Consider the following 57671-nt stretch of genomic DNA (forward strand, 5'->3'; position numbering starts at 1 on the left):
CAATGGTACTATCGCTCAAGCGATGGAAGAGTAGGTCGCCGCCAGGCATTGAAGCCAGCGCGTTGCAACACAAACCATCACATGAACCCATTCACGACGTCTCCGCCTCAAGGCGGACCTGCGCTGGCGCGTGCGAGCGAACTCCTTGCAAAGCCGATGATAAAAGCGCCATGCACCTAGCATGCCCCGCGCGCTTCGCCTGCTCGCCATCGCCGCTACGCTGGTGGCCGCCGCGCCGCCCGGCGATGTGCCGCAGCGCGCGCTGCTCGACTCCGCACCGGATCCCTATGTCATCGCTCACGGCGGCTGGTACTATGTCATGGCCACACGCGGCGACCGTCTCGCGATCCGGCGCACGCGCGACCTCGCCCGCCTCGACGAGGCGATCGAGACGACCGTGTGGCAGCCGCCCGCGCGCGGCGCCAACGCGCGATCGATCTGGGCGCCGGAGCTCCACCGCCTCAAGGGTCGCTGGTATATCTACTACACCGCGGCCGATGCCGAACATGACGACGACGCTCATCGCGGCGTCTTCGTGCTGGAGAACCGTGCCACCGATCCGCTCGCTGGTCGCTGGGTCGATCGCGGCCGCGTCAACACGCGCCTGCCGGGGCTCGACGGCACCGTCTTCACCGCGCAAGGCCGATCCTGGTTCGTCTACTCGGCCTATGACGGGCCCGACAGCGTCCTCGCGATCGCGGCGATGCGCAATCCATGGACGCTCACCGGACCCGAGCGCGTCATCGCGCGCCCCGACCAGGCGTGGGAGCGGCAGGGCGGCCGCCAGATCCTTGAGGGACCCGCCTTCGTCCGCGGCCCGCGCGGCGACCTCTTCCTCAGCTACTCGGGCAGTGCCTGCTGGTCGGACGGCTATGCCGTCGGGCTGCTCCGCGCGCGCGCCGACGCGAACCTGCTCGATCCCCGCAGCTGGACCAAGGCGGCACGCCCGATCCTGGCATCGAGCCCCGGCGCACGGGTGTTCGCGCCCGGTCACAACACCTTCTTCCAGCCTCGTCCCGGCGAGACCTGGATCGTCTACCACGCCAACGGCGCGGCGGGGCAGGGCTGCACCGCTCTGCGCGCCCCCCATGTCGCCCGCATACGCTGGAGCGCCGCGGGTGTGCCGGAGGTGCCGCTCACTGAACGCGCGCTGCCCGGACCGCCTCACGATTGAGGCGGTTCTTGCTTCAGGTCAGGAAGGTTGTCGCTACGCCGAACCTATTTATCTGATAAGTGAGTGGCATAAGGGGCCGATGCATAGGAGCGTCGGCCCGACGACCATGTCAGGAGAGGTCCCATGCGCCACACGCTCGCGCTGTCCGTATCCCTGGTGGCGCTGACCGCCGCCGTCCCCGCGCTCGCGCAGCAGGGCAGCACGCCGCCCAACGCGCAGCCGACGACGCCCCCGACCGATGCCCACGCGCCCGCCGGTACCGATAGCGCGCCGCTCCCCGCGGCCGACGGGGCCGCGCCCGCCGCCGCCGCGGCCGACACCGCCACCACCGGGGACGAAATCGTGGTCACCGGCATCCGCGCCAGTCTCGCGCGCGCGGCCGAGATCAAGCGCTCGGCGCCGCAGGTGGTCGATTCGATCGTGGCGCAGGACATCGGCAAGTTCCCCGATCCCACCACCGCCGCCGCGCTCCAGCGCGTGTCCGGCGTGCAGGTGACGGTCGGCGGCAACAACGAGATCGTCAACCCGCTCGTGCGTGGCCTGCCCGACATCCTCACCACGCTCGACGGCCGCGAGATCTTCACCGCCGAGGGGCGCGGCTTCGCCTTCCAGGACCTGCCCGCCGAGGCGGTGGCGCGGGTTGACGTGTTCAAGTCGAACACCGCCAACCTGATCGAGGGCGGCGTCGCGGGCACGATCGACCTGCGGCTCAACAAGGCGTTCAACTATACCGAGCCCACCATCGCGCTGAGCGGCAAGCTCAACTACCCCTCCAACGCCGAGAAGCTCGGGCCGCAGGTGAGCTTCCTCGCCACCGATCGCTGGGACACCGGCATCGGTGAGATCGGCGCCCTGATCAACGTCTCCTGGTACGACATGCCCTATAACCGGCCGAGCAACTATGTCGCCGACCGCCGCTCGGGCAACGGCGGCCCCGCCGGCGCCGAGGGGCTGATCCTGCCGATCTCCACCGGCGGCCTCAACGAATATGGCCGCTATCAGCGCCCCCAGGCCAATGCCTCGCTGCAATGGCAGGCGAGCCCGGCGCTGGAGGTGTATGTCGACGGCCTCTACTCGGCCTATCGCAGCAAGTTCACCACCGGCTTCTACGAATATCGGCTGAGCACCGCGCGCAGCGTGAGCGGCGTCGACCGCTCGGACAATTGCTTCACCGCGGCGATCGCGCCCAATCGCGGCAACCCCGATCCCACCACCGATCCGGCGACCATCACCCAGCAGAACCTCTGCTCGTTCAACGCGGCGACCTTCAATGACCTCGAGGCCTTCACCTCGACCCAGGCGCACGACAATCGCACCGACACCTGGCTCGCCGCGGGCGGCTTCCGCTTCGACCAGGGGCCGGCCAAGGCCAATCTCGACGTCAGCTACGAACGCTCGATCACCAACAACGCCAATTTCATCGTCGACATCGGCAAGCGCGTGCCGAGCGTCACGTTGGGGCTGACCGACCCGAACCAGACCGCCGCGATCACCGCGCCCAACAATCCGATGGCGGACCCCGCCGGCTTCACCTTCATCAACGCGCTGTTCCAGGATTATTCGCGCGCGAGCGGCGGGCTGTTCGCGGCCAAGGCCGATGCGAGCTACGATGTCGACACGATCCTGAAGACGATCGAGGTGGGCGGCCGCTACGCCGATCGCACCGCCAATTTCCAGCAGGTCCAGCTCGGTGTGAACCCGCCGGGGGGCTCGTTCGCGACGCCGATCACCGCGACCGAGCTGCCGCTCGAGCGCGCGCCGGGCATCCCGCAGATCAACAACGGCGCGCCGTTCGTGCTGCCGTCGACCGACTATCTGCTGTCCGGAGCGGGGCAGCAGTCGCTGCGCGCCTTCTTCGGCGCGCCTGATGGTCAGCCGCCGTTCGACCCGACCCGCCGCTTCGACGTCGCCGAGAAGAGCTACGCCGCCTACGCCCAGGCGGGCTATGAGGTGCCGTTCGGCAGCGGACCGGTGGTGCTCGACGGCCGCCTCGGCGTCCGCCTCAGCAAGACCGACCGCGAGATCAGCGGCACCGGCCTGGTCAGCGGCACGCCGGTGACGACCACGTCCAAGACGAGCGACACCGACTGGCTGCCCAACGCGAGCGCTCGGCTCCAGCTCGGGGGCGGGCTCCAGCTCCGCGCCACCTACGCCAAGACGCTGGCGCGGCCGGGGTTCGGCTCGCTCAACCCGGGGCTGAACTATATCGTCTCGACCAACCCCAACATCCTCAACAGCGGCTCGGGCGGCAATCCGCAGCTTCGCCCGCAGAAGTCTGACAGCTACGACGCGACGATCGAATATTATTGGAAGGACGGCTATGTCGCGCTCGCGGGCTATTACCGCGACATCAGCGACCGCGTGATCACCGCCAGCACCGCCGAGCTGATCGACGGCATCACCTATAACATCTCGCGCCCGCGCAACGTCGGCACCGCCAAGCTGAAGGGGATCGAGGCCAGCGCGCAGACCTTCTTCTCCTTCCTGCCCGGCGACCTCGCGGGGCTGGGTGCGTTCGGCAACTTCACGCTGGCGGACTCGGAGGTGGGCGGCGACGACCCGCTGTCCGGCTACCCGCTGCAGGGCGTCTCCAAGTATAATTTCAACGCCGGCCTGCTCTACGATCGCAGCGGCATCTCGGCGCGCGTGGTCTATACCTACCGCTCGAGCTATTTCGACGAGGACCGCTCGGGCACGCAGGACGTCCGCCCGGTCGGCTCGCCGGCGTGGCTCAACTATGTCCGCCCCAACGGCCGGCTCGACTTCAGCCTGGGCTATGACGTGACCAGGAACGTCACCGTCACGGTCGAGGGCAGCAACATCCTGCGCTCGCGCTACCGCAGCTACTTCAACGAAGATTACCTGTGGCGCGACACCCGCACCGACGACAGCCTCTACGCGGTGAGCGTGCGCACGCGCTTCTGAGCGACGGAGCGGCGGCGCCAAGCGTCGTCGCTCGGGCGGCATAGCGACCGATTATCGCGCTGAGCCGTTCGGCAGGCCGCGAAGACGCATCGTTTCACTTGCAGCGGCGTTCGCTCCGTGGGCAGAGTGGGACGGCAGAGCATCGGCCGATGCGCCGTGGGGACCATTTCTGCGGAAAGAGGAGAGTGTGATGGCACGATCAGCGGAGAAGCGCGGCAAGGACGAGACCGCCGCGGCCGAGAAGAAGGTCAAGTCGACCGGCAAGGCCGCCGGTGGCGCACGCGGCGGCATCACCGCCCCCGTCACCCCGTCGCCCGAGCTGGCCGAGATCGTCGGCAAGAACGACCTTCCGCGCAGCGAGGTCGTCAGCAAGGTCTGGGAATATATCAAGAAGAACAACCTTCAGGACGAGAAGGACAAGCGCCAGATCAACGCCGACGCCAAGCTGGAGAAGATCTTTGGCAAGAAGTCGGCCAGCATGTTCGAGATGAACAAGCACCTCAGCGCGCACCTGAGCGCCAAGAAGGCCTGACCTGGCGGGCGCCGGGCCGCGCGTCGCGGATGCGACGCGGCCCGGCGCAGCGATCCCGCTTGCGTCCGCGGGGCCGCACGATACGCTTTGTCCTCCAACGACAAAGGGGCATCGTGCATGGCGATCGGGCGCAATCTCTTCCTTCTCGGCGCGACGCTCGCGCTGATCCCGGCGCCCGGTCTGGCGCAGACCCCTTCATCGGACACCGCCGCGATCGGGTCCGACGCGCAGGCGCTCGATATCGCCAAGCGCGCGATCGCGTTCCGCAGCGTCGCGGGGCAGGGCAACCAGACGCCGCAACTCGCCGCCTATCTCAAGTCGGTGCTCGTCGCCGGCGGCTTCGCCGACTCGGACGTGACGATCACCCCGGTCGACGACACCGCCTATCTGGTCGCGCGCTGGCGCGGCAGCGACCCGTCGGCCAAGCCGCTGGTCGTCTCCGGCCATATCGACGTGGTCGAGGCCAAGCCCGCCGACTGGCAGCGTGATCCGTTCACCCCCGTGGTCGAGAACGGCTACCTCTACGGCCGCGGCGCCACCGACATGAAGCTGGACGCGGCGGTGGCGATGACCGCGCTGCTGCGGATGAAGCGCGCGGGCTTCAGGCCGCGGCGCGACATCGTGCTCGAGTTCTCGGGCGACGAGGAGACGCGGATGAAGACCAGCGCGCTCATCGCCGAGCAGCTCAAGGACGCCGAGCTGGTGATCAACATCGACGGCGGCGGCGGTCGCTTCGCCGAGGACGGCAAGCCGCAGTTCTTCACCTGGAACGGCGCCGAGAAGACCTACGCCGACTTCGAGCTGACCGTCACCAACCCGGGCGGGCACAGCTCCGCCCCGCGGCCGCAGAACGCGATCAACCAGCTCTCCGCCGCGCTGGTGCGGATCGGGCAGTATCGCTTCACGCCGCAGCTCTCCGACGTGACGCGCACCTTCTTCCGCGAGGCCGCCAAGCAGAAGACGGGCGAGCTCGCCGCCGCGATGCGCGCCTTCGCGGAGAACCCGAAGGACGAAAAGGCGATCGCGGTCCTCGCCGCCGACCCGGCCTATGTCGGGCAGATCGGCACGACGTGCGTGTCGACGATGGTGTCCGGCGGGCACGCGCTCAACGCGCTGCCGCAGCGCGCGACCGCCAACATCAACTGCCGCATCTTCCCCGGCGTGAAGCCCGCCGAGGTGATGGCCACGCTCCAGCAGGTTGCGGCCGAGCCGGCGCTGACGATCCGCGACGTGAGCGAGGGATCGGTGGCCAACGACGCCTCGCCGATGCGCCCCGACTTCGTCGCCGCGGTGACCAGGGCGGTGGGCAAGGCGTGGCCCGGCGTGCCGGTCTTCCCGAGCATGTCGGCGGGGGCGAGCGACAGCATGTGGTTCCGCTACCACCATGTGCCGAGCTACGGCGCGAGTCCGACCTTCATCAAGGAGTCGGACGATTTCAGCCACGGCCTCAACGAGCGCACCGAGGTGCGCAACATCGCGCCGGGGATCCGCTACTACGTGTCGCTGTTCGGCGATCTGGCGAAGTGAAGTCGAAGCTCGGCCGCATAGGGGGTTCGGGCGGAGCGGTTCAATGATCGTTCGTTCCCCGGCGCAGGCCGGGGTCCAGTTGGGGGCCGCCGATGAGTCTCACACCCGCTTTCGCGACTGGGCCCCGGCCTTCACCGGGGATCATGATGGGATCGGGTGTACCGCCGGCACCATCGGCGTGTTCGCGGGCGGCGGCGGAATGACGACAGTGCCGTGTTCCGGCGCACGCGGGAATCCAGGGCCGCGAACGTCACCGCTGAGCCATCCTGAGCTTCCGCGTTCGCGGGAGCACGAAGGTCGCTCCCTCACATCGCCTCCAGATACGTCGCCACGACCGCGCGCGCCTCGGCCGCGGTGAACGCCCCCGGCGACAGGCACAGCTCCAGCCACAGCCCGTCGACCAGCGCCGTGAGTCCCACCGCCGCCAATCGCCGCCGATCCGGCGCCACGCCCGTCTCGCCCAGCAACACCTCCAGCCGTGTGCGATAACCGGCGTAGTGCCGCGCGTGGCTCGCCTGCATCGTCGCGCCGCCCTGCGCGAGGCTCCAGAAGGCGATCCAGGTCGCGAGCAGCGCGGGGTCGGCGATCGGCGGCGCGAAGCTGGCGTCGAGATAGGCCGCCAGCCGCGCGCGCGGCGACCCGCCCGCCGCCGCCACCGCCGACTCCAGCGCCTCGCCGACGCGCGCGGCGACATGGTCGTAGGTCCCCTCGATCAGCCGCTCGACCCCGCCGAAATGGTGCGTCACCAGCCCGGGCGACACGCCCGCTTCCGCCGCGATCACGCGCACCGAGGCGCCCGCCGCGCCGCGCGCCGCCAGCACGCGGGCGGTCGCCGCGATCAGCTCGGCGCGGCGCGCCTCGGGAGCGGCGCGCTTGCTCACGCCGCGACGTTGTTATACGTTCGTGCAACAATCACGCGGGGCCTCCATGCATCGCTCGACCGATCTGCCTTACGCCGATCCCGACGCGGATTGGAGCCTGCCCGGTTGGCTCTACACCGACGCCGAATATTTCGAGCTGGAGTGCGCGCGCGTGATCCGCCCGTCGTGGCAGATCGTCTGCCATGAGAGCGACCTGGCCGGGCCGGGCGCGTGGCGGACGCTCTCTTATCTCGGCGAGCAGCTCGTCGCCGTCCGCGGTGCCGACGGCGTGATCCGCGGCTTTCACAACGTCTGCCGCCATCGCGCGATGCGGCTGGTGGAGGGGGCGAGCGGCTGCGCCCGGAAGCTCGTCTGCCCCTATCACGCCTGGGTGTACGAGCTCGACGGGCGCCTGTCGGGCGTGCCGATGAAGAGCGACTATCCCGCGCTGCGGCTCGAGGAGAACGGGCTCGCCAGCGTCGAGGTCGAGATCTGGCGCGGCTTCGTCTTCGTGCGGCTCGAGGACGACGGCGGGCCGAGCGTCGCGACGATGATGGCGCCCTATGACGCCGAGGTCGCGCCCTATCGCTTCGAGGACATGCGCCGCCTCTCCGACGTGCGCGAGCGCGAGCGGCGCGTGAACTGGAAGAACGTCGGCGACAACTACTCGGACAACCTCCACATTCCGGTGGCGCACGACGGGCTGACGCGATTGTTCGGCAAGAGCTACGCGATCGAGGCGGCGGGCTGGGTCGATCGCATGTCGGGCGAGCTGGTGGACCGACCGTCGAGCGATCCGTGGGAGCGCTTCTACCAGACGCATCTGCCGCGCGTCGACCATCTGCCAGAGGCGAACCAGCGACGGTGGCTCTACTACAAGCTGTGGCCCAACATGGCGTTCGACATCTACGCCGACCAGATCGACTTCATGCAGTGGCTGCCGCTGACGCCGACCACCAGCCTGCTGCGCGAGATGAGCTTCGCGCTGCCCGACCAGCGGCGCGAGATGCGGCTGGTGCGCTACGCCAACTGGCGGATCAACCGCACCGTCAACGCCGAGGACACCTGGCTGATCGAGCGCGTGCAGGAGGGGATGGCGTCGTCGAGCTACACCGCCGGGCCGATCGGCGCGAGTGAGGTGTGCCTGCGCAGCTTCGCCGCCAAGATCCGCGAGCGCATCCCCGAGGCGCGCCAGCACCGCGCCCCGCCGCCGGGCTGGTCGCGGCGAGTGCGCCAGGCGTGAGGGGCTGGGGAGGGCGCGCGCCGTTCACCCCACCCGCTGCCGTCATCCTGAACCCGTTTCAGGATTCACCGTGCCGCGAGCGCCGACGCACCTGAATGTGCGGGACGGTGGACCCCGAAACGAGTTCGGGGTGACGCCAGTGGAGTGGGCAAGCGGCGGGGAGAACACGTCCGAGGACACGAACAAGGGGGCACCATGACGCAGCGGTACGACGCGATCATCATCGGCGGGGGGCATAACGGCCTGGTCTGCGCTTTCTATCTCGCGCGCGCGGGCCTCAAGGTGCGCGTGCTCGAACGCCGCCACGTCGTCGGCGGCGCGGCGGTGACCGAGGAGTTCCACCCCGGCTTCCGCAACTCCACCGCGAGCTACACCGTCAGCCTGCTGCGCCCCAAGGTGATCGCGGACATGAAGCTGCACGATCGCGGCTATCGCATCATCGAGCGCACGATCAGCAACTTCTTCCCCTTCGCGGACACCTATCTCACGCTCGGCGGGGGGACGCAGCGCACCCAGGCGCAGTTCGCGCGCTTCAGCCAGCGCGACGCCGACGCCTACCCCGCCTATGACGCGGCGCTGGAGCGCGTCGCGCAGGTGCTGCGCGACCTCGCGCTCGAGATCCCGCCCAACGCGGGCGGCGGGCTGCTCGAGCTGGTCAGCGCCGCGCGCCAGGCCTGGCCGCTCGCCAAGCTCGACATCGCCGCGCAGCGCGACCTGCTCGACGTCTTCACCAAGTCGGCGCGCGACTTCCTCGACGGCTGGTACGAGGACGATCACGTAAAGACCGCCTTCGCGTTCGACGCGGTGGTGGGCAATTACGCCGGCGTGTCGACGCCGGGCTCGGCCTATGTGCTGCTCCACCACGTCTTCGGCGAGGTGAACGGCAAGTACGGCGCCTGGGGCCACTCGGTCGGCGGCATGGGGGCGATCACCCAGGCGATGGCGGCGGCGTGCCTCGCCGAGGGCGTCGAGATCAGCGTGGACGCGCCGGTCGCGCGCGTGCTGGTCGACGGCGGTCGCGCCGCGGGCGTGGTGCTGGAGAGCGGGCAGGAGATCGTCGCCCCGATCGTCGCCGCCAACGTCGGGCCGGCGATGCTGTACCGCCAGATGGTCGCCGGCCACGAGCTGCCCGAGGATTTCCGCCGCCGCATCGCCGGGTTCAAGACCGGCTCGGGCACGTTCCGGATGAACGTGGCGCTGAGCGAGCTGCCCGACTTCACCGTGCTACCCGGGCGCGCGCGCGCCGAGCATCACACCGCCGGGATCATCATCGCGCCGGGCATGGACTATATGGACCGCGCCTATGACGACGCGCGCGTCCACGGCTGGTCGCGCCAGCCGATCGTCGAGATGAAGATCCCCAGCACGGTCGACGACAGCCTCGCCCCGCCGGGGCAGCACGTCGCCAGCCTGTTCTGCCAGCAGTTCGCGCCCGAGCTGCCCCCCGGTCCTGACGGGAAAGCGCGGAGCTGGGACGAGGTTCGCGAGGAGGTCGCCGACCACATCATCGACACCGTCACCGCGCACGCGCCCAACTTCAAGGCGAGCGTGATCGCGCGCCAGATCCACTCGCCGCTCGACCTGGAGCGCAAGTTCGGGCTGATCGGGGGCGACATCTTCCACGGCAGGATGAGCCTCGACCAGCTCTGGTCGGCGCGCCCGGTGCTCGGCCACGGCGACTATCGCGCGCCGATCCGCGGACTCTACATGTGCGGATCGGGGGCGCACCCCGGCGGCGGGGTGACCGGCGCGCCCGGCCACAATGCCGCGCACGCCATCCTCGCCGACCGCAGGCTCAGCGCGCGCTGGCGCCGCCGCGCCTGACCGCGAGATAGACCGGCACGCCGGCGAGCAGCAGCGCCAGCGCCCAGCCGTTCGCCTCCGCGCCGAGCCCGTAGGAGAGCCAGCCGACGAAGACCGCCGCGATCACGCCGACGACGCGCGCGACGGGATCGTCGCGCAGCAGCTTCACCGCGGCGAGCGCGCTGGCGAGATAGGCGAGCATGCCCGCCGCGAGCGACACCGAGGCGACGAAGGCGAACAGGTCGCCCATGCCCCGCGTGAAGTTGGCGAGCGTCACCGCGGTGACGAGCAGCCCGGCGACGACATGCGCGCGCGCCGGCGTGCCCTGCGCGGTCTCGCGCGCGAACCAGCGCGGGAACACGCCGCCCTGTGCCATCGCGCGCGGCACCTCGCCCTGGAGCAGCACGAAGCCGTTGAGCGTGCCGAGCGCGCTGATCGCGGCGAACAGCGCGACCACCTGCGCGACCCCGCCGCCAAAGCCGAGGCCAAGGAAGGCCGCGATCGGGGCGGGCGAGGCGGCGACGGTGGCGCGCGGCATCAGCGCGGTGATGGCGCTCGACACGATCAGGTAGATCACGCCCACGGCGGCGGTGCCGATCAGCGTCGCGCGCGGCACGATCCGCCGCGCGTCGGCGACGCGGTCGGCCGGCACCGTCGCCGACTCGACGCCGAGAAAGCCCCAGAAGGTCAGCGCTGCCGCACCAGCGGTGCCCGTCACCGTCAGCGGCACTGCAACCTCCTGCGACACCGCCACGCCGCGCGTCAGCAGCAGCCAGGCGGCGAGCAGCACCACCGCGGCGAGCGGCACCAGCTTGATCACCATCGTCGCCATCTGCAGCCTCACCGCCAGATCAACGCCGCGGATGTTGACCAGCACCGCCAGCCACACCAGCACCACCGCGGCGATCGCGGCGTGCGGCGCCAGTGCGGGGAAGGCGAGGCTGAGCGCGCTCACCACGGCGACCGCCACCGCGCCGTTGCCCGCCCAGACGAGCGTCCAATAGCTCCATGCCGTGGCGAAGCCGATCACCGGGCCGAAGGCGGCATCGGCATAAGCGTAAGGACCGCCCGCGCGCGGGATGGCGGCGGCGAGCCGCGCGAACACGAACGACAGCGTCATCGCTCCTGCGATCGTCACCACCCAGCCGAGCGTGGCATTGGCGCCCAGCGGTGCCAGCGTGGCGGGCAGCAGGTAGATGCCCGAGCCGATCAGATTGCCCATCACCAGCGCCAGCAGGCCCCAGAAGGTGAGCGCGCGGCTTGATCGCGCGGCCTCGGCGTGATTGTCTCGGTCTTCCATGTCCCTCGTGTCTGTCCGCGAACCCCGGCGTCTGCCGCCCCTGCTAGTCGACGCGGCGCTGGCGCTCCACGACAATCGCCTGGAGATCGCCGAGCCGCTGCTCCGGAGCTATCTTAAGAGGGATCCGTTCGACGCGCGCGCGATCCGCATGCTCGCCGAGCTGGCGGGGCGGCTCGGACGCAACCGCGACGCCGAGACGCTGCTGCGCCGCGCGCTCGAGCTGGCGCCCGGCTTCACCGCGGCGCGCGCCAATCTCGCGATCGTGCTCTATCGCCAGAACCGGCCGACCGAGGCGCTGGCCGAGCTCGACACGCTGCTCGCGGTCGAGCCCGAGCATCTCGGCCACGCCAATCTCAAGGCCGCGGCGCTGGGGCGGCTCGGCGGCTTCGACGAGGCGATCGCGCTCTACGAGCGCGTGCTCGCCGCCGCCCCGGCGCAGCCCAAGGTGTGGATGAGCTTCGGCCACATGCTCAAGACGGTCGGGCGGCAGGCCGAGGGGGTTGCGGCCTATCGCCGCGCGATCGCGCTGCGCCCGGTGCTGGGCGAAGCATGGTGGAGCCTCGCCAATCTCAAGACGGTGCGCTTCGGCGACAATGACGTCGCCGCGATGGAGAGCGCGCTGGCGGAGGCGGGCGAGGACGAGGATTGCTTCCACCTCGACTTCGCGCTCGGCAAGGCGTGGGAGGAGCGCGGCGACGCCGATCGCGCCTTCGCGCACTATGCCGCGGGCAACGCGCTGCGGCGGCGCGGCATCGTCTATGACGCCGACGCGACGCAGGCGTTCGTCGACGCGAGTATCACGCTAGCCACCCCCGAGTTCTTCGCCGCGCGGGCCGGCTGGGGCTGCCCGGCGCGCGACCCGATCTTCGTGCTCGGCATGCCCCGCGCTGGCTCGACGCTGGTCGAGCAGATCCTCGCCTCGCACAGCCAGGTCGAAGGGACGACCGAGCTGCCGGACCTGCCCGCGATCGCGCGGCGGATCGGCGATTATCCGCAAGGCCTCGCCTCGCTCACCGCCGAGCGCGCGCGCGAGCTGGGTGAGGACTATCTGCGCCGCGCCGCGGTGCAGCGGCGGACCGATCGGCCGTTCTTCGTCGACAAGCTGCCCAACAACTGGGCGCACGTGCCGCTCATCCGCCTGATCCTGCCCAACGCCACGATCATCGACGCGCGCCGCGAGCCGCGCGCCTGCTGCTTCTCGAACTACAAGCAGCATTTCGCGCGCGGGCAGGGGTTCAGCTACGGTCTCTCCGACATGGGGCGCTATTATCGCGACTATGTGCGGCTGATGGCGCGCGTCGACGCGGTCCAGCCCGGGGCGGTGCATCGCGTGATCCACGAGGCGCTGGTCGACTCGCCCGAGCCGATGATCCGCGCGTTGCTGGCGGCGTGCGGGCTCGACTTTGAGGACGCCTGCCTCAGCTTCCACGCGACCGAGCGCGCGGTGCGCACCGCCTCGTCCGAGCAGGTTCGCCAGCCGCTCTTCCGCGGCGGCGACCGCGCCTGGCGCCCCTTCGCCGCGCATCTCGGCCCCCTCGAGGCGGCGCTGGGGGAGGTGATCGCCGCCTATCCAGAGGTGCCGGCAGAGGTGGCATGAGCGGCGCCTGCCTTCCCGCTGAGCGGTGCTCCTGCGCACGCAGGAACCCAGAGCTACGATCGACAGGCCCCGACCCTGGGTTCCTGCGTGCGCAGGAACGCGAGCAGCGATGACCCGAGACCTTCTCGCGCCGACGCCGCTACGCGCCCAGCCGCATCGCGGCGCCGCGGGCGAGCCGCTGCAACGCGCGGCATAGAGGCTCGGGCGGCGCGGCGCGCGGGCGCTGGTCCACGGCGCACAACATGCCGAGCGCTGCCCCGTCCGCGCCAACCAGCGCGGCCCCGACATAGAAACGGACTGCCTCGGGCCCCTGCGCGATCGGCATGCGCGCGAACCGCGCGTCGGCCTGGAGGTCCGGGACGCACAGCACGCGGTCCGGCTCGGCCAAGCCATGAGCGCAGACGCACTCGTCACGCTCGAGCCCGTGCAACCGCGAGTTGAAGCGGCCGGCGACCCACAGCCGCTCGTCGACGATCGTGACGAGAGCGGCCGGCGTCCCGATCAGCCCGGCCGCCGCTGCGGCGATCTCATCGAGCTCGTCGGCCAGGCGCTCCCAGTCGGCGCGTGGAACACGCGCCATCGACTGGTAAGGCGGGGGCGAGGCACGCAGGCTGGACCAGAGACGCATGGTGACTCGCCGGTGGAGGGTGTCTGGCTCCTAGCGGGCCGGCGTGAACAAGCCGTTCCGCTGTCGCTATCGGGAAGTTAACCATAGGCCGCTACCCGATCGGCGATGCGCCGCTCGCCTGTTCTCGCCTCGCTGATGGGCTCCGGGCCCTCGCTCGTCGCCGGCTTCACTCTGCTGCTGAGCTGCGGCTGCAGCGCCGCGCTGCTCGCGGTGCAGAGCCGCTCCGCCTTCGGCTGGGTGCAGCATACGTTCGAGGTCGGGGCCGCGCTCGATACGGTGCAGATCGAGGCGATGCGCGCCGAGATCAACCGGCGCGGCTATGTCATGACCGGCGACGCGGCGCAGCGTGCCACCTACGCTCGCTCGGTCGCGCACGCGCGGCCCGCGCTGGCGCGGCTCGAGCGGATGGTGGCGGACAATCCCGCGCAGCGCGCCAACGTCGCGGCGCTGCGCGGTCGGTTGAACGGCCGCTTCGACGAGATGGCCTTGGCGGTGCGCTGGCGTGACCAGGGCCGTACCGCCGCCGCGGTCGCGCTCACCGGCTCCGCGGCGGGCAAGCGCGAGACCGCGATCGTGGTAGCGGCGCTGGCGCGCGTTCGCGACGCCGAACAGCGCCTGCTCGTGGCGCGCAAGGCGCGCACCGCGCGGCTGGAGCGACTCGGAATTGCGACCGGGCTCGCCAGCGCCACGCTGCTGCTCGTGCTCGCCGCCTTCGTGCTGCGCGAGCGACGCCGCCAGTTCGCCGACCTGGAACGCACGCACGCGCGGCTCGAGCGCGACATGCGGCTGCGCGCGCGTGCCGAGGCCGAGCTGGCGCTCCTCGCCGACAACGCCACCGACGCGGTGCTCCGACTCGGGCGCGACGGCCTGTGCCTCTACGCCTCGCCGTCGGCGCAGGAGACGTTCGGCGTGGCGCCCGCGGCGCTGATCGGCGAGCCGCTCCACCATTTCGTTCACCGCGACGATCGCGGCGCGGTGGCCGCCAGCTTCGCCCGGTTGATCGCGGGCGAGGCGCTGCGCGACGTGGTGACCTGCCGTCAGGCCCCGCGCGAGGTCGGCGCGGGGGGCGAGAAAGGGGAGACGCCACGCTGGCTCGAGGCGAGCGTGCGCGCGATCGTCGACGCGCCCGGCCGACCGCCGCGCGGCGTGATCGCGGCGGTGCGCGACATCACCGCGCGCAAGCGACTCGAGCTGGCACTGGAGGCCGCGCGCGCCAGTGCCGAAGTGGCGACCCAGGCCAAGTCGAGTTTCCTCGCCAACATGAGCCACGAGATCCGCACGCCGATGAACGGCGTGCTGGGCTTCACCGATCTGCTGCTCGCCGCCGCGCCGACCGAGGAGCAGCGGCGCTACCTCGAGCTGATGGCCGATTCCGGCCGCGCCATGATGCGACTGCTCAACGACATCCTCGATCTCGCCAAGGTCGAGGCCGGCGAGATGCGGCTGAACGAGGAGCCGCTCGACCTGCGCCACGTGCTGCGGCGCTGCGTCGGGCTGATGACCGCCGTGGCCGAGCAGAAGGGGCTGGCGCTGCGGCTCGAGGTCGCGCCCGCGCTGCCGCCGCGGCTGCTCGGCGACCCACTGCGCTATCGCCAGATCGTGCTCAACCTGCTCGGCAACGCGATCAAGTTCACCGCCGCGGGCGAGGTGGTCGTGCGCGCCGACGTGGGCGGCGGGCGCCTGCGCGTCAGCGTAGCCGACAGCGGGATCGGGATCGCGCCCGAGCGGCTCGGCGCGATCTTCGAGGAGTTCGCTCAGGCGGACCGCACGACCGAGCGACACTATGGCGGGACCGGCCTGGGACTGGCGGTGAGCGCGAAGATGGCGGCGCTGATGGACGGTACGCTCAGCGTCGCGAGTGCGCCGGGCAAGGGCGCGACCTTCACGCTCGACGTGCCGCTGCGCGCGGTCGCGCCAGCGGCAGAACCTGCGCCCTTGGGCGAGGCTCCGGCGCCGGCGGAGGCGATCGGCGGCGTGCGCGTGCTGATCGCGGAGGATCACGACATCAACCAGGAGCTGGTGCTCGCCGTGGCGCGCCAGATCGGTCTGGATGCCACGCTGGTGAGCGACGGCGACGAGGTGCTGCCCGCCATCGCGGCGGCGAACGCGGCGGGGCGCCCCTATGCGCTGGTGCTGATGGACATGCAGATGCCGCGCATGGACGGGCTCGAGGCGACGCGCCGGCTGCGCGCCGCCGGGCATGACGCCGCGACGCTGCCGGTGGTGGCGCTGACCGCCAACGCCTTCGTCGATGACGTCGCGGCCTGTCGCGCCGCGGGGATGCAGGCGCATGTCGCCAAGCCGTTGCGCGCCGCCGAGCTGGCCGAGACGGTCGCGCGTTTCGTCCCGGCGCGGGCGGCGCCCGCGCCATCGTCGCCGGCGATCAGCCCGGCGCTACGGGCGCGCTTCGCGACGCGGACCGAGGCTACCCTCGCCGCGCTGGAGTCGCTGGCAGCCGGAGGCGGCGGTCGGGACGAGGCGCTCGACGGGCTCCACAAGCTCGCCGGCACCGCGCGGCTGTTCGGTCACGAGCGACTCGGCGAACTCGCCGCTCTGCTGGAGGACCGACTGTCGCGCGCAGCACTTGCGAACGACGAGCTGCGGGCTGCGGTGGGCGAGCTGCGTGCGGCGGCGTGAGGCGCGGCAACGGAGGCGGGGTCTCCGCTCAGTAACGAACGTTAGCGCTCGCCGTCCGCCTTGCCGGTGAGCGGGAGACCGTCGCCGCCGCTGCGGTCTTCCTCGAAGTCCTCGCCGGGGTTGCCGCCGCCCGCGCCCGACCCGCTGCCGTGCACTTCGCCGGTCGCCGGGTCGAAGGACGCGCGGCGCCCGTTCTCGGGCGGCAGCGCTGCATCGGCCGTATCGACGCGCGACTCGCTCGGCGCGACGGACCCGGCCGGCATCTGCTCGCCGAGCCTGCGCTCGTCCTCGCGGCTATAGCCCTGACCGAACGTGCCCTCGTCCTTGTCGAACTCTGGCTGGCGATGGTGCTGGGGGTCGGCGGCGGGGCGGTTGCGATCGTCGGTCATGGGGGCACAACGCTTCGGCGATGTCGCGCGATCCGTGTCGTTTGCTCGACATGCAGGTGGGAGCGACGGCCATTTCCGCTGGCGTGAAATCTTCCTGGTCTCGAACCAGCGTGATGCTCCGGCGAAAGCGGGAGCCCAGCCAGACGAGGGTAACACTGCAGCGCCAGGCCGTGGCGCTTGCCGCAGCACGGATGCGTCGCGCGCTTCGCACCCTCGCTTCATGTGCCTCGGTATGCTAGAGACTCGCAATAGCGTTAAGGAGCGGAGTAATGACGGACGATCACGTCGCAACGATGCCGGGCCCATGCGAGCGAGCGCCGCTGCTGGCGGGCGTAGCTGGCCACTCGTTGCTGCTGGTCACCTTGGTGCTGGTCGTGGCCGCACTGACGCGATGGCGCCTGATCGACTGGCCGGGACTGTTCTGGCTCGCGAGCTTCGCCGCGATGACGGCGATCCGCCTGCCGTATCATGCTCGCAATCGTGGCAACGCCGTCATGGCGGGGCAGCGCGGAACCGCTGAACGGATCGTGATGGTCGGCATGTTCGCAACGATGATGGTGCTGCCGCTCGTCCATCTTGCCACCGGCGTCTTCGCTGGCGCCGATTATACGCTCCCCGAGTGGATGAGCGCGGCCGGGGCGATCGCGCTCGCTCCGACGCCTTTGCTGTTCTACCGCAGCCACGCCGATCTCGGCCGCAACTGGAGCGCCTCGCTCGAGCTGCAACGTGATCATACGCTCGTGACCGGGGGCGTCTACGCGCGCTGGCACCATCCCATGTACATCGCGATCTGGCTGAGCGCGCTGACCCAGCCGCTGCTGGTGCATAATCTGGTCGCTGGCGCGCTGGTGATCCCTGCGATGGCGGCGCTGTGGTTGCTGCGTGTGCCGCAGGAGGAGGCGATGATGCGACACCGCTTCGGCGCCGACTATGACGCCTATCGCGAGCGAGACGGGCGGTGGGGAGCGCGCTCATGAGCGGCGCGGCCCCGCTCCCCGCCGCGCTGCTCGCGCGCGCGGCGCGCTGCTGGCGTCGTGCGCGCGATCAGCGCGCGCCGGTGCAGCAACGGCTCTACGCGCTGCTCGCCCCGCTCGGCTATGAGATGATGGCGCCGGTGATCGACAGCGTGATGACGATCGGCGAGGCGTGCCTCGGGCGGCAGCTGTGTCGCGGCTGCCCGTTCGGCCCCGACGGCGACGAGGCGCTGCTATGCGCGCTGCTCGCCGACCCGGCGCGGCTCGATCGACTGCCGTCCTGTCGCGCTTGCCCCGAACGGCGCGAGCTGTTCGCTGGCGCGCTGACCTCGCCACGCGTGATGGCGGCGCTGGCATGAGCAGGGCCTTCTTCACCGCGATCGCGCCCCGCCTCCATCGCTCGACCGGTCGCGCCCTGACCACCGCCGCCGACGGCGAGTACTGGACGCACGACTATGACGCGCTGCTCGCCGCGGGCACGCCGCTGGCGCTGCTGCTCGACGGCGCGCAGCGGCCCTCGGCGGAGGCGGGTCGGCCGCTCGCCCTGTGGCTCAAGGCGCGACGCGACGTCTTGGCGACGCTCGTCCGCGGCGCGGTCTTCGTCGTGCCCGACCCCGCCGAGCGCGCGGCGTGGCAGGCGCGGCTCGACGCCGCGGGCGGCCGCAGCCCGTGGCCTTATCGCACCGCCGTCGCGGCGGACTGGGCCGCGGCCGAGCGCCTCGCACGCGACTGGCTCGCCGCGCCCGGCTGACACGCGCCCCGCGCTCGCCTAAGCGCGGGCGCGGAGACCTGCTGCCATGACCATCGACCTCGTGTGCCTCGATGCCGACGATACCTTGTGGCACAATATGCGCTTCTTCGATGCGGCCGAGCAGGCCTTCGCCGAGCTGGTCGCGCCCTTCGCCGCGGCGCCCGCGGCGCGCGCGCGCATGGAGGCGATCGAGGTGCGCAATCTCAAGCGCTACGGCTATGGCGCGAAGAGTTTCACGCTCTCGATGATCGAGACCGCGCTGGAGCTCGCCGGCGACGACTTGCCCGCGGCGAGCGCGCGGCGGCTGCTCGAGATCGGGCGGACCCTGCTCGACCATCCGGTGGAGCTGCTCGACGACGTCGCCGCCACGCTGGAGCGGCTCGCCGCGAGCGCGCGGCTGGTGCTGGTGACGAAGGGCGACCTGCTCCACCAGGAGGTCAAGCTCGCCGCCTCGGGCCTGGGGCAGCTGTTCACCGGCGTGGAGATCGTCAGCGACAAGCGCGCTGACACGTTCGTTCGGGTGTTTCACCGTTACGGCTGCGCGCCCGAGCGAGCGGTGATGGCGGGCGACTCGATGCGCTCGGACGTGCTGCCCGCGCTGGAGGCGGGGGCGTGGGGCGCCTACATCCCGCAGCCGCTGGCGTGGAGCCACGAGGTCGCCGCGGCGCCGGCGGCGCACCCGCGCTTCCGCCAGCTGGCGCGGCTGGGCGAGCTGCCCGACTGGATCGCGACGTTGTGAGGAGGGCGAAGGCCCGCTGCCCTGTTATCGCCGTTCCCCGGCGAAGACCGGGGCCCCGTCGGGGGAGGTAGCGGGTCGACCACGACGGTCTGCCCAGCTGGACCCCGGCCTTCGCCGGGGAACGGCTTTGGGAGAGGAGGCGGGATCATCGCCACCCCTCCCGCCGTCACCTCAGTTGAAGCGGCCCGCGAGCGAGATGCCCACCACGCGCGGCTCGTTGAACACCGCGGCGTTGTAGTTCTCGATCACGCCCTTGAGGTTCTTCTCGTCGGTGATGTTGCGCGCGAAGGCGGCGATCTCATACTTGCCGTCGGCGGTGGTGTAGCCGACCTTGAGCCCCAGCTCGAGATTGCCGTCGGCGTAGAACTCGCGCGTCTTGTACAGCACCAGGTTGGTGTAGCCCTGCACGTTGAGGTCGCTCGAGACGAAGAGGTTGCCCTCGTTCGTCAGCGGGATGTCGTAGCGGACCGCGGCGTCGAGCTGCCAGCGCGGCGCGTTGGGCAGCGGGTTGCCGTCGATCTGCGCCAGCACCGCGGGCTGGCCGAAGATCGTACGCGTGATCGTCGGGTCCTGCACCGTGCAGGTCACCACGCCGCCGAAGGCGCAGACCTGGGCATAGACCTGCTTGTCCTTGATCTCGGTGTGGATCGCGCTGCCGCCCAGCGAGAAGGTGATGTTGCGGATCGGCCGCCACTCCAGCTCGGCCTCGACGCCATAGGCATCGGCATGGTCGGCGTTGAACAGCACGCCGTTGCCGTCGGCGTCGTTGCCGTTGAGCTGGATGTCCTTGACGCGATAGGTGAAGGCCGTCGCGTTAAGGCGCAGGTTGCTGGTCGGCCGCGACTTCACGCCCGCCTCATAGGACATGATCGTCTCGGAGTCGGCGGTGGTGAAGGGCGTGTTGAAGACGGCCGAGCGGCCCTGGATCGTCGGGCCGCGGAAGCCGCGCGCGACGCGGGCGTAGACGCTGGTGGCGTCGTCCAGCTCGTACAGCGCCGAGACGTCCCAGCTCGGCTCCTTGCCGGAGAGCTTCACGCTGCGCGGCGCGCTCGCGGGGAAGGTCTCGGTGGTGCCGGCGGCGTTGCGGCCCGAGCGGACCAGCTCGGTGCGCTTGTCGTCCTCGGTGTAGCGCGCGCCCGCGGTCAGCGTCAGCCGGTCCGCGAGACGATAGCTCGCCTGGCCGAACACCGCCCAGCTGGTGTTCACGTTGTGCAGCCGCACCCAGTTGTTGGGATTGTAGCCGGTCGTGCCCGGGCGCAGGAAGAAACCGCGCTGGTAGAAGTCGGTGACGTCGCGGCTGTCGAAGTAGAAGCCGCCGAACTGCCATTTGAACGCGCCGTCGCCGTTGCTGGCGAGCCGCAGCTCCTGCGTCCACTGGTCGAGGTCGCGGACACGCCCCTCGCTCTGGCCGAAGCCGACGCCGCCGAAGTTGACCGCGGCGCCGCCGTCGGTGTCGCCGCGGCTGTAGCCCGAGGTGGTCTCATAGCCGGTGATCGAGGTCAGCGTCGCCGCGCCGAAGTCCCACGCGGCGTTCACTGACCCACCATAGGTCTTGTAGGCCTGCGGGTTGCCGTCGGCCTCGTCGAGCGCGACCTGGTCGCGCGGCTCGCGGTTGATGTTGTTCTGCCCGCGCAGCAGCGCGCCGCGGTGGAAGATCGTCGAGGTGCCCTCGTAGGAGCGGACATGGCCCGAGACGTTGACCGACAGGTCCTCGGTCGGCGTGAACAGCAGCTGGAGCCGCGCGTCGCGCTCGTCGAAGCCGCCGAGCTGGTCGCGCCCGCCGCGCGTGCCGTCCGCCCCGGTGCCGGTGAAGGTGTTGTCGACCCAATTGTCGCGGTGCTGGTACAGGCCGGAGAGTCGGATCGCGATCTTGTCCTGCACGATCGGGCCGCCGACGCCGCCGTCGAAGGTGACGGTGTTGTAGCTGCCGTAGGACGCGTTGAAGCGGCTGCTCCATGTCTGGCCCGGGCGGATCGTGTCGAACTTGATGATGCCGGCGGTGGTGTTGCGCCCGAACAGCGAGCCCTGCGGGCCGCGCAGCACCTCGACGTTGGCGACGTCATAGACCGGGTTGGACTTCAGCACGACGTGCTCGAGCACGATGTCGTCCTGGATGATCGACACCGGCTGCGACGCGCCGAGATAGAAATCGATGTTGCCCAGACCGCGGATGTAGAAGCGCGGGAAGATGCGCCCCGTGGTGGTCTCGGCGTAGAGGCCGGGGACGCGACCGGCGAGCGCCAGTGCGTCCTCGCCGCCGGCCTGGAAGGTGCGCAGCGAGTCGCCGTCGACCACCGCGACCGAGACGGGCACGCGCTGGATGTTCTCGCTGCGGCGCTCGGCGGTGACGACCACCTCGCCCAGCCCGTCGTCCGCTCCGGTAGCGGCGGGCGCGGCGGCGGGCACGTCCTGCGCCAGCGCGGGCTGGGCCAGCGCGGCGAGGCCGATGGCGGCGGTGGCGAGCAGGATCGACTTGGGTGAGCGCATGATGTCCTCTTGTCTGTTCGCGGCAAGAGGCATGGGGCGACGCCGCGGTGCGGTCAGCGCACCGGTTCACCGTCGCACGAGGCCCCCTGGCGGCCCCTCGATCCATGCGGCTCCCCCCGCGGGGCACGCGCTAGAACGCGATTGTGTCGGGAACGTGAAATGTTGCGGTCTATTTCTCGGCGACGTCACGGGGCGCGGACGGTCCGCGTCGTATGACGTACCGCTGTTCCCGACTCGCCGCCTCGTGCGTTACACGTCCCGCGGGGGCTTCTGAGACGAACGAGGTAAGGTCATGCGTTTCCTCCCCACCTTCGCCACGGCGGCGCTGCTGAGCGCGGGCGCGATCGCCGCCGCCCCGCGCGACCGCGCGCCCGACGCCGATTATCAGAAGCTGATCGCGGGGAAGACCGCGGGCAAGCCGCAGGAGTGTATCGACACCCGATTCACCCGACCCGACCTCTCCGCCTACGGTACCAAGCTGGTCTACCGCGTGAGCAACAAGCTGGTCTATGTCAGCGAGACCGGCGGCGGGTGCGAGCGGGTGCGCCGCGGCGACACCCTGGTCACGCGCCAATATCAGACCCGGCTGTGCCGCGGCGACATCGCGCAGACGGTCGATCTGCCCGCGCGCATTCCCACGGGCAGTTGCGCGCTCGGCGCTTTCGTGCCCTATCGGGCGCCGTAAGTATCAGGAGAAACGATCGCATGGCCGACGAACCCACTGAGCAGGAGCTGACCGGGGTCGAGACCCGCGTCTCGCCCAAGCCCGAGGTCGACGCGATCGGCGGGCGCAAGCTCAAGCCCGCGACGCTGATGATGGGCCACGGCTACGACCCGACGCTGTCGGAAGGCGCGCTGAAGCCGCCGGTGTTTCTCACCTCCACCTTCGTCTTCCCCAACGCGGCGGCGGGCAAGCGCCATTTCGAGGGTGTCACCGGCAAGCGGCCCGGCGGCGCGGCGGGGCTGGTCTACTCGCGCTTCAACGGCCCCAACCAGGAGATCCTGGAGGACCGGCTCGGCATCTGGGAGGGCGCCGAGGACGCGCTGACCTTCTCCAGCGGCATGGCCGCGATCGCCACCTTGTTCCTGTCGCTGGTGCGTCCGGGTGACACGATCGTTCACTCGGGCCCGCTCTACGCCGCGACCGAGACGCTGATCGCGCGCGTGCTCGGCCGCTTCGGCGTCCACTGGCTCGACTTCCCCGCGGGCGCGACGCGCGAGGAGATCGACACGGTCCTGTCCAAGGCCGCCTCGGGCCGGGTCGCGCTGATCTACCTGGAGAGCCCGGCCAATCCGACCAACGCCTTGGTCGACGTCGAGGCGGTCGCCGCCAGCCGCGACGCGATCTGGGGCAGCGCCGCGGAGAAGCCGCCGATCGCGATCGACAACACCTTCCTCGGCCCGCTCTGGTCGCAGCCGCTCCAGCACGGCGCCGACGTGGTGGTGTACAGCCTCACCAAATATGCCGGCGGCCACTCCGACCTGGTCGCGGGCGGGGTGCTCGGGTCCAAGGCGGTGATCGACACGATCCGCGCGATGCGCAACACGATCGGCACGATCTGCGATCCCAACACCGCCTGGATGCTGCTGCGCAGCCTCGAGACGCTCGAGTTGCGAATGAGCCGCGCCGGCGAGAATGCCGCCAAGGTGTGCGCCTTCCTGCGCGACCACCCCAAGGTGGAGCATGTCGGCTATCTCGGCTTCCTCGCCGAGGCGGAGGGGCGGCAGGCCGACATCTACCGGCGCCATTGCACCGGCGGCGGCTCGACCTTCTCGCTGTACCTCAAGGGCGGCGAGGCCGAGGCGTTCCGCTTCCTCGACTCGCTCAAGATCGCCAAGCTGGCGGTCAGCCTCGGCGGCACCGAGACGCTGGCGAGCCATCCCGCGGCGATGACCCACCTGTCGGTGCCCGACGCGCGCAAGCAGGCGCTGGGGATCACCGACAATCTGGTGCGGATCTCGATCGGCGTGGAGGATGCCGACGACCTGATCGCCGACATGGAGCAGGCGCTGGCGGCGATCTGAGCCGCTGGCGCTCCCTCTCGCGCGCGTGCGGCACGGTCCGCTCAAGCTGAAGGCGCAGCTGCTGTGCGGTGACTCGATCGCGTTCGGGCCGGGCAAGGCCGACCTGCTCGACGCGATCGACGCGCACGGATCGATCTCCGCGGCGGGGCGCGCGCTGGGGATGAGCTACCGCCGCACCTGGCTGCTGGTCGACGAGATGAACCGCTGCTGGCAGGACCGTTTGGTCGCGACCGGGCGCGGTGGCGGCGGCGGCGCGCGGCTGACCGACGCCGGGCGCAAGGTGCTCGCGGCCTATCGCGCGCTGGAGGCCGCGATCGACGCCGCGGTGGAGTCCACCGCCGCGTTCGAGCGGCTGGGGCAGGGGCTGCGCGACGCGCCGCTGCCGCCGGGGACAGAGCCCGCGGCGCGGCGCGGTGCGGCGTGATCCGGGCGGTGTCGAAGATCGCCCCAAGTAGAGGGGCGATCGTGCCAGATGAAGAATGATGAAAATAAGATGAGATGAAGAAGTCGCGCTGCGTCACCGAACCGTAACGGTAGCGCCGCGCAACCCTCCTATCGGCCCCGCACAGGCCAACGTGCCGTAGAGGGGTTGAAGTTCATGTCGTATCTATCGCGTCGCCGCCTGCATCTGCTCGCGGGCATCGCCGCGCTCGCCGTCCCGGGTCACGCGCTCGCCGCACCCGGCGGGGCCGCGCCCACCGCCGCCGCCGACCCGAGCGCCGCGCCCGACGCCGCCGCTCCCGACGCGGCGCAGCCCGGCGGACTCGACGAGGTGGTGGTCACCGCGACGCGGCGCGAGACCAACCTTCAATCGACGCCGGTCGCGATCAACGTGCTCAGCACCCAGGCGCTGCAGGACCGCCACGTGCAGAGCCTGTACGACCTCGCCGACGGCGCGGTGCCCAGCCTGCGCGTCGCCACCTTCGAGGCCCGCCAGTCGGCGCTGACGGTCGGCATCCGTGGCATCGTCCCGCTCGATGCCAACCAGCCCGCGCGAGAGCAGGGCGTCGGCATCTATATCGACGGTGTCTACCTCGGCCGCCAGCACGGCCTCAACGCCGCGCTGTTCGACGTCGAGCGGGTCGAGGTGCTCAAGGGTCCGCAGGGCACGTTGTTCGGGCGCAATACCGAGGGCGGCGCGCTCAACGTCGTCACGCGCGCGCCGTCGGGCGAGTTCGAGGGACGCATGCGCGCGGGCATCGGCAATTACGGCGCCTACAACGGCGAGCTGCACCTCGACTTGCCCGAATATCACAACGTCAGCGTCAAGGTCGACGGCGTCGTCCAATACCAGGGGCCGACCATCAAGAACCCGCTCGCGGGTCAGGCGGGCTTCAACTATTACGATCGCCGCGGCGGCCGCATCGCGGCGCGGTGGAAGCCGTTCGAGGGGCTGACCGACGACTTCTCCTACGACTACGGGCTCGACAAGAACTCGCCCTTTTACAGCCAGCTGCTCAACTACAATCCGAACGGTTGTGCCGCCGGTCCGGTCAGCAATGCCCCCAATTGCGTGCTGCCGGGCACCAGCTACAGCTCGCTCACCGGCACGGTGAAGCCGCTGCTGCCGGGCGTGGTGGTCAACGGCACGAGCCGGATGAAGACGGCCGACCTCGGCGTGCCGCAGCAGCCCAGCGTCGACCAGACGCATGGCTTTACCAACCTGCTCAAGTACAAGGCCTCGCCCGAGGTGGAACTGCGCTCGATCACGGCGTGGCGCGGCGTCAACGCGACCCAGTGGGACAATTCGGGTGGCGCGCACCGCGTGCCCGTGGTGAACCTGACCGCCGCCTGCACCGCCGCGGCGCCGTGCGGTTTCAGCCGCTACAGCCTCGCCGACCTGCATCAGAACCAGTTCAGCCAGGAGTTCCAGGCGGTCGGCACGCTCAACCGGTTCGACTATGTCGCGGGCCTTTATTACTTCAACGAGCATGTCACCGACGACGCGGCGACGCCTAATTCGAACGGCGCGGTCGCGGTGCTCAACGCCGCCGGCCAAGTGACCGGGGCCAATTACGTCATCCTCGATCCCTGCCGCGGCTCGAGCGGCTTCGGCTCGCAGCCGGGCTGCCGCTCGATCGACCGGGCCTCGGAGGTCTGGTCGAAGAGCTACGCCGGCTACGGCCAGATCACCTGGAACCCGCTCGACGTGCTCCACCTCACCGCGGGCGGTCGCTACACGCACGACACCAAGCGCGGCGAGCTGCACTATTCGCGCAACGTGAACTATGACGTGAACACCGCGGCGGCGACGGCGGCGGGCTATCAGCCGCTCGATCGGACGTGGGATCGCTTCAACCCCGCGCTTACCGTCGCCGTCGACGTCACCCAGGACGTCCATGCCTACGCCAAATATGCCACGGGCTACCGCGCCGGCGGCGCCAGCTCGCGCACCGCCAACTACCAGTCGTTCGGTCCGGAGGACATCAAGTCCTATGAGATCGGGCTCAAGTCCGACTTCTGGGACCATCGCGCCCGATTGAACCTCGCCGGCTATTTCATGGACCGTAAGGACAGCCAGGTCGACATCAGCTCGATCCAGCCGTTCAACGGCAGCAACTTCAACAATCTGGTGACGATCAATGCGCCGGGCACGACCAAGATCAGGGGCATAGAGGCGGATCTGACGCTCAACCCGGTGGAAGGGCTGACGCTCAACGGATCGTACGCCTACACCTATACCAAGATCCCGCCGGTGCTGATCAACTATACGGCGGGCGGGGTGACGAGCAGCGTCGAGCAGAACTTCTACATCGTCTTCACGCCGCGCAACGCCGCGAGCGGCGCGATCGACTATCGCGTGCCGGTGGGCGAGGGCAGCACCACCTTCCGCGTCCACTTCGACGGCAATTACGCCCAGTCGACACAGGCCTTCGACCAGTTCGCCACGCGTGCCGACGCCTCGCTGATCTTCAACGGGCGGATCGCGCTCGCGGATATCGCGCTGGGTGAGGGCAAGCAGAAGCTCGAGGTCGCGCTGTGGGGCCGCAACCTGTTCGACGAGCAGTACGTGTATCGACGCGACCCGTCGAACAGCCTGCCGGCGGCACCGACCAGCAGCGTGAGCGCGGGCAACATCAACAACGTGCTGGGCGACTACGGCAATTTCAACGCGGCGCGGACGTTCGGGCTGGAAGCGCTGCTGCACTTCTGAGCCGGGGGGCAGGGCGGCTCGCCTAGGCGGCGCGCTAGCCCCGGCTCCCCCTACGCACTGCCGTCATCCTGAACTCGTTTCAGGATCCACCCCTCCGCGCACCCCCTGCGCGTGTGCGGCACCGTGGATCCTGAGACGAGCTCAGGATGACGCCGCTCGAGCAGGCAGCACGATCGATCGCGACACCAGCGTGCCGCTGATCCACCTGAGCCACGCCGCCGCCCGCTCCCTCGCGCCTACGCACCCTCCACCCGCAGCGTCATCACCGCCTCCAGTCCCGGCGCGGCGTCGGTGAGGGTCAGCGTGCCGCCGTGGAGCCGCGCCACCGCCTCGATCAGTGGCAGCCCCAGCCCATGGCCGGGCCGATGCCGGCTGGTCTCGAGCCGACCGAAGCGGCGCAGCGCCAGCGCGTGCGCCTCGGCCGGGATCCCCGGTCCGTCGTCGCGCACGCGCAGCGCTGCCATCTCCCCTACGCGCGCCAGCGTCACCGCCACGCTCGTTCCCGCCGGCGTGTGGTGGAGCGCGTTCTCGATGAGGTTGAGCAACGCCTGGCTCAGCAGCTGCGGGTCGCCGCGTACCGTCAGCGGCGCGAACGGGCCACCGCTCAGCTCCTGGCCGCGCTCCGACGCGGCCGCGGCGAGCGTCTCGCATGCCTGCTCCGCCAGCGCGGCGAGGTCGACCGGGCGGAAGCCGGCGCGGCGCTCGCCCGCGGTCACCTCGGCGATGCGCAGGATCGCGGCGAACAGCGCGAGCACGTCGTCGCATGCCGCCAGCACCGCCTCCAGCTCCTCGCCGGACACGCTCGGCCGCTCGGCCAGCCGCGCCAGTCGCGCGCGCAGCCGAGCCAGCGGGGTACGGAGGTCGTGCGCCACGTCGCTGCTGACCTCGCGCAATTGCTCGACCAGCGCGGCGATGCGATCAAGCGCGCGGTTGAACGCTTCTGCCTGGGCGGCGAAGGCGCCGCCGCGTGCCGGCACGGGGACGCGTCGACTGAGATCGCCGTCGATGATCGCCGCGGCGGTGGCACGCACCTCGCCGATGCGGCGACGGACGATCCAGCCGAAGCTGGCGGTGCCCGCGAGCACCACCGCGAGCAGCGCGCCGAAGCCGATGAGGTAGAGCCGCACGCGCGTCGCGCCATAGCCGTCGATCGGCTCGGTCTCCGCGATCGTGATCAGCCGCAGCCCGCCGCCCGCGTCGCGCGCCTGCGCGCGGCCGGCGCTCAGCCCGACGATGCCGTCACGCCGCTTCAGCGTGGTGAAGCCGAGCGGCACCGCCCGTTCCAGCACGACGTTGCCGCCGATCCGCCGCCCGCGCGAATCCTCCAGCTCAAAGCCGATGTCGCCGGTGTCGCGGCGGCGGGAGAAGGCGTCGATGCGGCGCAGGATCGCGCGCGAATCACCCGGTGCCATCGCGCTCAGCATCGCGTCGCCGACCTCGCCGATGCGCCGATCGACCGCGCTCACCACCGCGGCGCGCGACGCGGCATAGGTGAGATAGCCCGCGAGCACCGCCGCCGCGGCGAAGGCGGCGAGGAAGAACAGGGTCAGCGCGCGCAGCGACGACATGCTCAGGCGCGCAGCATATAGCCGACGCTGCGTTTGGTGACGATCGGGTCGGTCTCGCCGGGCGCGCACAATTTGCGCCGCAGCGAGCGCACCTGGACGTCGACGATGTTGGTGCTGGGCTCGAAGTCATAGCCCCAGACGCGCTCGATCAGCATCGCCCGGGTCAGATAGCTGCCCGCGTGGCGCGCCAGCTCGGCCAGCAAGCCGAACTCGAGCTTGGCGAGATCGAGCGCGCGGCCGTTGCGCCAGGCGCGGTGCTGGCCGGGGCTGACGACGATGTCACCCGCGCGCAGCGTATCGCCGTCGCCGCCCTGCTGCTGCCAACCACGCGCGCGCAGCAGCGCACGCAACCGCGCCTCGATCTCGCTGGCGGGCGTGGGCTTGACGACGTAATCGTCCGCGCCCGCCTCCAGCCCGTCGACCTTCTCGACCGATCGGCCGAGGGCGGACAGCATCAGGACGGGCAGCGTCTGGCCGCGCTCGCGCGCGTGGCGCACCACCGCGGCGCCGTCCATCTGCGGCAGCATGCGATCGAGGATCACCGCGTCATAGCGGTCGCGCTCCAGCGCGAGCAGCGCATCGCGGCCGTTGTCGGCGACGGTCACCTGATGGTCGAGCGCGGCGAGATCCTCGCGCAGCGCGGCGGCATAATCACGGTCGTCCTCGACGATCAGCAGCTTCATCGCGTCCTCGTTGCCCCGGCCTCTCCTTCTTAGGCGGCGGGGCGGCGAAACTCACGCGCGATCGGCCGAGCGGGTATGGGAAGGGCGGGGCGAGTGGTGGCGGGTGGGAAGGCTCGAGTCGGTTGCTGGCAGAGGGCCACCCATCACTTCTCCGTCATCCTGAACTCGTCTCAGGACCCACGGTCCCGCAGCCACCTCCTGCTGTGAGAGTGCGGCACGGTGGATCCTGAAACGAGTTCAGGATGACGCTCGGGGGAAAGTGGAGCCATGCCGCCGCATCCCCACCCCACATCCGCGCCATCCGACAAAGTCACACGATCGCGTGCGGCACGTAGCGTGCGAGGTCGCGCGTGATCGGGCCGTCGTCCTCGCGCATCGACAGCGCCACCGGCTCGTCGCCGACGATCCACGATCCCACCACCGCGTGCTGGCCGTCGAACACCGGCAGCGGCTGATAGGCTTGGATGATGTGCCCCTCCTCGCCGTAGCCGCCCGCCAGCGGCGCGGCCGCGTCGCCGTCTTCGGCGCCGACCAGGGCGATGTCCCAGCCCTCGCGCGAGAAGAGCGGCTTGCGGACGTGGCGCGGGCCGATCGCGGCGGCGCCCTCCGCGTCGTCGGCGAAGGCGGCGGGGAGCAGATTGGGGTGGCCGCGGTGGCGCTCCCACAGCAGGGGCAGGATGCCCTTGTTCGACAGCAGCGCCTTCCACGCCGGCTCGAGGAACAGGGTTTTGGTCGTCGGCAGCTGCGCGGCATAGGGTTCGCGCAGCATGTCCTCCCAGGGATAGAGCTTGAACAGCGCGCCGATCAGCAGCGACTCGTCGTCGACGAAGGCGCCCTCGGCGTCCACGCCGATCCGGTCGATCGCGACGAACTGCGGGTCGAGCCCGGCCTGGCGCGCGGCCTCCTCGAGATAGCGCACCGTCTGCCGGTCCTCGATCGAGTCCGCCACGCTGCTGAAATGGACGAGGCTGCGCGGCGTGAACAGGGTCGCGAACCGTTCCAGCAGCGCGTCGTGTAGGCGGTTATACTGGTCGGCGTCGGCCGGCAGCGTGCCGTCGGCGACGCGATCCTCCAGCCACTGCCACTGGAACAGCGCGGTCTCGTACAGGCTGGTCGGCGTGTCGGCGTTATACTCGAGCAACTTGGCCGGGCCGGTGCCGTCATAGGCGAAGTCGAACCGGCCATAGAGCGACGGCGCTTTCGCGCGCCACGACGCCGCCACCATGTCGCGCATCTCGGCCGGGATGGCGAGCCGCTGCATCAGCGCGTCGCTCGCCACCACCTCCTCGACCAGGGCGAGACAGAGCTGGTGCAGCTCGCCCGAGGGCGCCTCGATCCGCTCCTCGATCTCGTCGAGCGAGAAGCGGTAATAAGCGCGCTCGTCCCAGTAACGCTCGCCGTCGAGATGGTGGAAGGTGAAGCCCATCGCGCGCGCGGTCTCCTCCCATCCGGGACGCTCGCCGCTGACGATCCGCTCCACCCGCCGCCGCCCGCTCAGTCGCGCGACGTGTCGCGGCTGCGGTCGTCGAGCCGCAGCGGTTCGCCGCTCTGCTTCGGCGCCGCCAGCCGCGCGAGGATGTCGTCCGCGCTGCTCGAGCCCGGCAGCAGCCCCGCGGCCTGGAGCTTGGCATCGAGGTCGGCGCCGGTGCGCATGTCCTCCAGCTCGGCCGAGGCACGGAACTTCTCCTCGCGCACTGCCTGGCGCTCCTTGAGCCGCTTGAGGCTGTCCGCCGCCGAGCCGAGCTGCGACGAGGCGCCGCTGGTGTTGGCGGCGATCGCCGCCTGCGCCTGCTGCACGCTCTCGTTGGCGCGCACCACGTCGACCTCGCGGCGGAGCGACTCGATCTTGCCGTCGCCCGACTTGATGATGCCGCGCATCCGGTCCTCGGCGGTGCGCATCTCCTCCACCTGCGGGCGCTTGCCGCCGAGCTCCTGCTCGATCGTCGCCAGCCGCTGCGCCACTTCGCGCGCGAGGTCCATGTCGCCGCGCGCCATCGCCGCGCGCGCCGACGCCTCATATTTCTCCTGCTGCGCGGCGAGTGCCTCGATGTCCTTCTCGATCAGGCGGCGCTTGGCGGTGAGCGTGGCGAGGTCGTCGCGCGCCTTGGCCTGCGCCGCGCCGGCGTCGCGGATCTGCTGGTCGAGGATCGTCAGCGCGCGCGCGTCGACCACCGACTGACCCGCCTCGTGCGCGCTGCCGCGAACCAGGGTGACGAACTGCTTCCACATCGACATGACGTATCGGTCCTTGAGGGAATGAGGGTCAGGCGGCGGCGAAGGCGTCGCGCAGGTCGGCGGCGGCGTCCAGCGCGTTCTGCGCCAGCACGCGCAGCTCGATCAGGATCTCGCGCTCGCTCGACTCGATCGAGAGCTCGCCGATCAGCTCGTAATATTCGCGCCCGTCCAGCTCGGTGATGGCGAAGTTGGACAAAGGCACCAGCTTCTGCGCCTTGAGCAGGAAGCGGTTGAACTTCTCCGCCTCGGGCTGCTCGTCGACCGGCCACAGCAGGGTGGAGACGACGATCTGCTCGCCCGCGCAGCTGACGAACACCGCGAGGTCGCCGTGATCGCGCATCGTCACGCGCAGCACCGGCTCGGCCGACTCGATCCGCTCGACGCTCAGCTCGTCGCGGTGCGCGCCGAGCGCGTCCGCCAGCCGACCGATCGTCCATACCCGCGCCGTGTCGCTCACCGATCGCTGCTCCTGCCGTTCACGCCTGTTGACACCCCCCGCATTAGCCCGCACCCGTGGGCAAGGAAAGGCGCGACGGGTGACGGCATGATCTTCGGCAGCCTCTTCGGCGGCGGGCGCGACGAGGCGGCGCGACCCAGCGTGGCGGTGGTGCGCGACATCACGATCGGGCGGATGGTGCGGCTCGACCCGCTGGCGTGGCGGCGGCTGAGCGGCGGCGTGTTCACGCTCGACCGCGATACGCTCGAGATCACCGCGCAGGGGCTGATCAAGCTGGACGACGGCGGCTACGTCCACCGCTTTTACACCGACGACGAGCTGATGCTCCAGGCGGTGAGCCAGCAGGCGGACGGCAGCGACGCCGACGATTTCACGCTCTTCCGCCCCTGGTCCTCCACCTACGCCAGCGGCGGCTGGGACGACGCCGCCTTCCGCGAGCGCATGACCAGGCCCGAGTGGGTCGAGGGCGGGCTGCCGCCGTTCCGCCGCTACTGGTACGAGGGCGACGACCGCGTCCAGCCGCCGGTGCAATTGTGGGAGGCGCTCTACTACGAGCGCGACGGCGCGCCGGTGAAGCATATCCGCCAGCAATGCATGCTCTACGCGCGCGACCTCGCGCCCGAGGGGCAGGAGCTGCTGCTCGCGGTCGCCACCAGCCCCGAGGGCGGCGACACGACGCACGACCTGATGGTGGGGCTGCCGCTGTCGCCGGCGGAGTTCAGCGCGTGAGCCGCGCCGCTCTTGCTCTTTCCCATCCGGTCATCCCCGCTACCCTCTCGTCATCCCCGCGAAGGCGGGGATCCAGACACGCTGGCGTCGGCGCTGGAGCCGCATCGTCAGCGTCTATGGATCCCCGCCTTCGCGGGGATGACGGGGGTGGGAGAGCGCGGCGCTAGTCTCCGGCGTTTAGACATGCCTTTCCTCAAACATCCGCCCTCGCCACTGACCCGGGAGACGCCATCGTGACGCTCGACCTTCCCGCCTATCTCGCCGGCGTGGGCCATTTCCTGCTCGCGTTCGGGCTCGCCTGCGTGCTGCTCGCGCTGTTCAAGGCGATCTACCAGAAATCCACGCCCTACGACGAGCGCGCGCTGGTGGCGCAGGGCAACGTCGCCGCCGCGCTCGCCTTCGGCGGCGCGATCGTCGGCTTCGCGCTGCCGCTCGCCTCGGCGTTGAGCGAGACCACCGACCCGGTCGAGTTCGTCGCTTGGGCGGTGCTCGCCGGCGCGATCCAGGTGCTCGCCAGCCTGGTGGTGCGCCGCGTCGTGGTGCGCGACATGGCGCGGCGGCTCGAGGAGGGCAATGTCGCCAGCGGCGTCTATGCCGCGGCGACGTCGATCTCGGTTGGGCTGCTCAACGCCGCCAGCATGACCTATTGAGGTCGCCATGACCGACTCGACCGTTCCGCGCCGCCGCCTGCGCTCCGCCGCCGCGGGTCTCTCCGCCGCGAGCGCGCTGGCGATGCTCTCTGCCTGCGACCCGCAGCCGAGCGACGAGCAGGTCTCGCGCGAGCGCTACGGCGCGCCTACCGAGGTCGCCGCCTTCAACAACGTCGACGAGTGCAAGGCCAGCGGCGCCTTCGCGCAGGTGACGTGCGAGGAGGCCGCCCGCAACGCCGCCGCCGAGGACAGCAAGACCGCGCCGCGCTTCGCCGACCGCGACGTGTGCGAGGACCAGTTCGGCTCGGGCAACTGCCTCGTCCGCAACGAGGGCGGGCAGAGCTTCTTCGTGCCGCTGCTGACCGGCTTCATGATCGGGCGGCTGCTCAACGGGCCGGGCTATCGCTACTCGGGCCTGTACCGCAGCGGGCGCGACGACCGTTACTACACGCCGGGCGGCGCCTGGCTGTACGGCGGCGGCTATGGCGGCCGCGGCTATTCCTATCAGGTCGGCTCGCGCGCGGTGACCGCGCCGGTGACGACGCAGCGGATCCAGACGCGCAGCTCGGTGGTGTCGCGCGGCGGCTTCGGCGGGCGCGTCTCGGCGCGGTCGAGCGGCGGCTGGGGCGGGGGACGTTCGTTCGGCGGGTGAGGGGCGATCGGGGAGGAGCGCGTTGACGACCCACGCCGCTTCTTACTCCCGCCGTCCCGTTACTGCCCGCCGTCTCGTTACTCCTCGTCATCCCGGACTTGTTCCGGGATCCACCCGTCCGCGAGAGCAGCGGCGTCGGCGTACGCGGAAGGCTAAATTCCGGAACAAGTCCGGGGTGACGTGGGGGGCGGGGAGGAGAAGAAGACGCGTAGCGCGGCACCTCGCCGTCGTGGGCAGCGGATGCGCCGCACCCTCGCGGCCACCCCCTTCATCCCCGCGCGCGCACCGCTTATGCCCCTGGCATGACCACCGTCACCGACATCGCCTCGCGGACCTACAACCACAGCTTCCGGCTCGACCCGATCGTCCGCAGCCTGCTCGACACCGACTTCTACAAGCTGCTGATGCTGCAGATGATCCGCCGCCTCCATCCGGAGACGCGCGCGACCTTCGCGCTGATCAACCGCACGAGGACGGTGCGCCTTGCCGAGGTGATCGACGAGGCCGAGCTGCGCGCCCAGCTCGACCACGCGCGCACGGTGCGCTTCGCCAAGAAGGAGCTGATTTGGCTGGCGGGCAACAGCTTCTATGGCGAGGCGCGGATGTTCGCGCCCGACTTCCTCGCCTGGCTCGCCGACTTCCGGCTGCCCGAGTACGAGCTCCGCCGCGTCGACGGCCAGTATGAGCTGACTTTCGCCGGGCTCTGGTGCGAGACGACGATGTGGGAGATCCCCGCGCTCGCCATCATCAACGAGCTGCGCTCGCGCGCCGCGACGCGCGATCACGACCGCTTCGCCCTCGACGTCCTGTATGCCCGGGCCAAGGCCAAGCTGTGGGACAAGGTCGAGCGGCTGCGGCAGCTGCCCGACCTCGTCATCTCCGACTTCGGCACGCGCCGCCGCCACGGCTTCCTGTGGCAGCGCTGGTGCGTCGAGGCGCTCAAGGAGGGGCTGGGCGAGCGCTTCATCGGCACGTCGAACGTGCTGCTGGCGATGGACGCCGACCTCGAGGCGATCGGCACCAACGCGCACGAGCTGCCGATGGTCGAGGCGGCGCTGTCGCGCGACGATGCCGATCTGGCGGGCGCGCCCTATCGCGTGCTCGAGCAGTGGCGCCAGCATTACGGCGGCAACCTGCTGATCGCGCTGCCCGACGCTTATGGCACCGCGGCGTTCCTGCGCGCCGCGCCCGACTGGGTGGCGGACTGGACCGGCTTCCGCCCCGACAGCGCGCCGCCGATCGAGGCGGGCGAGCAGATCATCCGTTGGTGGCAGCAGCACGGCCGCGACCCGCGCACCAAGCTGCTGATCTTCTCGGACGGGATGGACGTCGACTCGATCGAGCGCGTCTACAGCCACCTCCACGGCCGGGTGCGCCTGAGCTTCGGCTGGGGCACCAACCTCACCAACGACTTCCGCGGCTGCGACCCCGACGGCGCGGGCGGGCTGGAGCCGATCTCTTTGGTGTGCAAGGTGACCGAGGCGGACGGTCGTCCCGCGGTGAAGCTCAGCGACAATCCCGCCAAGGCGACCGGCGCACCGGCCGAGATCGAGCGCTACCTGCGCGTGTTCGGCGCCGACGGGCGGATCGCCCAGCCGGTGCAGGTGTGAGGCGCGGGGAACCGTGCGCGCGCGCTCGCGTCCTATCCATCTGACGAACAAGGGCGACGCATGACCAAGCTGTTCCACGTGAGCGACGTCCATTTCGGTGCGGAGGATCCCGAGGCGGTCGCCTGGTTCCGCGACCTCGTCGCGACGGAGAAGCCCGACGCGGTGATCATGACGGGCGACCTGACGATGCGCGCCACGCCCAAGGAGTTCGAGGCCGGCGGCGCGTGGCTGCGCAGCCTCGGCGTGCCGGTGACGCTGGAGGTCGGCAATCACGACATCCCTTACTACTGGGATCCGATCCGCCGGCTGTTCTCACCCTATTCGCGCTATGCCGCGGTGGAGCGGATGATCGAGAAGCCGCTCGATGTCGCAGGCATCACCGTGGTGCCGCTCAAGACCACCGCGCGCGCGCAGTGGCGCTGGAACTGGTCCAAGGGCCGGGTGAGCAGCGGGTCGCTGCGGCGCGCGCTGGCGCTGATCGCGGCGGCGCCGAAGGATCACCTCGTCTTCGTCGCCGGGCACCATCCGCTGATCGAGGGCGGTACGCGCGGCACCGCGAAGACCCGGAACGGCGACGCCGCGCTGGAAGCGCTCGCCGCCGCCGGGGTGCATGCGGTGCTGTCGGGACATGTCCACGATCCGTTCGACGTACCGTACGAGCGCGATGGTTGGACGCTGCGGCTGATCGGCGCGGGCACGCTGTCCAAGCGCACGCGCGCGACGCCGCCGGCGTTCAACGAGATCCGCGTGTCAGGCGGGCAGTTCGAGACGATCGTCCGCACGCTCTCGCCCCAGCCCGAGCGATCGATCAGCAGCACCGTCGAGGCGGGGCGAGGGTAGGTGGAACTGGTCGTCGCTGGGCTCGACCATCTTTGGTCGTCACCTCGGACTTGTTCCGAGATCCACTCTTCCGCACGAGCAGCGGCGTCGGCGTTCGTGGACGTCTGGATAATACGGCCAACGCGCCTCTAGGTCGCAACCCGTTGTTTACCCTAATTCGCTAGGCGCCGCCCCGACCTACCGGGAGCCACAGCGAGCGTGTCCATCTTCTACGATGCCAGCGGGCGACGCGGGCGCCGCGTCCGCGCGACCCTGGCGCTCGCGGCGCTGGTGCCGCTCGCCGCGCTCGCGCTGCTCGTGGCGCTGCTGGTGCAGCCGCTCGACCGCGTCGCGCCGCGCTTCGCCGACGATGGCACGACGCCCCGTGCGCTCGCTCCGGCGAGCGTCGCCACCCGATCCGGCGCGTGGCTGCCCGCCGCCACCGGTGCGGCGCTGAAGCGCGAGACGATGGGCTTCTACATGCCGTGGGACGCGCCCTCACGCGCCTCGCTGGCGGCGCATCTCGGTGAACTCGACTGGCTCGTCCCCGGCGTCGCCACCGTGACCGGCGCGGACCACCGCCTGACCGCCGAGGACGACGCGACGCTCGCGCCGTTGCTCGCGCGAGCGAAGCACCGGCCGCGCCTGTTGCCGATGGTGCAGAACGCGCGCGCCGACGGTCAGTGGGACGGTGCCGCTACGGCCGCGCTGCTCGCCGACGCCGGCGCGCGCCGCTCCTTCGCCGCAGAGCTCGAATCGCTGGTGGCGCAGCAGCGCGGCGCCGGCGTCATGCTCGACCTTGAGAGCCTGCCCACGGCGGCGCACCCCGATTACCTCCGCTTCCTCGGCGAGCTGCGCGCGCGCTTCGCGCCGCGCGGCTGGGCGGTGATGCTCGCCGCGCCGGTCGCCGACCCCGACTGGGACCTCGCCGCCTACGCGCGCGCCGCCGACCGCGTCGTGCTGATGGCCTATGACGAGCATTGGATGGGCGGCGAGGCCGGTCCGATCGCGTCGCAGCCGTGGTTCGCGCGCGTCGTCGCGCAGGCGGTGGCGCGCGCGGGCGCGGACAAGGCGATCGTCGCGATCGGCAGCTACGCCTACGATTGGGCAGGGCGCAGCACCGAGCCGCGCTCGATCGCCGACGCCTGGGCGATCGCGCGCCGCGCCGGCACCGCCCCGGTCTTCGATCCCGCCAGCGGCAACAGCCATTTCTCCTACCAGCTCGGCGCGGCCCGGCACGACGTGTGGCTGCTCGACGCCGCCAGTGCGGCGAACCAGCTCGCCGCGGTGCGCCGCACCGGCGCCGCGGGCGTGGCGCTGTGGCGGCTCGGCAGCGAGGATCCCGGCGTCTGGCCGCTGCTCGCCGGCCGCGCGCTGCCGGCGCGGCAGACGCTGCCGGCGGAGAACTCGGTCGCGGTCGAGGGCAAGGGCGAGCTGCTCCGCCTGACCGCCGCGGCGTCGCCGGGCGAGCGCAGCTTCGTCGCGCGCGACGGGCTGGTCCGCGACGAGCGTTGGGGGCGGTTACCCGGCCCCGACGTGGTGGAGCGCACCGGTGCGCGGCGCCGGCTGGTCGCGCTGACCTTCGACGACGGTCCCGACCCGCGCTGGACCCCGCGGCTGCTCGACGTCCTCCGTCGCGAGCGCGCGTCCGCTACCTTCTTCGTCACCGGCGCCAACGCGCTGGGGCAGGGGCCGCTGCTGCGCCGCATCGTCGCCGAGGGAAGCGAGCTGGGCAACCACTCGACCACGCACGCCGATCTCGGCCGCCGCTCGGAGGGCGACATCGCCCTAGAGCTGCGCGCCACCGAGCGGCTGGTGGAGGCCTATACCGGGCGCGCGATGACGCTGTTCCGCCCGCCTTTCCTCGGCGACGCCGACCCGGACCGGCGCGACGAGCTCCACGCCAGCCGCGTCGCGGCGCGGCTCGGCTACCTCACCGTCGGCCTCAACGTCGACCCGCTCGACTGGGAGAAGCCCGACGCCGCCACGATCGCGCGCCGCGTCATCGCCGGCGTCGCGGCGGGTACCGCGGACCACCCCGCTCAGATCGTGCTGCTGCACGACTCGGGCGGCGACCGTACCCAGACGTTGGCGGCGCTGCCGGCGATCATCCGCGGGCTGCGCGCGCGCGGCTACGAGCTGGTGCCCGTCTCGACGCTCGCCGGGCTCTCGCGTGACACGGTGATGCCGACGCTCGCCGCCGGCACCGGCGTGCGCGCCGCGGGCGCGCGGACGCTGTTCGACGGCGCCGCGTGGCTGCGTGACTCGCTCGGCTGGCTGTTCGTGGTCGCGATCGCGCTCGGCGTCGCGCGCTCGCTCTCGCTCACCGCGCTGGCGCTGTGGCGCCGCCGCGACGCCGTGCCCGTGGCCGCGCCGCACCGCGTGCCCGGCTTCGTCTCGGTGCTGATCCCTGCCTTCAACGAGGCGCGCGTGATCGAGTCGTCGGTGCGCCGCATCCTCGCCAGCGGGGGCGTGCGCGTCGAGGTGATCGTGATCGACGACGGTTCGACCGACGGCACCTCCGACGTGGTGCGCGCGGCCTTCGCGATCGACCCTCGCGTGCGGCTGCTGACGCTGACCAACGGCGGCAAGGCGCGCGCGCTCAACATCGCGCTGGCGCAGGCGCGCGGCGACGTGGTGATCGCGCTCGACGCCGACACGCAGTTCGAGCCCGACACGATCGCGCGGCTGACGCGCTGGTTCGGCGATCCGGCGATCGGCGCGGTGGCGGGCTGCGCCAAGGTCGGCAATCGCGTCAACCTGATCACGCGCTGGCAGGCACTGGAATATGTCACCGCGCAGCAGCTCGAGCGGCGCGCGCTCGCCGCACTGGGGGCGGTGACGGTGGTGCCGGGCGCGGTCGGGGCGTGGCGCCGCGTCGCGCTCGACGAGGTCGGCGGCTATCCCGAGGATACGCTGGCGGAGGACCAGGACCTCACCATCGCGGTGCAGCGCGCCGGCTGGCGCGTCGCCTGCGACAATGACGCGGTGGCCTGGACCGAGGCGCCCGAGACGATGCGCGCTCTGTTCAAGCAGCGCTTCCGCTGGGCCTTCGGCACGCTGCAATGCCTGTGGAAGCATCGCGCGCTGATCGGGCGCGGGCGGCCGCGCGGCCTCGCCTGGGTCGGCCTGCCGCAGGCGCTGCTGTTCCAGTTCGGCTTCACCCTAGTGGCGCCGCTGATCGACCTCGGGCTGGTCGCCGGCGTCGGCGGCACCGCGTGGCGGGTCTATGACCGCGGCTGGGACGCGGCGGGGGGCGACGCGGCGACGGTGGCGGCCTTCTGGCTCGCCTTCACCGCGATCGACCTCGCCTGCGGCTGGATCGCGTTCCGGCTGGACGGCCGTGAGGCGCGCTTCCCCGCGGTGCGGCTGCTGCTGCAACGCTTCGGCTATCGCCAGATCCTCTACGCGGTGGTGCTGCGCGCGGCCTATGCCGCGCTGACCGGGCCGAAGGTGGGCTGGGGCAAACTGGAGCGCACCGGCAGCGTCGACGCGGGCGCGGCGCCGGTGGCGATGCCGGCGGGCGAGCCGGTGCCTCTGGTGCCGGAGGCGCTGCCGAAGGCAGCGTGAGAGGGGCGGGAGCTAGATCCTCCCTGGCTCGGGGAGGGGGACCAGCCGCAGGCTGGTGGAGGGGGCTTTCCACGAGCGCTGCGCTGCGAGGAGAGCCCCCTCCACCACCGCGCTAGCGCGCGGCGGTCCCCCTCCCCGTGCCGGGGAGGAGTAAGTTGCGCCCCGCTCAGCCGCCCTGCACTGGCGGACGCGCGCCCGAGAGCGTGCGCGCCTTGTCCTGCGCGGTCAGCACCAGCTCGGCGGCGAGCAGCGCCTGCGCCTGGTTCTGCGCGACCTCGGTGCGCTCCACCACGTCGGTGACGAACTGCGGCCCGAACGGCAGCGGCACCTTGCTGCAGTCCATGTAGCGCGTGCCCTTCTTGTCCGCGAGGAACAGGTGGTTGCCGCCAGGGCGCCCCTCGATGTCGACGTATTTGCGCAGCTCGATATAGCCCTCGGTGCCGAGGATGAAGACGCGCCCGTCGCCCCAGGTCGGCAGCCCGTCGGGCGTGTACCAGTCGACCCGGACATAGCCCGCGCCGCCGTTGCCGGTCAGCATCATGTCGCCGAAATCCTGAAACCTGGGGTGCTGCGGCGTGGCGAAGTTGCCGACCTGCGACGCCACCACCGAGGCCTCGGTCGAGCCGGTGTAGAAGACGAACTGATCGGCCTGGTGGCTGCCGATGTCGGTCAGGATCCCGCCATAATATTTGACGTCCCAGAACCACTCGGGGCGGCTCGGCGCGCTGACGCGGTGCGGCGCGATGTTGATCGTCTGCACCACGCGGCCGATCGCGCCGGCATGGACCAGCTCGCCCGCCTTGACCGCGGCGCGCACCTCGAGCCGCTCGGAATACATGATCGCGAACTTGCGCCTGGTCTGCGCGATCGTGCGGCGCACCTCGGCGAGCTGGTCCAGGCTGGTGATGCCGGGCTTGTCCGACAGGAAGTCCTTGCCCGCGCGCATCACGCGGACGCCCAATGGCGCGCGCAGGTTGGGAATAGACGCGCTGGCGACGACCTGGATCGTCTTGTCGGCGAGGATCTCCTCCTCGGTGCGCGCCACCTTCACGTCGCCGTAGCGCTTGCGGAAGGGGATCAGCTGCTTGGGGTCGCCGGCGTGCACCGCCACCAGCGTGCCGCCGCCGCGGATAAGCGCGTCGGTGATGGCGAAGATGTGCGAGTGGTCGAGCCCGATCACCGCGAAGCGCAGGCGGTTCTTCGCGCTCGGATCGGGGCCGGTCGGCGCGCCCTCGGCGGAGACGCCGTTGCCCGCCGAGGTCGACTGCGCCCCCGCCGCGCTGGCGAGCCCGGCGCCGACGAGCCCGGCACCGGCGAGCAGGAGGCGGCGATCGATCATGTCCATGGCAACAGGTCCTCAGGAGAAGGATGGTCAGACGGTGACGAGATCGGTCGGCCAGTCGAGCGCGCGGCCGGTGTCGATCGCCTGCTCGCCGAGCAGCGAGGCGACGCTGGCGTAATAGGCCTGGGCGAGCAGCCCGGGCACTTCCTTGCCGCTGCGCACCGCCTCGCCGAAGCCCTCGAACTGGAGCATCGTCTCGTCATACTCGCCCCAGCCGAGCGAGTCGCCCGGCGTGGTGACGGGCAGCTCGGGGAACCAGGTGGCGCCGCCGATCGGCACGGTGTTCTTGCGCCCGGCCTGGACGTCCTTGCGCATCTTGGCGAGCGCGGGCACCGCGGCGGGCTGGACCTCCTGGTAGATGCGGCCGAGCTCGGGCTCGATCGTCCCCTTGCTGCCCTGGATCTGCTCCTCGCAGCCGTAGCGCGCGTTGTTGAGCATCGAGGTGTAGATCACCTTCCGCCCTTCCGAGTAGTCGTAGATTAAAGCGACCTGGTCGTAGACCTCGCGCCCGTCCTTCCAGAAGCAGATGCTGCCCGAGCCCATCACGCGCGTCGGCAGCCCGTCCATGAACCAATTGGCGACCTGGAGCTGGTGCGTCGCCAGCTCGGTCATCAGCCCGGCCGAGCGCGCGCGATAGAGGCGCCAGTTGATCTCGCGCTCCTGCCCGCCGGCGGGCACGTCGCGGCGCCAGCTGCGGTTGCGGTGCCAGCTCGCGCGGATCTGGGTGATCGTCCCGATCTCGCCCGATTTGGCGCGCTTCAGCGCGTTGAGATAGGTCGGGTTGAACAGCCGCTGGTGGCCGATCTGGAGCAGCTTGCCGCGCTGGCGCGCGCGCGTGACCATCGCGCCGCAGTCGGCGATCGTGCGCGCCATCGCCTTCTCGCAGAACACCGGATAGCCCGCGTCGAGCGCGTCCATCGTGTGGCGCGCGTGGAGGTCGAGCGGGGTGGCGATCACCACCGCGTCGATCCCCTTGGCGTCGAGCAGCGCGCGGTGATCGGTGAAGACGGGCGTGTTGGCGGGCACCAGCGCGCGCGCCTTGGCCATGTGCGGGGCGAACGGGTCGCATAGAGCGGCGACGGTGCAGTTGCGCGTCTTGTTGATGTTCTGGATCAGCGCGCGGCCGCGGTCGCCGGTGCCGATCACGCCGAGCCGCACGCGCGGGCCGCTCGCCGGCTCGGCGGCGGCCAGCGCGGTCCAGGGCGCGGCGACGCTCATCCCGACGCCCGCCGAGGCGACCAGCACGCGATCGAGGAAGGAGCGGCGCGAGAGCGCGAAATCGTCGTCGGTCATGCGGTGAGTTCCATCGGTCGGTCGGCGCACGTCGGCGCGTCATGGGAGAAGAGGAAGCGGCGATCGGGCGCGTCGGCGCGGAGCCGGGCGAGCGCGGGTGCGTCGGCGACGAGGAGCGCGGTGCTGAGCGCCTCGGCCTCCGCGCCGGTGGTCGCGACGGCGATCGCGGTCGCGGCGCGGGTGACGATCGCGCCGTCGGTGGGGCGCACCATCGCGGCGCGGCCGGGCTTCGCCGCGCCGGCACCGACCGTGGACGAGACCGAGAGCGACGCGTCGGTGAGCGCGAGCTCGGTCAGCCAGACGCCGTCGATCTCCGGGTGTGGGATCGCGAGCGGCCAGCCGCCGCCGAGCGGGTGCTCGCCGATCACCGCGATCGAGCTCTCGCCGGCGGAGAGGAAGGCGGAGGGGACGCCCGCGGTGCGCAGGACGGCGGCGGCGCGGTCGAGCGCGTATCCCTTGCCGAAGCCGCCGAAGTCGAGCGCGAGCGAGCGGGTGGCGGCAATGCGGCGCGTGGCGCGATCGATCGCGAGGGCGGACCAGCGGGGAAGGGCGGCAGTATCGTCGGCGCCATGCGCGCCTGTGCCCCGGCGAAGGCCGGGGCCCAGTAGGGAAGGCGGAGGTGACGACGACGCGAGGCCGGCCATGTCGCCGCTGGTGGAACGCTGGCGGGAGATCGTCTCCTCCCCCTCACGTGCCACCCCGGCGGACGCCGGGGTCCAGGTGGGGGACGTCTCGCAAGAGTCACTACAGCCTTCCCAACTGGGCCCCGGCGTCCGCCGGGGAACAGGCTTGAAGGGATGGGCAGCGGCATCGCGCAACCCGCGCGCAGACATATGACCCCCCACACTCGGATCGAACAGCCCGCCCGTCGCGTGCCACATCGCGTCCACCGCGAGCAGCGCCTCCCAGAGCAGCGGGTCCGCGATCACCGCCTCGCCGCCCACCGCCAGCACCCGGTTGAGCGCCACCGCGGGCGACTCGCGCCGCACCGTCAGCGCATCCTCCACCGCCTGCACCGTCGCGCGCGCAGTGGCGAGCGCGTCAGGGGCGGCGCGGCCGAACAGGTGCAGCTCGACCCGCGTGCCCATCGCGGCGAACCGCGCAACGCTCGCCTCCACCCCGCTCACCTCAGGCGCGGACCTCCCAACCGGGCTCATAGTCGACCGACCAGAGCTTCTGCGCCGCCGCCTCATTGGGCTTGCCGGTCGCCGGGTCGACCGTGAGCGACCCGCCGGTGCGATAGGCCATGTTGCCGAGGTGGCACAATGTCGTGCTGATGTGCCCTTCCTGGATCGGCGAGTGGAGCGCCTGCTCCTGCCCGCGCACCACCGCGAGGAAATTGGCGGCGTGGAGCACGTCGAGCGCGCCCTCGCCGACCGTGCCGGTCGTCTCGGACGAGGCCGCCGCCTTCACCTCGCGCAGCTTCTTGCCGGCGAGATCGTACAGCTCGAAGCCATTGCGATCGACCACAGCCGAGCCCTTGGTGCCGAGCAGCAACGTGCCGCGGCCGCGGCCGTAGCGCAGCATGCCGTTGCAGCTCTCGCCGTCCCAGCGGATCACGCGGCCGTCGTCATAGCCGAGCGTCAGCGCGAGCGTGTCGTACATCTCCCAGTCGTCGCCGCGGAAGAAGCGGCGGTCGCCGCGCGCGGTCACCGTCTTGGGATAGGTGACGCCCATCAGCCAGCGCGCGACATCGAGCTCGTGCATCGCGTTGTTGCAGATCTCGCCGGTGCCGTACTTCCAGAACCAGTGCCAATTGTAGTGGACCAGGTTCGAGCGATACGGCCCGCGCGGGCGCGGCCCCTGCCACATGTTCCAGTCGAGGTTGGGCGGCGGCGCGATCTCCTCGCCCTTGCCGATCGACTTGCGGTTGTTGGCGTACCAGGTCTGCGCCTCGTAGACGTCGCCCAGCTCGCCGGCGCGGATCAGGTCGAGCAGCTGGCGCGTCTCAATGCTGGAGCGCTGCTGGTTGCCGACCTGGAGCACGCGCCCGGTGCGCTGCTGGGTGGCGATCAGCGCCTCGCCTTCCGCGGGGGCGATGCCGATCGGCTTCTCGATATAGACGTTGCGGCCGGCGTCCATGCCGTCGATCGCGACCTTGGCGTGCCAATGGTCGGGCGTGGCGACGGTGACGACGTCGACGGTCTTGCGGTCGAGCAGCTTGCGATAGTCGCCGACGGTCTTGACCTTGGTGCCGGAGCGCTCGGCGAATTCGGCGGCGCGCTTGGCGAGCACGTCAGAGTCGACGTCGGCGAAGTGCGTCACCTGGACGTTGGGCTGTTTCGAGAAGGCGCTCATATGCGCCTGGCCGCGGCCGTTGACGCCGACGATGCCGACGCGGATGCGGTCGTTGGCGCCCTTGATCTGCGCGTAGCTCTTGGCGGTGAACGCCAGGGCGCCGATCGTCGCGGCGCCGCCCTTGATCATCGTTCGACGGTCGAACATCGTGGTGCCTCCCCTGGGGTGGGTTATCATCTAAACTTCCTCTGTTCCCCGGCCTGCGCCGGGAAACATCTTAGGGAAAGCCTCATCCGCATCAGAACTTCCGCAACTTGATCGAGCGGAAATCGACCTTGTCGCCGTGGTCCTGCAGCAGAATGGCGCCGTCGGCGGTCTCGCCGAAGCCTGCCGCCTGCGCGAACTTGCTCTGCGCGATCAAAGCCTTCAGCTCGGCCGAGCCGCGCTCATACGCGACCACCTTGAAGCCGTTGAGCCAATGCTCGACATGGTTGCCGCGCACCAGTACGGTGGCGCGGTTCCACTCGCCCGGCGGGTTGGCGCGCTTGCCCGGGCTGTCCGGGTCCGAGAGGTTGCGCGCCGGGATCAGGTCGTACAGCGAGGCGAGCGTGCGGTTGCCGTCGCGCCCCATCTTGGCGTCGGGGTGGCGCGCGTCGTCGAGCAGCTGATACTCGAAGCCGACGCTCGACACGCCGCCGTTCGGCCCCGGCGGCAGTAGGTATTTTATCCCGCTGTTCGCGCCCTCGGAGAGGCGGAAGTCAACCGACAGCTCGAAGTTCTGGTACGTCGCCGCGGTGGCGATGTCGCCGCCGCGCGCCGCCTCGCTCGCGCTCTTCTCCACCGTCAGGACGCCGTTCGCCATCGTCCAGCCGTGCGACGGGAAGCCGCCTCCCTTGGCCGCGCGCCAGCCCTTCGCGGTGCGACCATCCCACAGCAGCGTCCAGCCGGCGCGGCGCTCGGCCGCGGTGAGCGCGTTCGACTGCCAGCCCTGCTGCTCGAGCTGGTTCTCGGGCATGGCGTAGCGTTTCGGGTCCTGCGTGATGATGCGCAGGCCCTTGAAGCGCACCTCCGGCTCCTTGGCGGCGACGTCGTCGGGCAGCGCGTGGACCTGGAAAGCGAGAAAGCCGCGCGCGTCGGTGTCGTCGACGATGTCGGCGGCGGGCACGCCGTTGATGAAGGTGCGCAGCCGATTGCCGATCGCCTCGACGCGATAGTGGTTCCAGTCGCCCGAGCGGAAGGCCGTGCGCGCCGCCTCGTTGCGCCCCAACGTGTAGAGCCACTGGCGGCGCTGCTCGTCGTACAGCCCCGCGCTCCACGCGCGCGACGAGGGATCGATCTCGGCCTGATAGCCGAACACGACGCCGTTGCGGTAATCGGGGCGGCTCTGGCCGCGGATCATCATGCCCGAGTTGAGCGTGGGATCGGTCTTGGCGTCGAACTCGACGATGAAGTCGCCGTAGAGCCGGTCCGAGACGAGCCAGCTGTTGCCCTTGCCCACCACCGCGCGACCGACCAGCTCGTCGCCGACCACCTCATAGGTGGCATTGCCGCCGGTGCGGTGCCAGCCGGCGAGGCCGGGCTTGGGCATCAGGTCCTGCCACGGCGCGGCGGCGCTGCGCGCCGGCGCCGACTGGGCCGCCGCGACGGCGGGGAGGGTGGCCGACGACCATGCCGTCAGCGCCAGCAACGCGAGTGTGCGAACCACCGTCTCTCCCCTCGATCATGGCTTGGGTGTCCACTCGCCGGGCATACCGGAGGCGGCACTCTCGGCATTAGGCGTAGAACGTGGTCGGGCCACATGCAAGGCCAGTGTCAGACATTTTGCCGTCATGCGGCGGCGAGAAGGCTTGACGTGTCGCCCCGTCGGGACGAGGTACATAGGGTGCGAGGGCGGCGGAACGGGCGCGTCGCGACGCTGAGGAGCTGACGCGCGTGGCCGAGCATGGCGGCAAATTGTACCGCAGGATCGTGCAGTCGATCGTCGCCGACATCGCCGCGGGCATCTATCCCGTCGGTGCGCGGCTGCCGGCCGAGCGCGACCTGACCGAGCGGTTCGGCGTGAGCCGGCCGACGATCCGCGAGGCGATGATCGCGCTGGAGATGCAGGGGCTGGTGGAGGCGCGCAAGGGCTCGGGCGTGTTCGTGCTCGCCGCCGCGACGCCGCACGTCGAGCAGGAACTCGACATCGGCGCGTTCGAGATCACCGAGGCGCGCCGCCTGCTCGAGGGCGAGGTCGCGGCGGTGGCGGCGACCGAGATCGACGCCGAGCAGCTCGCCGAGCTTCGCGGTCTGCTGAGCGACATGGCGCGCGACGAGGTCGCCGAGGATGCCGACCGCCGCTTCCACATCGCCATCGCGGAGGCGACGGGCAACGCGGTGATCATCTCGGCGGTGACCGACTTCTGGGACATGCGCTTCCGCTCGCCGCTGGCGCGCGAGGTACTGCTCAAGGCGGGGAGCCTCGGCACCGAGAGCCGGCTCGCCGAGCACGGCCGCATCCTGGCCGCGCTGGAGGCGCGCTCGCCGATCGACGCGCGCAACGCCATGCGCGACCATCTCAGCCGCGTGATCGACTATCTGCTCGACGTCACCGAGACCGAGGCGGTGGAGCGCGCGCGCAAGGAGACCGACCAACGTCGTCGGGCTTTGGCGCGGCGAACGGTGTGAGGCGGCTAAGCTCCTCCCCGGCACGGGGAGGGGGACCGCCGCGCGATAGCGCGGTGGTGGAGGGGGCTCTCCGCAAGCGAGCCGCCTCATATGCGGAGAGCCCCCTCCACCACGCCCTGCGGGCGCGGTCCTCCTCCCCGCAAGCGGGGAGGAGCTGGAACACTTCCTTTTCCTACAATCTGGTCAGGCCAGTTGCCAGACAGGTTTGCAGCTGTTAGCTCTCCCGCATCGACCGCCTGCCGCACAGACGGCAGCGGCACCACCGGCGCACAGCGAGCCTGAGACGAGCGTGCGCATATTGGGAGAGGGGATGTGGGCATGCACCGTCGCCACAAATGCGCTCTGTTCGTGTCGTCGAGCGGGCTCGCCGCGCTGATCGCGGGCGCCGCCGCCGCGCAGGCCGCGCCGCAGGACCAGCCGCCACCCTCCGCCACCGGCGACGTCGTCTCCGCCGGCGCCCCCGCCGCGCCGCCCGCGACCGACGCGCAGGGTACGCAATCGCCCGTGCAGGAAGGCGGCGAGGCGCAGATCAACGACATCGTCGTCACCGGCTTCCGCGCCTCGCTCAACAGCGCGCTCAACCAGAAGCGCGCCGAGACCGCCGCGGTCGACAGCATCGTCGCCGAGGACATCGGCAAGTTCCCCGATTCGAATCTCGCCGAGTCGATGCAGCGCATCCCCGGCGTGGCGCTGTCGCGCGGCGATGGCGGCGAGGGGCGCAACATCTCGGTGCGCGGCCTCGGCGCGCAGTTCACGCGCGTCCGCATCAACGGCATGGAGGGCGTGTCGCAGGTCAGCGGCAGCGACATCCGCGGCGGCGTTGCCACCGGCCGCTCGTTCGACTTCGTCACCTTCCCGACCGAGATCTTCTCGGCGCTGTCGGTGCGCAAGACCACCTCGGCCGATGTCGAGGAGGGCTCGCTCGGCGCCACTGTCGACCTGCGCGCGCCCAAGCCGTTCGACCAGAAGAAGTCGTTCGTCTTCTCCGGTACCGCGCGCGGTATCTACAACGACATCAAGAAGGACGTCGATCCGCGCCTGTCCGCGCTCGTCTCCAAGCAGTTCGGCGACACGTTCGGCGTGCTCGCCAGCGTGGCCTATTCGAAGCGCCGCATCGACGAATATGCCTATTCGGCGGTCGATGTCGTGCCGACCACGGTCTACGGCCTGGCCCAGCCGACCGGCAGCGCCAACGCGGGCGTGATCTTCCCCTTCTGCACGCCCGTCGGCTACACCTATAACGGCGGCGCGGTGACCAGCCCCGGCGTCGGCTATACCCAGCCGAGCGGTGCCTCGATCGGCTCGGACGCCAACAATTGCAGCACCAACAATCCGCGCACCGGCAACCAGGCGACCTATGATTACATCATGAGCCGCACCGGCGTGAACGGTCGGCCGGGCGGCGGCGTCTACCTGCCGCGCCTGCCGCGCCCGGTGCGCAGCAGCCAGGATCAGCAGCGTCTGGCCGGTTCGCTGACCTTCCAGTGGAAGCCCAGCGACAATACCGACATCTCGCTCGACGGGCTCTACTCGCGCTTCAAGGTCGACCGGCTCGACACCTATTTCGACGCGCGCTCGTTCGGGCGCGCGATCTCGAACAACGGCCAGCCGCTCACCTCGGTGCGCGAGATCGAGGTCGACGACAACGGCTCGCTGGTTCACGGCCTGTTCGACGGGGTCGACCTGCGCTCGGAAATGCAGAGCGAGCGCTTCACCTCCGAGTATAAGCAGGCCAATTTCAACTTCGACCATCGCTTCTCCGACAGCTTCCGCGTGTTCGGTCTCGCCGGCATCAACGAGTCGCGACTGGACGTGAACCGCCTGCAGGTGGCGATCGACTCGAACGATAGCCGCAACTGGTCGATCGACTTCCGCGACAATCCCGACATCCCCAAGATCGGCTACGGCATCGACACCACCGACCCGACCCTGTTCCAATACGGCCCGCCGCTCGCCAACGGCGACCAGCGCGGCCAGCTCTCCAACTTCATCCGCCGCAACACGATCGTCAGCAAGACCTTCGAGCTCAACGGCGACTGGAAACCGGCGCAAGGATTCACCGTCCAGTTCGGCGGCCAGTATCGCACCAACAAATACACCGCGCGCGAGCGCCAGCTCGCCACCAACAACCCGCTGGCACTGCCGACCGGCGTCTCGCTCGCCGACATCACCTTTACCACCACCGGCATCGGCAAGAACCTCGACGGGCAGTTGCAGGACTTCGTCTCGATCGATCCGGACAAGTTCCGCGACGCGGTCGGGCTCGACAGCTACGTCTATTGCAGCATCGAGTGCGCCAAGGGCACCTACGGTGGCGTCGACGAGAAGTACAAGTCGGGCTACGCCATGGTGAAGTTCGACACGCAGGACATCCTGCCGGTCACGCTGCGCGGCGACGCGGGCGTGCGCTACGTCCATACCAGCCTCGACACCTACGGCCCGATCACCACCGCCGCGCCAGCGGGGTCGGCCTATCCGTCACGCTACGTGATCTCCGAGGTGAGCCGCTCCTATGAGGACTGGCTGCCGTCGATGAATCTCGCGCTGGACGTGACTCCCGACCTGATCGCGCGCCTCTCGGCGGCACGGGTAATGTCGCGCCCGTCCTACGGGCAGCTGATCCCCTCTGGCTCGGCCAACCTGGTGATCCAGACCGCCTCGTTCAGCAACCCGTTCCTCGAACCGATCCGTGCCAACACCTTCGACGCCGCGCTGGAATGGTATTTCCGCCCCGGCTCGCTGCTCTCGGTGGCGTACTTCTACAAGAACATCGAGACGTACATCCAGACGACCAGCGCCAGCGTCGCCTTCCAGGACATCGGTCTGCCGCTGTCGCTGCTCAACGGCACGCAGCTGCGCCCCGGCGACCAGTTCACCGTCCAGCGCAGCAACAACACGCCGGGCGGCCCGCTGCGGGGCTTCGAGGCGAACGTGCAGCTGCCCTTCACCTTCTTGCCGGGCTTCCTCAAGAACTTCGGCGCGCTGGGCAACTTCACGCGGGTGCGGTCGAACATCAACTATATCATCTCGCCGACGCTCTCGCGCACCGCGCCGCTGGTCGGCCTGTCGCCGGAAACCGCGAGCGGCACGCTCTATTATGAGGACAGCCGCTTCAGCATCCGCTCGACGGTGAACTACCGCTCGTCCTTCCTCACCGCCGTGCCGAGCGGCTCGGTGGACGCGGACTCCACCTCGAACGCCAGCTCGATCTTCGTCGACGCCTCGGCCTCGTACAACCTGACCGAGAACGTGAAACTGATCGCGGAAGTGCAGAACATCACCAACGAGACCAACCGGCTCACCGTCGACACGGTGCGCAAGGACCCGCTCTACACCGCCTATTTCGGCCGCACCTTTGCGCTGGCGGTGAATTTCGTGTTCTGAGCCGCGGATGATGTTTCGGGGCGACAGCGAGGACGGGCGGATGGCGCGACAGGACGGGCGGGTGCGATGGATGACGCAGACGATGCGCTGGTTCGGCCCGTCCGACCCGGTCGCGCTGCGCGACATCCGCCAGACCGGCGCGACCGAGGTGGTCACCGCGCTGCACGAGGTGCCCAACGGCGCCGTGTGGAGCGCGGCGGCGATCGCCGAGCGACGCGCGACCATCGCCGCGGCGGGGCTCGGCTGGACGGTGGTGGAGAGCCTGCCGGTTCACGAGGAGATCAAGACGCGCGGGCCCCGCTGGGACGAGCTGGTCGACTCCTATCGCACCAGCCTGCGCCATCTCGCCGCCGCGGGCATCAGGGTCGTCACCTATAATTTCATGCCCGTGCTCGACTGGACGCGCACCGATCTCGGCTGGGAATTGCCCGATGGCGCGCGCGCCTTGCGCTACGAACATGAGGCGGCTGCCGCCTTCGACCTCTTCGTGCTCCGCCGCGACGGCGCCGAGCGCGACTATGCCGCCGACCTGATCGAGCGCGCCGAGCGCCGCCTCGCCGGCATGGACGAGGACGCGCGGCGCCGGCTGACGCGCAATATCATCGCCGGCCTGCCGGGCAGCGAGGAGAGCTTCTCGATCGAGGACTTCCGCGCCGCCCTGGCCACCTATGATGAGGTGGATGCCGCCGCGCTCCACGCCCATCACGTCGCCTTCCTCGAGGCGGTCTGCCCGGTGGCGGAGGAGCTCGGCCTGCACCTGGTGGTCCACCCCGACGATCCGCCCTTCGCGCTGTTCGGCCTGCCGCGGGTGGTGAGCACCGAGGCCGACGTCGCCGACTTGTTCGCGCGCGTGCCGAGCCGCGCCAACGGCCTGTGCTTCTGCGCCGGCTCGTTCGGCGCGCGCCCCGACAACGACCTGCCCGGCATCGTCGACCGGCTGGGCGATCGGATCGGCTTCCTCCACCTCCGCTCGGTCCAGCGCGAGAGCGGCGACGCGCGCGGGGGAACGTTCCACGAGGCGGCGCATCTCGAGGGCGACGCGGGGATGACGGCGATCGTCGCCGCGGTCCACCGCCTCCAGCAGCGCGAGGATCGCTCGATCCCGATGCGCCCCGATCACGGACATCAGATGCTCGACGACCTCTCGCGCGTGACCAATCCCGGCTACTCGCTGCTCGGCCGGATGCGCGGGCTGGCCGAGCTGCGCGGCGTCGAGCGCGGCATCGCCCACGCCTATGCCGGCGCGCGGGCGGAGGCGCTGGCATGACGCGCGCGCTGCGGCTCCATCCCGATCGGCTGTTCCCGAGCGATCCGACGCAGCGCGACATCGCGCGCGCGCTCTACGCCGAGATCGGCGGGCTGCCGATCGTCAGCCCGCACGGCCACACCGATCCGCGCTGGTTCGCCGAGGACTCACGCTGGCAGAACGCGACCGAGCTGCTGCTCGCGCCCGACCATTATGTCTTCCGCATGCTCTACTCGCAGGGCGTCGCGCTCGACGATCTGGCGATTCCGTCGCGCGCCGGCACGCCCGCGACCGACCCGCGCGCGGCGTGGCGCGTCTTCGCGGACCATTACCACCTGTTCCGCGGCACGCCGTCGCGGCTGTGGCTCGACCATGTCTTCGCCGAGGTGTTCGGCGTCGACGTGGCGCTCGAGGGCGAGACCGCCGACCTCTATTACGACCGCATCAACGAGCAGCTGGCCACGCCTGCTTTCCGCGCGCGCGCGCTGTTCGACCGGTTCGGGATCGAGTTCCTCGCCACCACCGAAGGTGCGGACGATCCGCTCGACTCGCACCGGCGCATCCGCGAGTCTGGTTGGGGTGGGCGCGTCGTCACGACCTATCGGCCGGACGGCGTGATCGACGTCGAGCACGAGCAGTTCCAGCCGGCGATGGCGCGCTTCGCCGAGCTGACCGGCGAGGATGTGTGGAGCTGGTCCGGCTATCTCGCCGCGCACCGCAAGCGCCGCGCCGATTTCCGCGCCGCGGGCGCTACCGCGACCGATCACGGCCACCCCGGCGCGCGCACCGCCAACCTCTCCGCCGCCGAGGCCGAGGCCTTGTTCGGCCGCATCGCGGGCGGCGGCTGGGATGCGGCGGACGCCGAGCTGTTCCGCGCGCAGATGCTCACCGAGATGGCGAAGATGAGCGTCGAGGACGGGATGGTGATGCAGCTTCATCCCGGCTCGTACCGCAACCACAACCGCCAGCTGTTCGCGAGCCACGGCCGCGACAAGGGCGCGGACATCCCGCTGCGGATCGAGTTCGTGGAAGCGCTCAAGCCGTTGCTCGACGTCGTCGGGAACGACCCGCGCTTCACGCTGATCCTCTTCACGCTCGACGAGACCACCTACGCGCGCGAGCTGGCGCCGCTCGCCGGCCATTACCCCTGCCTGCGGCTGGGGCCGGCGTGGTGGTTCCACGATTCGCCCGAGGGCATGCTGCGCTACCGCGAGATGACCACCGAGACCGCCGGCTTCTACAACACCGTCGGGTTCAACGACGACACGCGCGCCTTCCTTTCCATCCCGGCGCGGCACGACGTCGCGCGGCGGATCGACTGCCATTATCTCGCGCGGCTCGTCGCCGAGCATCGGCTGGAGGACTGGGAGGCGGCCGAGCTCGCTCGCGATCTCACCGTCGGGCTCGTGCGCAAGGCGTACAGGCTGTGAGCGGCGCGCAGCGGCTGTCGCCTGCCACCGTCGATCGGCTTCCCGCGAGCGTCGAGCGGCCCGACTACGATCGCGCGGCGCAGCGGACCGGGATCGTCCATCTCGGGCTCGGCGCCTTCCACCGCGCGCACCAGGCGGTCTACACCGACGCGGCGATGTCGGCGGGCGACCGCGACTTCGCGATCACCGGCGTGTCGCTGCGCTCGCCCGCGGTGGCCGAGGCGCTGCTGCCGCAGGACGGGCTCTACACGGTGACGCAGCGCTCCGCCGCGGGCGAGCGGATCGCGCTGGTCGGCGCGCTGCGCGAGATGCTGGTGGCGCCGCGCGACGGCGAGCGGCTGCGTGCGGTGCTCGCCGCGCCGACCACGTCGCTGGTCACGCTCACCGTGACCGAGAAGGGCTATCACCGCGGCCCTGATGGCGCGCTCGACGTCGCCGCGGTCGAGGCGGCGGGCGGTACGATCTACCACCATCTCGCGCGCGCGCTCGCGGATCGCCGCGCGGCCGGCGTGGGTGGCCTCACGCTGGTGAGCTGCGACAATCTCGCGCACAACGGCGCCGCGCTCGCGGCCTCGCTCGGGGCCTGGCTCGATCGCGGCGATCCTGGCCTGCGCGCGTGGTTCGAGGCGGAATGCGCCTGCCCGTCGACGATGGTCGATCGCATCGTCCCCGCCGCGCGCGACGCCGACCTGGAGCGCACCGCCGCCGCGATCGGCCTGTACGACGCCGCCGCGGTGACCACCGAGCGCTTCATGCAATGGGTGATCGAAGACCGGTTCGCGACGCGCCGCCCGCGCTGGGAGCTGGCGGGGGCGCAACTGGTCGCTGACGTCGCCCCGTACGAGTTCGCCAAGCTCCGGATGCTCAATGGCGCCCATTCGGCGCTCGCCTATCTCGGTTTGGAGCGCGGGCACCAGTTCGTTCACCAGGCGGTCGCCGACCCGGTGATCCGCGCCACGGTCGAACCGCTCATGCGCGACGAGGCCGCCGCCAGCCTCACCCCGGCGCCGGAGCAGGACCTGGGCGCCTACGCCGACGCGCTGTTCGCGCGCTTCGCCAACCCCGCGCTACCGCACGCGCTGATCCAGATCGCGATGGATGGCTCGCAGAAGATCCCGCAGCGCTGGCTCGCGACCCTGCGCGCCAACGCCGCCGAGGGGCGGCGCTCGCCCGCGACGCTTACCGCGCTGGCGGCGTGGCTGCGTCACGTCCGCGGCGACGGCGCGCCGGTCAACGATCCGATGGCGGAGCGGCTCGCGGCGCTGTGGCGCGAGGTCGGCGAGAGCGGGATCGTCGCGGCGCTCTTCGGCGAGCGCGGGCTGTTCGCCGATCATTGGCAGGCCGACGCGGAAGACCGCGCGGCGCTCGACGCGCGGCTGCGCGCGGGTTGAATCAAGCGGGTGGCGGGTGTCGCCCCGGGGAGGGTCGAGTGAGTTCAGCAGCTGAAGTGAGTCCGCCGGCGGTCAGGCCGCGCGGGCGTGTGCGCTGGACGATCTGCGCTTTGCTCTTCTTCGCCACGACGATCAACTATATCGACCGCCAGATCATCGGCATCCTCAAGCCGACGCTGCAGACCGAACTCGGCTGGACCGAGGTAGACTATGGCATGATCGTCTCCTGGTTCCAGGCGGCCTATGCAATCGGGCTGCTCGCATCGGGCGTGATCATCGACCGGGTCGGCTCGAAGATCGGCTATGCCGCCGCCATCGTCATCTGGAGCCTCGCCGCGCTGTTCCACGCGCTGGTGCGCAGCCCGAGCGGCTTCGCGCTGGCGCGCTTCGCGCTCGGGCTGGGCGAGTCCGCCAATTTCCCCGCCGCGATCAAGTCGGTCGCCGAGTGGTTCCCGAAGAAGGAGCGCGCGCTCGCCGCGGGCATCCTCAACGCCGGCGCCAATGTCGGCGCGATCGCGACACCGATCGTCGTGCCGGTGATCGCGCTCACCTATGGCTGGCAGGCCGCCTTCATCATCACCGGGCTGCTGGGGTTCGCCTGGCTGGCGGCGTGGCTGGCCTTCTATCGCGCGCCCGCACAGCACCCGCGCGTGTCGCCCGAGGAGCTGGCCTATATCACCTCGGACCAGCACGCCGACGAGCGCAACGCGGCGGCGCCGCGGCCGACCTGGGCGTCGCTGTTCCGCCACCGCGGCACCTGGGCGTTCGTCGTCGCCAAGTTCCTGACCGACCCGGTGTGGTACCTGTTCCTGTTCTGGCTGCCCGACTTCTTCGCCAAGCGTCACGGGCTGGACCTCAAGACCTTCGGTCCGCCGCTGATCGCGGTCTATCTGCTCGCCGACGTCGGCAGCATCGGCGGCGGGTGGCTGTCGTCCTGGCTGATCAAGCGCGGCTATAGCGTCAACGCCGGGCGCAAGCTGGCGCTGCTGGCGAGCGCGATCCTGGTGCTGCCGATCTTCTTCGCCACCACCGTCTCCAGCCTGTGGGCGGCGGTGGCGATCATCGGCGTGGCGGCGGCGGCGCACCAGGGCTGGTCGAGCAACCTCTACACGATGGTGTCGGACACCTTCCCGTCGCGCTCGGTCGCCTCGGTGATGGGGATCGGCGGGGCGGCGGGCGCGGTGGGCGGCATGATCATGGCGCGCTACGTCGGCGAGGTGCTGGAGCGCGTGGGGAGCTACCTGCCGGTGTTCGTCTGGGCGGGCAGCGCCTATCTGCTGGCGCTGCTGCTGGTGCACCTGCTGGTGCCACGGCTGGAGGTGAAGGGGTGAAGCGAGCTTGTTGCTCGGCCCTAAGCTTCGCCCGTTCGGCGTCATCCTGAACCTGTTTCAGGATTCACCGGACCGCGAGCGCCTCACGCGCCTGAGTGTGCGGCACCGTGGATCCTGAAACAAGGTCAGGATGATAGTAGGTAAGGCAAGGCGCGGCCTCCTCACTCTCCCGGCCGGTAGCGCCGCTCGACATGGGCTGCCAACTCGTCGGGGTAGAAGTACACCGGCCGCAGCGCTCCGCTCGCATAGCGCCCCACCTGATCGGCGAAGTGGCGCGACGCCGGGTCGCCGCTCTGTCCGCCCGCCATCACCGCCGCCGCGCGCACGCGCGGGCCGAACTCGACCACCGCGACGAAGCTGTTGCCGCTCGTGCCGTAGTAGCGCCGCGTTCCCGGCCAGCTCTTGGCGCCGAAGGAGGCGAGGCTGCCCCATTGCGCCGAGGTGAAGGGCACCGGCATGGAAGGACGCGCGTCGTCGAAGTGCGGCGCGATCGAGTCGTCGAGCCGCTGGAAGCGGTTGATCCGCTCCCAGGGGGTGCGCCACGTGCCGAAGTCGCGCGTGAGCCGCGCCACCGCCGCCTCCAGCGCGACGAGCTTGGACGCGGCGGTGACGCGCGTCGCGATATAGTCGGGCACGTTGACGCGCTCGGCCTGCGCGGCGTCGCCGACCTCGCGCCACAGCTGATCACCCCAGAACACCGCGAGGCTGGTCGCGACCGACCCCGCCGCCCACCGATGGTCCCAGCGCTCCAGCTCGGCGATGGGCGCTGCCAGCGCCCCGCGTCGCGGATCGGTCGCCGGCAGCGCATGCCATGCCGCCGCCAGAGGCGGTAGCAGCCGGGCGAAGGCGGGCAGGTATGAATCATAGGCGGCGGCGCGCAGCGTCTCGGCGGTCCAGCCGCTCTTGCCCTGGAGCAGCAGGTCGGCGTGCTCGCCGCGCGCGTTGCCGCCGGTCTGGTCCATGTAGCGCGGGTAGTCGGCGGCGCGCGGGCTGTCGGCGCCCGCCGCGCTCCACGGCCAGTCGTTGGTATTGTGGACCCAGCCGGTGCGCGGGCGGAGCACGCTCGGCAGCGTGGCGAGCGGGTGCAGGCCGCGCCAGTCGGTGCGCGGATCGCTGCCGTCGACCGGGCGGGTGTAGTCGAAGCGATCGTCGCGACGCGGCATGAACTGCGGCATGAGGAAGGCGATCTCGCCCTTGTCGTCGGCGAAGATCGTGTCGTTGGAGGAATTGGCCTTGCGCTCGGCGACCGCGAGGTAGGCGGCGAGATCGGTGGCGCGGGTGCGCAGCCAGCTCTGCTCGAGCGCGGGGCGCGGCCGCCACATCAGCGCGGTCGCGATCCAGCGCCCGTCGCGCGCCGCGGTGATCGGACCGTGATGCGTCCGCCAGGTGGTGAAGCGCCGCTCCGCCATCGTCCCGTCCGCGCGGCGGTAGCGCAGCGTGACCGGGCGCGCCGTGACCGCGCGCCGCGCCGTGCCGTAGCGATAGGTCCAGCCGGCGCCGCGGCGCTCGACCCACTCGGCGAACGCATCCACGTTGTCGACGGTCGACGAGGTGTGCATCCAGCCGGCGTGCGCGTTGAAGCCCTGGTAGACGAAGAACTGGCCCCAGGTGCTCGCGCCATAGACGTTCAG

44 protein-coding genes (1 of these 44 running past the window's edge) are annotated in these 57671 nt (G+C 70.7%); 28 read left to right on the forward strand and 16 right to left on the reverse strand.

Annotated elements, in window-relative coordinates:
• Window positions 1–181: 181 nt before the first annotated feature.
• From FHY02_RS17000 to FHY02_RS17015, 4 genes are all read left to right on the forward strand, one after another.
• Window positions 182–1174: a family 43 glycosylhydrolase gene (locus FHY02_RS17000; RefSeq protein WP_183924404.1), complete on the forward strand. Its 993-nt coding sequence runs from the start codon at window positions 182–184 to the stop codon at window positions 1172–1174.
• A gap of 123 nt (window positions 1175–1297) precedes the next feature.
• The gene (locus FHY02_RS17005; protein ID WP_183924406.1) at window positions 1298–4099 is read left to right on the forward strand and encodes a TonB-dependent receptor; all 2802 of its coding nucleotides are present in this window, start codon (window positions 1298–1300) and stop codon (window positions 4097–4099) included.
• 190 nt (window positions 4100–4289) lie between these two features.
• Window positions 4290–4631, forward strand: coding sequence for an SWIB/MDM2 domain-containing protein (locus FHY02_RS17010; RefSeq protein ID WP_183924416.1), 342 nt, complete (start codon window positions 4290–4292; stop codon window positions 4629–4631).
• Between the two features lie 117 nt (window positions 4632–4748).
• The gene (locus FHY02_RS17015) at window positions 4749–6158 is read left to right on the forward strand and encodes a M20/M25/M40 family metallo-hydrolase (protein ID WP_183924418.1); all 1410 of its coding nucleotides are present in this window, start codon (window positions 4749–4751) and stop codon (window positions 6156–6158) included.
• 305 nt (window positions 6159–6463) lie between these two features.
• Here the strand turns inward: FHY02_RS17015 and FHY02_RS17020 are convergent, their stop codons facing one another.
• A complete protein-coding gene (locus FHY02_RS17020) occupies window positions 6464–7039 on the reverse strand; it encodes a TetR family transcriptional regulator C-terminal domain-containing protein (RefSeq protein ID WP_183924421.1) in 576 nt (191 codons plus the stop codon).
• Window positions 7040–7085: 46 nt separating this feature from the next.
• On the opposite strand from FHY02_RS17020, the gene FHY02_RS17025 reads away from it, so the two are divergent.
• A complete protein-coding gene (locus FHY02_RS17025; RefSeq protein WP_183924423.1) occupies window positions 7086–8261 on the forward strand; it encodes an aromatic ring-hydroxylating dioxygenase subunit alpha in 1176 nt (391 codons plus the stop codon).
• 195 nt (window positions 8262–8456) lie between these two features.
• A complete protein-coding gene (locus FHY02_RS17030) occupies window positions 8457–10085 on the forward strand; it encodes an NAD(P)/FAD-dependent oxidoreductase (RefSeq protein ID WP_183924425.1) in 1629 nt (542 codons plus the stop codon).
• Here FHY02_RS17030 and FHY02_RS17035 read toward each other — a convergent pair.
• Window positions 10057–11364, reverse strand: coding sequence for an amino acid permease (locus FHY02_RS17035; RefSeq protein WP_183924427.1), 1308 nt, complete (start codon window positions 11362–11364; stop codon window positions 10057–10059). The genes FHY02_RS17030 and FHY02_RS17035 overlap by 29 nt on opposite strands.
• On the opposite strand from FHY02_RS17035, the gene FHY02_RS17040 reads away from it, so the two are divergent.
• Window positions 11363–12961 (forward strand): sulfotransferase, encoded by a 1599-nt coding sequence (locus FHY02_RS17040; protein WP_183924429.1) that lies wholly within the window; start codon window positions 11363–11365, stop codon window positions 12959–12961. The two genes, FHY02_RS17035 and FHY02_RS17040, sit on opposite strands and share 2 nt — an antisense overlap.
• Before the next feature lie 139 nt (window positions 12962–13100).
• Here FHY02_RS17040 and FHY02_RS17045 read toward each other — a convergent pair whose 3' ends face one another.
• Complete coding sequence (locus FHY02_RS17045) at window positions 13101–13589, reverse strand: GAF domain-containing protein (protein ID WP_183924431.1); 489 nt, start codon at window positions 13587–13589, stop codon at window positions 13101–13103.
• Between the two features lie 135 nt (window positions 13590–13724).
• On the opposite strand from FHY02_RS17045, the gene FHY02_RS17050 reads away from it, so the two are divergent.
• Window positions 13725–16226, forward strand: coding sequence for an ATP-binding protein (locus FHY02_RS17050; RefSeq protein ID WP_183924433.1), 2502 nt, complete (start codon window positions 13725–13727; stop codon window positions 16224–16226).
• A 41-nt stretch (window positions 16227–16267) separates the two neighbouring features.
• On the opposite strand, the gene FHY02_RS17055 is transcribed toward FHY02_RS17050, so the two are convergent.
• Entirely contained in the window at window positions 16268–16615 is a 348-nt protein-coding gene (locus tag FHY02_RS17055; protein ID WP_183924435.1) for a hypothetical protein, read from the reverse strand.
• Between the two features lie 269 nt (window positions 16616–16884).
• Here FHY02_RS17055 and FHY02_RS17060 point away from each other — a divergent pair, with 269 nt between their 5' ends.
• Genes FHY02_RS17060 through FHY02_RS17075 form a run of 4 tightly spaced genes read left to right on the forward strand, consistent with a single transcriptional unit; the run spans window position 16885 to window position 19079 of the window.
• Window positions 16885–17592, forward strand: coding sequence for a protein-S-isoprenylcysteine O-methyltransferase (locus FHY02_RS17060; protein WP_221198710.1), 708 nt, complete (start codon window positions 16885–16887; stop codon window positions 17590–17592).
• Window positions 17589–17948 (forward strand): hypothetical protein, encoded by a 360-nt coding sequence (locus FHY02_RS17065; RefSeq protein ID WP_183924437.1) that lies wholly within the window; start codon window positions 17589–17591, stop codon window positions 17946–17948. The genes FHY02_RS17060 and FHY02_RS17065 overlap by 4 nt, the downstream gene beginning before the upstream one ends.
• Window positions 17945–18340, forward strand: coding sequence for a hypothetical protein (locus tag FHY02_RS17070; RefSeq protein WP_183924439.1), 396 nt, complete (start codon window positions 17945–17947; stop codon window positions 18338–18340). Before FHY02_RS17065 ends, FHY02_RS17070 begins: the two co-directional genes overlap by 4 nt.
• Before the next feature lie 46 nt (window positions 18341–18386).
• Window positions 18387–19079 (forward strand): HAD family hydrolase, encoded by a 693-nt coding sequence (locus FHY02_RS17075; RefSeq protein ID WP_183924441.1) that lies wholly within the window; start codon window positions 18387–18389, stop codon window positions 19077–19079.
• Between the two features lie 171 nt (window positions 19080–19250).
• On the opposite strand, the gene FHY02_RS17080 is transcribed toward FHY02_RS17075, so the two are convergent.
• On the reverse strand, window positions 19251–21566 hold the full coding sequence (locus FHY02_RS17080) for a TonB-dependent receptor (RefSeq protein ID WP_221198711.1): 2316 nt from the start codon (window positions 21564–21566) through the stop codon (window positions 19251–19253).
• Window positions 21567–21858: 292 nt separating this feature from the next.
• On the opposite strand from FHY02_RS17080, the gene FHY02_RS17085 reads away from it, so the two are divergent.
• The 4 genes from FHY02_RS17085 to FHY02_RS17100 all read left to right on the forward strand — a co-directional run bounded on the left by FHY02_RS17085 (window position 21859) and on the right by FHY02_RS17100 (window position 26745).
• Window positions 21859–22251: a hypothetical protein gene (locus FHY02_RS17085; protein ID WP_183924445.1), complete on the forward strand. Its 393-nt coding sequence runs from the start codon at window positions 21859–21861 to the stop codon at window positions 22249–22251.
• Between the two features lie 20 nt (window positions 22252–22271).
• Window positions 22272–23591 (forward strand): cystathionine gamma-synthase family protein, encoded by a 1320-nt coding sequence (locus tag FHY02_RS17090; protein WP_183924447.1) that lies wholly within the window; start codon window positions 22272–22274, stop codon window positions 23589–23591.
• Window positions 23592–23616: 25 nt separating this feature from the next.
• Window positions 23617–24015 (forward strand): LysR family transcriptional regulator, encoded by a 399-nt coding sequence (locus FHY02_RS17095; RefSeq protein WP_183924449.1) that lies wholly within the window; start codon window positions 23617–23619, stop codon window positions 24013–24015.
• Between the two features lie 174 nt (window positions 24016–24189).
• Complete coding sequence (locus FHY02_RS17100; protein WP_183924451.1) at window positions 24190–26745, forward strand: TonB-dependent receptor; 2556 nt, start codon at window positions 24190–24192, stop codon at window positions 26743–26745.
• A 236-nt stretch (window positions 26746–26981) separates the two neighbouring features.
• Here the strand turns inward: FHY02_RS17100 and FHY02_RS17105 are convergent, their stop codons facing one another.
• The 5 genes from FHY02_RS17105 to FHY02_RS17125 form a co-directional block, all read right to left on the reverse strand.
• Window positions 26982–28313, reverse strand: a complete 1332-nt coding sequence (locus tag FHY02_RS17105) for a HAMP domain-containing sensor histidine kinase (RefSeq protein WP_183924453.1) — start codon at window positions 28311–28313, stop codon at window positions 26982–26984.
• A 2-nt stretch (window positions 28314–28315) separates the two neighbouring features.
• The gene (locus FHY02_RS17110) at window positions 28316–28996 is read right to left on the reverse strand and encodes a response regulator transcription factor (protein ID WP_183924455.1); all 681 of its coding nucleotides are present in this window, start codon (window positions 28994–28996) and stop codon (window positions 28316–28318) included.
• Window positions 28997–29306: 310 nt separating this feature from the next.
• Complete coding sequence (locus FHY02_RS17115; protein WP_183924457.1) at window positions 29307–30476, reverse strand: glutathionylspermidine synthase family protein; 1170 nt, start codon at window positions 30474–30476, stop codon at window positions 29307–29309.
• A gap of 14 nt (window positions 30477–30490) precedes the next feature.
• Window positions 30491–31231 (reverse strand): PspA/IM30 family protein, encoded by a 741-nt coding sequence (locus FHY02_RS17120; RefSeq protein ID WP_183924459.1) that lies wholly within the window; start codon window positions 31229–31231, stop codon window positions 30491–30493.
• Window positions 31232–31259: 28 nt separating this feature from the next.
• Window positions 31260–31688 carry a YjfI family protein gene (locus tag FHY02_RS17125; RefSeq protein ID WP_221190308.1) on the reverse strand — a complete coding sequence of 143 codons (429 nt, stop codon included), beginning with the start codon at window positions 31686–31688 and terminating at the stop codon, window positions 31260–31262.
• 87 nt (window positions 31689–31775) lie between these two features.
• On the opposite strand from FHY02_RS17125, the gene FHY02_RS17130 reads away from it, so the two are divergent.
• From FHY02_RS17130 to FHY02_RS17155, 6 genes are all read left to right on the forward strand, one after another.
• Window positions 31776–32417 carry a DUF2491 family protein gene (locus FHY02_RS17130; protein WP_183924461.1) on the forward strand — a complete coding sequence of 214 codons (642 nt, stop codon included), beginning with the start codon at window positions 31776–31778 and terminating at the stop codon, window positions 32415–32417.
• 233 nt (window positions 32418–32650) lie between these two features.
• The gene (locus FHY02_RS17135) at window positions 32651–33067 is read left to right on the forward strand and encodes a DUF350 domain-containing protein (protein ID WP_183924463.1); all 417 of its coding nucleotides are present in this window, start codon (window positions 32651–32653) and stop codon (window positions 33065–33067) included.
• Between the two features lie 7 nt (window positions 33068–33074).
• Entirely contained in the window at window positions 33075–33719 is a 645-nt protein-coding gene (locus FHY02_RS17140) for a DUF1190 domain-containing protein (RefSeq protein WP_183924465.1), read from the forward strand.
• 302 nt (window positions 33720–34021) lie between these two features.
• Window positions 34022–35329 carry a nicotinate phosphoribosyltransferase gene (gene pncB, locus FHY02_RS17145; RefSeq protein WP_183924467.1) on the forward strand — a complete coding sequence of 436 codons (1308 nt, stop codon included), beginning with the start codon at window positions 34022–34024 and terminating at the stop codon, window positions 35327–35329.
• 60 nt (window positions 35330–35389) lie between these two features.
• The gene (locus FHY02_RS17150; protein WP_183924469.1) at window positions 35390–36169 is read left to right on the forward strand and encodes a metallophosphoesterase; all 780 of its coding nucleotides are present in this window, start codon (window positions 35390–35392) and stop codon (window positions 36167–36169) included.
• Window positions 36170–36367: 198 nt separating this feature from the next.
• Entirely contained in the window at window positions 36368–39718 is a 3351-nt protein-coding gene (locus FHY02_RS17155) for a glycosyltransferase (protein ID WP_183924471.1), read from the forward strand.
• 166 nt (window positions 39719–39884) lie between these two features.
• Here the strand turns inward: FHY02_RS17155 and FHY02_RS17160 are convergent, their stop codons facing one another.
• The 5 genes from FHY02_RS17160 to FHY02_RS17180 all read right to left on the reverse strand — a co-directional run bounded on the left by FHY02_RS17160 (window position 39885) and on the right by FHY02_RS17180 (window position 46296).
• On the reverse strand, window positions 39885–41063 hold the full coding sequence (locus FHY02_RS17160; RefSeq protein WP_183924473.1) for a Gfo/Idh/MocA family protein: 1179 nt from the start codon (window positions 41061–41063) through the stop codon (window positions 39885–39887).
• Window positions 41064–41090: 27 nt separating this feature from the next.
• Complete coding sequence (locus FHY02_RS17165) at window positions 41091–42353, reverse strand: Gfo/Idh/MocA family protein (RefSeq protein ID WP_183924475.1); 1263 nt, start codon at window positions 42351–42353, stop codon at window positions 41091–41093.
• On the reverse strand, window positions 42350–43471 hold the full coding sequence (locus FHY02_RS17170) for an FAD:protein FMN transferase (protein WP_183924484.1): 1122 nt from the start codon (window positions 43469–43471) through the stop codon (window positions 42350–42352). Before FHY02_RS17170 ends, FHY02_RS17165 begins: the two co-directional genes overlap by 4 nt.
• Window positions 43472–43481: 10 nt before the next feature.
• Window positions 43482–44798, reverse strand: coding sequence for a Gfo/Idh/MocA family protein (locus tag FHY02_RS17175; protein ID WP_183924486.1), 1317 nt, complete (start codon window positions 44796–44798; stop codon window positions 43482–43484).
• 91 nt (window positions 44799–44889) lie between these two features.
• Window positions 44890–46296: a DUF1080 domain-containing protein gene (locus tag FHY02_RS17180; protein WP_311731870.1), complete on the reverse strand. Its 1407-nt coding sequence runs from the start codon at window positions 46294–46296 to the stop codon at window positions 44890–44892.
• Between the two features lie 227 nt (window positions 46297–46523).
• Between FHY02_RS17180 and FHY02_RS17185 the strand changes: the two genes are divergently transcribed.
• The 6 genes from FHY02_RS17185 to FHY02_RS17210 all read left to right on the forward strand — a co-directional run bounded on the left by FHY02_RS17185 (window position 46524) and on the right by FHY02_RS17210 (window position 56040).
• Window positions 46524–47258, forward strand: a complete 735-nt coding sequence (locus FHY02_RS17185) for a FadR/GntR family transcriptional regulator (protein ID WP_183924488.1) — start codon at window positions 46524–46526, stop codon at window positions 47256–47258.
• A gap of 318 nt (window positions 47259–47576) precedes the next feature.
• Window positions 47577–50642, forward strand: a complete 3066-nt coding sequence (locus tag FHY02_RS17190) for a TonB-dependent receptor (protein WP_183924490.1) — start codon at window positions 47577–47579, stop codon at window positions 50640–50642.
• Window positions 50643–50682: 40 nt separating this feature from the next.
• Entirely contained in the window at window positions 50683–51909 is a 1227-nt protein-coding gene (uxuA, locus tag FHY02_RS17195) for a mannonate dehydratase (RefSeq protein WP_260172967.1), read from the forward strand.
• A complete protein-coding gene (gene uxaC, locus FHY02_RS17200) occupies window positions 51906–53318 on the forward strand; it encodes a glucuronate isomerase (RefSeq protein WP_183924492.1) in 1413 nt (470 codons plus the stop codon). Before uxuA ends, uxaC begins: the two co-directional genes overlap by 4 nt.
• Window positions 53315–54709: a mannitol dehydrogenase family protein gene (locus FHY02_RS17205; protein ID WP_183924494.1), complete on the forward strand. Its 1395-nt coding sequence runs from the start codon at window positions 53315–53317 to the stop codon at window positions 54707–54709. The genes uxaC and FHY02_RS17205 overlap by 4 nt, the downstream gene beginning before the upstream one ends.
• A 56-nt stretch (window positions 54710–54765) precedes the next feature.
• Window positions 54766–56040 carry an MFS transporter gene (locus FHY02_RS17210; protein ID WP_311731871.1) on the forward strand — a complete coding sequence of 425 codons (1275 nt, stop codon included), beginning with the start codon at window positions 54766–54768 and terminating at the stop codon, window positions 56038–56040.
• Between the two features lie 161 nt (window positions 56041–56201).
• On the opposite strand, the gene FHY02_RS17215 is transcribed toward FHY02_RS17210, so the two are convergent.
• On the reverse strand, window positions 56202–57671 hold the 3' portion of the coding sequence (locus tag FHY02_RS17215) for a penicillin acylase family protein (RefSeq protein WP_409314217.1). Its footprint extends 735 nt past the window's final position; the window shows 1470 of its 2205 coding nt (coding positions 736–2205); its start codon lies off the right edge, out of view — the gene reads right to left on this strand; its stop codon occupies window positions 56202–56204.

Source organism: Sphingomonas sp. BK069, assembly GCF_014193405.1.
In the GTDB taxonomy this organism is placed as follows: domain Bacteria; phylum Pseudomonadota; class Alphaproteobacteria; order Sphingomonadales; family Sphingomonadaceae; genus Sphingomonas.

Bases quoted from the DNA above. Each gene is read 5' to 3' on its own strand.
- FHY02_RS17000 (WP_183924404.1), top strand. From the start codon at position 182: ATGCCCCGCGCGCTTCGCCTGCTCGCCATCGCCGCTACGCTGGTGGCC.
- FHY02_RS17005 (WP_183924406.1), top strand. From the start codon at position 1,298: ATGCGCCACACGCTCGCGCTGTCCGTATCCCTGGTGGCGCTGACCGCC.
- FHY02_RS17010 (WP_183924416.1), top strand. From the start codon at position 4,290: ATGGCACGATCAGCGGAGAAGCGCGGCAAGGACGAGACCGCCGCGGCC.
- FHY02_RS17015 (WP_183924418.1), top strand. From the start codon at position 4,749: ATGGCGATCGGGCGCAATCTCTTCCTTCTCGGCGCGACGCTCGCGCTG.
- FHY02_RS17025 (WP_183924423.1), top strand. From the start codon at position 7,086: ATGCATCGCTCGACCGATCTGCCTTACGCCGATCCCGACGCGGATTGG.
- FHY02_RS17030 (WP_183924425.1), top strand. From the start codon at position 8,457: ATGACGCAGCGGTACGACGCGATCATCATCGGCGGGGGGCATAACGGC.
- FHY02_RS17040 (WP_183924429.1), top strand. From the start codon at position 11,363: ATGTCCCTCGTGTCTGTCCGCGAACCCCGGCGTCTGCCGCCCCTGCTA.
- FHY02_RS17035 (WP_183924427.1), bottom strand. From the start codon at position 11,364: ATGGAAGACCGAGACAATCACGCCGAGGCCGCGCGATCAAGCCGCGCG.
- FHY02_RS17045 (WP_183924431.1), bottom strand. From the start codon at position 13,589: ATGCGTCTCTGGTCCAGCCTGCGTGCCTCGCCCCCGCCTTACCAGTCG.
- FHY02_RS17050 (WP_183924433.1), top strand. From the start codon at position 13,725: ATGGGCTCCGGGCCCTCGCTCGTCGCCGGCTTCACTCTGCTGCTGAGC.
- FHY02_RS17055 (WP_183924435.1), bottom strand. From the start codon at position 16,615: ATGACCGACGATCGCAACCGCCCCGCCGCCGACCCCCAGCACCATCGC.
- FHY02_RS17060 (WP_221198710.1), top strand. From the start codon at position 16,885: ATGACGGACGATCACGTCGCAACGATGCCGGGCCCATGCGAGCGAGCG.
- FHY02_RS17065 (WP_183924437.1), top strand. From the start codon at position 17,589: ATGAGCGGCGCGGCCCCGCTCCCCGCCGCGCTGCTCGCGCGCGCGGCG.
- FHY02_RS17070 (WP_183924439.1), top strand. From the start codon at position 17,945: ATGAGCAGGGCCTTCTTCACCGCGATCGCGCCCCGCCTCCATCGCTCG.
- FHY02_RS17075 (WP_183924441.1), top strand. From the start codon at position 18,387: ATGACCATCGACCTCGTGTGCCTCGATGCCGACGATACCTTGTGGCAC.
- FHY02_RS17080 (WP_221198711.1), bottom strand. From the start codon at position 21,566: ATGCGCTCACCCAAGTCGATCCTGCTCGCCACCGCCGCCATCGGCCTC.
- FHY02_RS17085 (WP_183924445.1), top strand. From the start codon at position 21,859: ATGCGTTTCCTCCCCACCTTCGCCACGGCGGCGCTGCTGAGCGCGGGC.
- FHY02_RS17090 (WP_183924447.1), top strand. From the start codon at position 22,272: ATGGCCGACGAACCCACTGAGCAGGAGCTGACCGGGGTCGAGACCCGC.
- FHY02_RS17100 (WP_183924451.1), top strand. From the start codon at position 24,190: ATGTCGTATCTATCGCGTCGCCGCCTGCATCTGCTCGCGGGCATCGCC.
- FHY02_RS17105 (WP_183924453.1), bottom strand. From the start codon at position 28,313: ATGTCGTCGCTGCGCGCGCTGACCCTGTTCTTCCTCGCCGCCTTCGCC.
- FHY02_RS17110 (WP_183924455.1), bottom strand. From the start codon at position 28,996: ATGAAGCTGCTGATCGTCGAGGACGACCGTGATTATGCCGCCGCGCTG.
- FHY02_RS17120 (WP_183924459.1), bottom strand. From the start codon at position 31,231: ATGTCGATGTGGAAGCAGTTCGTCACCCTGGTTCGCGGCAGCGCGCAC.
- FHY02_RS17130 (WP_183924461.1), top strand. From the start codon at position 31,776: ATGATCTTCGGCAGCCTCTTCGGCGGCGGGCGCGACGAGGCGGCGCGA.
- FHY02_RS17140 (WP_183924465.1), top strand. From the start codon at position 33,075: ATGACCGACTCGACCGTTCCGCGCCGCCGCCTGCGCTCCGCCGCCGCG.
- pncB (WP_183924467.1), top strand. From the start codon at position 34,022: ATGACCACCGTCACCGACATCGCCTCGCGGACCTACAACCACAGCTTC.
- FHY02_RS17150 (WP_183924469.1), top strand. From the start codon at position 35,390: ATGACCAAGCTGTTCCACGTGAGCGACGTCCATTTCGGTGCGGAGGAT.
- FHY02_RS17160 (WP_183924473.1), bottom strand. From the start codon at position 41,063: ATGGACATGATCGATCGCCGCCTCCTGCTCGCCGGTGCCGGGCTCGTC.
- FHY02_RS17165 (WP_183924475.1), bottom strand. From the start codon at position 42,353: ATGACCGACGACGATTTCGCGCTCTCGCGCCGCTCCTTCCTCGATCGC.
- FHY02_RS17175 (WP_183924486.1), bottom strand. From the start codon at position 44,798: ATGTTCGACCGTCGAACGATGATCAAGGGCGGCGCCGCGACGATCGGC.
- FHY02_RS17190 (WP_183924490.1), top strand. From the start codon at position 47,577: ATGCACCGTCGCCACAAATGCGCTCTGTTCGTGTCGTCGAGCGGGCTC.
- uxuA (WP_260172967.1), top strand. From the start codon at position 50,683: ATGGCGCGACAGGACGGGCGGGTGCGATGGATGACGCAGACGATGCGC.
- uxaC (WP_183924492.1), top strand. From the start codon at position 51,906: ATGACGCGCGCGCTGCGGCTCCATCCCGATCGGCTGTTCCCGAGCGAT.